The following is a 56,629-nucleotide window of genomic DNA, read 5'->3' on the forward strand; positions in this document are numbered from 1 at the left end:
CAGTACGGCGATGGAATTATTAAAGCTGCTGAAGGAACGCAACGATCTCACGCTGCTAACCAACTCGGCTGAAGCCTTTCATGAGCTGGCGCAGTCTGAAATCAACGTGGTTTCTACCGGCGGCGAGTTGAATAAGAATACGCTGTCACTGCAGGGAAGGATCACTAAGGAAATTATTAGTCGTTATCATGTTGATATTATGGTGATGAGCTGCAAAGGTCTGGATATGCAGAGCGGGGCGCTTGACTCTAACGAAGCGGAAGCAGAAATCAAGAAAACCATGATCCGCCAGGCCACGGAAGTGGCTCTGCTGGTCGATCATTCAAAATTTGATCGTAAAGCTTTCGTCCAACTCGTGGATTTTAGCCATATTAATTATCTTATAACCAATAAGGCTCCGGGTGCAGAGTGGATTGCATTTTGTAAAGAAAATAATATTCAACTCGTTTATTAACTCCAGGGTTGGTCGTGTCGATATTATTTTAGCTTGTACCTGGATCATGCCATAAAAATTTAATGATGATGGTGGCGCGGGGAAAATGACTCTGCTGCGCTCGCCATATTCTATATTTTAGCTGAATTTGAGGCATCCAGATGGAACAATGTGACCCTATCGGCGCAAGATTAGATCGCTTACCCTTATCCCGATTTCATTTTCGTATTTTCGGTATCATTAGTTTTAGTTTATTAATCACTGGCTTTCTCAGCTATTCCGGTAACGTGGTGTTGGCCAAGTTAGTCAGTAACGGCTGGTCAAATAATTACCTCAATGCGGCATTCACCTCGGCACTGATGTTTGGCTACTTTCTCGGGTCGCTGGCCGGTGGGTTTATTGGCGATTATCTCGGACGACGTAAAGCATTTCGCGTGAATTTACTGATCGTCGGGATCTCTGCCTGCGCGGCAACCTTTGTACCCAACATGTACTGGCTTATCTTTTTCCGCTGTTTGATGGGCACTGGAATGGGGGCGCTAATTATGGTGGGCTATGCCTCATTTACCGAATTTATTCCTCCCGCGGTGCGCGGGAAATGGTCTGCCCGGCTGTCATTTGTCGGCAACTGGTCGCCAATGCTATCGGCGGCAATTGGCATCGTGGTTATTGCCTTTTTAAGCTGGCGGGTGATGTTCCTGCTTGGCGGTGCGGCAATGCTGCTGGCCTGGTATCTGTCGGGGAAATATTTTATTGAATCTCCTCGCTGGCTTGCGGGCAAAGGACAGCGAAGCGCGGCGGAAAAGCACCTCCTGCAGGTGGAGTCACAAATCGAGGAAGAGAAAAAAATCACCTTGCCCGCCTGGCACAGCGCTGGCCATATGGCGGACCCGGGCGTGGAAAGCGGGTCGTTCTGGCTACTGTTTAAAGGCCAGATGCTGCGGCGAACGCTGGTGGCGATCACGGTACTTGTCGCCATGAATATTTCGCTCTATACCATTACGGTGTGGATCCCGACGATTTTTGTCAATTCGGGGATCGACGTGACAAAATCTATCTTGATGACCGCGATTATTATGATTGGCGCGCCGGTTGGGATATTTATTGCTGCACTGATTATTGACCGTTTTCCGCGGCGATTATTTGGCTCATCCCTGCTGATTATTATTGCAATGCTCGGGTACTTCTATTCCATTCAAACAGAAGAGTGGGCTATTTTGAGCTACGGCCTGGTGATGATCTTTTTCCTGTACATGTATGTCTGCTTTGCCTCGGCGGTGTATGTACCGGAGCTGTGGCCAACGCATCTCCGATTACGTGGTTCGGGCTTTGTTAACGCGGTGGGGAGAATTGTCGCCGTATTTACGCCCTACGGCGTCGCCATTCTGTTGACCCGCTACGGCTCGATTACGGTCTTTATCGTCCTCGGCGTGATGCTGGTGCTTTGTGCGCTGATTCTGTTCTGCTTCGGCATCGAAACGCGCAAGGTTTCGCTGGAAGAGATTTCAACTCTGGTTTGAGATAACAGGCCGGCAGGTTTTCCCGCCGGCCTGTTTTAAGCCTGAGTTTCCAGCCAGTCGTCGAGGGTGTACAGCGTAGCGCCCGCGGCGGCCATCTCCATAAAGGCGTGCGCGCTATCCTGCGGCTGGAGGTTGACCCCGCGGCAGCCGTCGGTAATGACGTTGACGGTATAGCCGAGATTCAGCGCATCCAGCACGGTGAATTTGACGCAGTAATCGGTCGCCAGCCCAAGAATGATCAGATCGGTGATATCGCGTTGGCGCAGCCACTCATCAAGCCGGGTTTTTTGCCGATGTCCGTTGTCAAAAAATGCGCTGTAGCTGTCGATCGCCGGATTTTCCCCTTTATGAAACACCGCGGCTATCGCCTGCTGCTGCAGCAGCGGATGCAGCGCCGCACCTTCGCCGTTCTGCACGCAGTGATCGGGCCAGAACGTTTGCGCCAGGCCATCGAGCTGTCCCTGGGTATAAGGTTCGACCTGATGTTGGCTGGCGAAGCTGCCGTGGTTTGCCGGGTGCCAGTCCTGGCTGGCGACAACGGTTTCGCCGCGGGCGAGACAGTGGTCGATAAGTCGGTTGGCGATATCTATGGTGCTATCACCTTCCGGTACGGCAAGTGCGCCGCCCGCGCTAAAATCGTTTTGTAAATCGACCAGCAGTAGTGCGCGATTCGTCATCGGTTCTCCTTACTCATCGGGGGTCAGTTCGCCACGCAGGTTTTCCTGCATCAGGTTGCGAATCTCATCGACGCTCAGATTCTGACTCAGCAGGTAGTGTAGCTTGGTCAGCGTGGCCTCAACGGTCATATCAAAACCGCTGATGACGCCTGCCTGGGCGAGGGCGTTACCGGTGGCATACCCGCCCATATTGACCTTGCCGGACATGCACTGGGTCAGGTTAATGACCACGATCCCGCGCTGGCTGGCTTCCGCCAGAACCTGGATGAACTCGCCGTTTTGCGGGGCGTTGCCGACGCCATAGGAGCGCAGAATCAACGCTTTCACCGGCTGACGCAGGAAATTTCGCACCACATCGGCAGAAATGCCCGGATAAATCGTAACGACGCCAATTGGCTGCGGCGTGATGGGATGCACAATCAGCTCGCCGATGCCGTGTGGCGCTGGCGGCGTGCCGAGGCGACGAATGTGGATCCCGGCTTCCAGTAAAGGAGCCAGATTAGGGGAGGCGAAGGCATCGAAACCATCGGCATGAGCTTTGGTCGTGCGGTTGCCGCGATAGAGACGATTATTGAAGAACAGCGTCACTTCATTAATCGGGTAATTAGCGGCAACGTACAGAGCATTCAGCAAATTGATCTGCCCGTCGGAGCGCAGCTCGGCTAACGGGATTTGTGACCCTGTCACAATAACCGGTTTACCCAGATGCTCGAGCATGAACGACAGCGCTGAGGCGGTAAAGGCCATGGTGTCAGTGCCGTGCAGGATAACAAAGCCGTCGTACTCGTCGTAATGCGCGCGGATGTCGTCGGCGATGTGCTGCCAGTCTTCTGGCGTCATATCGGAAGAGTCCATCAGCGGTTCATATTCATGAATCGTAAAGTCCGGCATCTCCGGACGGTGGAACTCAGGCATCAGCGCCAGCTGACGCTGCAGGTGGCCGGAAACGGGAATATAACCGTGTTCTGAGCGCTGCATACCGATGGTCCCACCGGTGTAGGCAACGTAAATCGATTTCTTTTGCATATCATCGCTTAGGTTGTACATAGACAGGCGCAGTATAAGGTGACCGCTAAAAAAATACAGCGCAATCCCCTTCATACTTCAAGTTGCAGGTGCGTTGGGGCGCGTGTTCCCCCGACAACATTGACGTTGTCGGGGGAGAGGGGCCAGATGGAGGAATTAGCGGATATTGGCGCAGGTTAAGCAGAACGCGTAGCGGTTCTGCGGATCGTTGAACGCGGCGAGCTTATCGCTCTCAGCCTTGACGGCATTGGCCGCGGCGGCAACCGGCGCCGGCAGCCAGGCCTGCAGTGCCGCTGGCAGCGACGCGCGGACCGAACCGGTCAGGCTATCGATCACCATTGAGAAGAACGTCGGCTCTTCCTGGTAGTAGTTGATATGCCACTGTTTCAGCTTCGCCAGCTCCGCGGCTTTTGCCACCGCGTCGTCAAAGTCGCCCAGGCTATCAACCAGCCCGTTAGCTTTCGCATCTTCACCGGTCCAGACATGGCCCTGGGCAATCTGGTCGATTTTCTCCGGCGTACTGTTACGCGCGTTGGCCACCAGCGTGATAAAACGTTTGTAGCCGTTTTCGATGCTCAGCTGCATCAGCTGCTGAACCTCAGGCGGCAGCGATTTGGTGGTGGAGACATCGGCCAGCGCCGACGTCGCCACGCCATCGGTATGGACGCCGATCGAATCCAGCGTATTTTCGACGGTGTTAATGACGCCGAAGATGCCAATCGAGCCGGTGAGGGTACTTGGGTTGGCGACGATATAGTTGGCCGGCGTTGAGATCCAGTAGCCGCCGGAAGCGGCCATGCCGCCCATGGAGACCACCACCGGTTTACCTGCGGCTTTCGCCGCCGCCAGCTCTTCACGAATCACTTCCGAGGCGCTGACGCTGCCGCCCGGGCTGTTGACGCGCAGGACAATCGCTTTCACCTTCGGATCGAGGCGGGCATCGCGAATCTGTGCGGCGGTCGTGTCTCCGCCGACGTTACCCGGCGTCTCTTCGCCGTCCATGATCGCGCCGTTAGCGAAGATCACCGCAATGGTAGCGCCCTGGTCAGACGGCGTTTTCACGCTGTAATCGTAATAGCTGATCGCGCGATAGTTATTATCCGCTTTGCTCCAGCCGAACTGTTTGGTCAGCGCCTTCTCCACGTCGGTGGCGGTACCCAGCTCATCTACCAGCTTGTTGTTCAGCGCGTACTGCGCCGTATCGCCGTCCACTTTACGCAGACCGTCAATCAGTCCCTGAGCGCCAGGGAACAGCTGCTGAGCCGTGATTTGGCGGTTAGCGGCGATGGTATTGAGGTAGTTTTGCCACAGCTCGCCAATCCAGCGGCTGTCGGCTTCACGGGCGGCAGGCGACATATCGTCGCGGATAAACGGCTCGACCGCCGATTTATAGGTCCCGACGCGGAAAACGTGGGTTGAGACTTTTAGCTTGTCGAGCAGAGATTTGTAATACAGGCCGTTGGTGGCAAAACCGTGCAGATCGACCTCACCCTGCGGCGAAAGCCAGATTTTATTGGCGAAGCTTGCCAGATAGTACTGCCCCTGGCTGTAGCTGCTCCCCACGGCATACACCGGTTTACCGCTATCGCGGAATTCGCGCAGCGCCTTACCGATATACTGCATTGAAGGCTGATCGCCGCCGGCAAAATTTTTCAGATCGAGGACGATACCGGTGATATTGCGGTCATCTTTCGCCTGACGAATGGTCTGTACGATATCAAACAGCGAGTTTTCCTGGAGACGGTCGGAACTGGCGCCAAAGAGCTGACGACCGATCACGCCGAGTTTGCTACTGGCGGACGGTTTATCGACCACCACGCCGGTGATATCCATCAGCAGCGCGCCGCGAGCGGTATGTTCCGTTGTGGTGCTGCTGAACTGTGCCCAGATACCGACACAAACCAGAACCAGCAACAGGAAAACCACGTTCAGTGCGAGCTGGCGAATAAAGTTGAGTACCCGCCATGTCCATTTAAAAAATCCGGCGAGCAGCCGCCAAAGAGTTCGCATGTATTCTCCCTAACATTGTTAAAAATGGGCTAACCGCATGGGTTGCCGCGTCTGGTTATCCTAAAGAGACGGCTGACGCTTGTCAGCAGGAATCACCGGTCGTGCTGTAACAAAATTCTTGCGCATGTTAATTTTATGCAAAATGACATCACAGGAGTTACACAGATGGATGCTCTCGAACTACTGATAAACCGCCGCAGCGCTTCTCGTCTTGCAGAGCCGGCACCGAGCGGTGAACAACTGGAAAACATTCTCCGCGCCGGACTGCGCGCCCCGGATCATGGGACGCTGCAACCCTGGCGTTTCTTTATTATTTCTGATGAAGGCCGTGAACGCTTCAGTCAATTGCTGGAGAAAGGGGCGATTGAGGCCGGGCAGGATGACAAAGGTATTGAAAAGGCCCGCAGTGCGCCGTTCCGCGCTCCGCTGATTATCACCGTCGTCGCCCGCTGCGAAGATCACCCGAAGGTGCCGAAATGGGAGCAGGAAATGTCGGCCGGCTGCGCCGTGATGGCCATGCAGATGGCGGCGTTGGCGCAGGGCTTTAACGGTATCTGGCGCAGCGGCGCATTGACCGAAAGCCCGATCGTCCGGGAAGGTTTTGCCTGCCGCGAGCAGGATAAAATCGTCGGTTTTCTCTATCTGGGAACGCCGCAGCTTAAAGCCTCCACGACCGTTTCTCTGCCGGACACCGCGCCGTTTGTGGTCCGTTTCTGAGCAACGCAGAGTCAGAACAGCCCGGCAGGCGTGAACCGCCGGGCTGTCGCGCCGACTATTTCTGCTGTTGCGCAAACTCGTCTTTGGCTTTTTGCAGCTGCTGCTGGAAGGCCGGATTGGTATGCAGGGTTGCAACCACCGCCGAGCCGACAATCCGCGCGGCGTCAACATCGCTCTGCCAGTGGTAACCGCAGATCACCCGACTTTCACCGAGCTCATAGCCGCGCTTGAGAATCTCATTCTGGCGCTGCGGGTTGATTTCGGCCAGCACCAGGGCGGTCGCCCAGCCGATAGAGGTGTGTCCGGAAGGGTAGGAGCCGTTTTTCGACAGCTTATCCTGTTCGGTGGTATTGCAGGTGGACACGCCGTAGAAGGCAAACGGACGAATACGCATATACTTCTCTTTCGCGCCTCGGGTCGCCAGATCGCCCGCGTCTTCAATCATGTTGGTGAGCAGTTTGTGCAGCGCCGGGGCGTCTTTTTCGCTGATCGGGGAGCCGAATGCTGCGGAGAAGGCGTTGGCCACGCCACCCGCGCTCAGGTTGGCATCCTCTGCCGCCAACTTACCGCGGGCGGTGGCGCGCAGCAGACGGCCTTTCTCATACATCGCCTGATCGTTTAAAAACGCAATGCTGCCCACTTCCGGCGGCGGTGGCAGCAGCGCCAGGCTATCAATGGCCTGGGCATTTTTCAGATAGTAGAGATCGGGCTTGGTGGTGGCATCATTGCCGGCGGGAACCAGCGCAAAGGCGCTAACTGAAAAGAGGCTGGCAAGGCAAAGGGCGAGTACACGCTTTTTCATCAAGATATCCTTATTGTGGTGGAGGGGGACAATGGAGCGAAACTGACGCATTAAGATCCATTGTTTTGCTGAAATTAAGAGTCTGTCTCCTCAGGGCTATTTTGCGGAGCATTTTGCCCCGGGCAACGCTGACAACGATTTCACCTTTCAGGGCGGCCCGTGTGCAACCTGCCTGTGCCAATAACGCCTGCCGGGATAGACGCTAAACTCTCTCATCCGGCGCGTTTTTTTGCCGGATGAGAGACGACTCAGGTACCGTTGATACCTGTTTACCGATAAACCGAACGCGCGATGCGGGTGTAGGTATGCCTGACCCCACGAATAGCAATACTGTAGGCCAGAATATTCTCCGGTAATGCCATCCCCATATAACCCGTATCGCCAATATGGTGCAGGTCGGCGCCCGCCATTTTACTCATCAACGCTATCTGACGAACGGTGCCGACATCAGCGCCTTCCTGGGAGGTCCCAATCGCCGTCATCGCCAGCACGCCATGCGCATGCGCCGTATCGATAAGCGATGCCACACGTTGCTGACTCATTCCCGGTATCGTGCCTGGGGCCGGGAGCAACACAATATCCGCCCCCTGGGCGGCGAACCAGCTAACATCCTGCTCGCTGATAATGCTGCTGCCGCTTTCACGCACCACTCCCGCACCGTGCATTTTCCCGGTGATAATCACCGCGCTGTCGCCCACCGCCTGGCGAATCTCTTCGGCGGCGATCCCCAGCGCCCGGTTGCTGACTCCGTTAGCCGGGTTGCCCGTTAACACCAGAATTTTCGCCCCCATGGCGACCAGCTTACGGGCATTGTCAGCCGTTGCCGAGCGCCCCGGTCTCATTTTCCAGATATCGTCATGGGCAACCGCAAATTCCGGGTCTACGGCCTCCAGATTGACACCAATAATACGCCCGGTCAGGCGCTGCAGTTCATGCAGCGTTTTTTCCGGCGCGATATCGGCAGGCAACCCCTCAATATGCGGGTTTTCACAGTCAAACATATTAATCAGCAGGATATCCGCGCCCTGCGATGCGGCAAGCTCGGCATTGGTAACATTGTTCAGCAATGGCTGAGTGATGGCGATAGATTCACTGACCATGACCCGGCCTTCGCTGGCGCGAATGGCATACAGCAGCTGCGCTTTATTCATCGACACAAAATCGGAAGCACAGCAGTCCAGTAAACGTTTAGTTGTCATTGATATATGCCTCGTTGCTGAGTCAGTTCTCTGATTTTTCCTGCGGCCTGAGCAGGCAGTATCAGCGCCTCGACCCGCGGCGGCATGCTGGCGGAAAAAATTCCCTGCATCAATTTACCTCAGTCATCATCAGCCATCTTTGGTTCAGTTAAAACTAAACCACTTATGTACCATTAGTGAACCATACAGAATAAAAATGGATCCTGCCTACGACAAAATGGCCATTTTGTGATCTGAGAGGCTTTTCTCTGTCGCTGATTTGAGGATGACAACGAGCGATTCCTGGTTAAGAATTGGTTCACAGAAACTGGACCAGTTACCACTTGCGCAGAGAGACGATGAACACAACTTCGCATCCCGGGTTTTATCTCGATCAATCCAGCGCGTTGCCGCTATATATGCAACTGGTGAATGCCATTAAGTTAGCCGTTTCTGAAGGCCGGCTTCGTCCTGGCGATGTTCTGCCGTCAGAACGGGCGCTGGTAGAGATGCTGAATATTGCGCGAGGCACAGCCCGAAAAGCATTACAGCAGTTGCTGGAGGAGGGGGTGCTGATTCGCAATCAGGGATCCGGGACCTTCGTGGCTCCGCATGTGCGCCAGTCCCTGCCGTCGCTGGAAAGTTTTACTGAAATGGCGGCAGCGAGCGGAGGCACAGCACAAAGCGAGCTGGTGGGATATCTGCGGCGGTTAGCAACCCAGGAGGAGCGCCATGCTCTGCAACTGACAGAAGGTCAAAGTGAAATTGTCGAACTGACCCGGCTCAGAAAAATTAACGGTATCGCCGTTTCTTTGCAGACGGCGGTTTTGCCGGCGCTTCTGCTGGATAAAATCAGCGAAATGGATGAATCGTTCTATCAGTACCTGGAGACCAAAGGCTCACCGGTACTGCGGGCAACTCAGCACTTCAGGGCCGTATCAACGGACAGTCAGCTGGCTTACTATCTGAACATCAAACAAGATGAGCCGCTTTTGCTGGTGACCCGGATTGGCTTCACCTACGATGACAGGCCCGTGGAATACACCCGGACCTGGTGCCTGAATGATTACTATGATTTTACGCTTGAGCTACGTCGAGAAGCGCCATAGCGGCGCGCTGCCGCTCGGTGGCAGGCTGGCCCGCTAAGCGTGAAAATGGCGGCAGGATCCCGGGCGCAGAATTTCGCGATGGAAGGCGCTGATTTTTACCGTCCCGCCGATCCGCATTTTGTCTGAGATGTCTGATAATCCTGAACCTCATCGGACTTTCAGCGACAGTGAAAATAGCGCGGTCAAGAGGGTTGTCCATCGCAAAATCGTCTATTTGTCTGCTTAATGAGCAACCATTCGCGATTTCGGACTGTCATACTTACCACCTTGGCGTTTGAGCGCTACCATAGCGGGATTGCAATGACAGGAGATGTCCATGAGCGAGCAAGCTATTCGTTTAACGCAATACAGCCACGGAGCCGGTTGTGGTTGTAAAATTTCCCCTAAAGTACTGGAAACTATTCTGAAGAGCGATCGGGCGAAGTTTATCGATCCGAACCTGCTGGTGGGGAATGAGACCAGTGATGATGCGGCGGTTTACGACCTTGGCAACGGGACGTCGATCATCAGCACCACCGACTTTTTTATGCCGATAGTCGACAGCCCGTTCGACTTTGGCCGTATCGCCGCCACCAACGCCATCAGCGACATTTTCGCGATGGGTGGAAAACCGATTATGGCGATTGCCATTCTTGGCTGGCCGATTAATACCCTGGCGCCGGAAATTGCCCGCGAAGTCGTGGACGGCGGGCGTTTTGCCTGCCAGCAGGCGGGTATCTCCCTGGCCGGTGGCCACTCGATTGACGCCCCGGAGCCGATTTTCGGTCTGGCGGTCACCGGCGTGGTGCCCACCGAGCGGATCAAGAAAAACAGCACCGCCGAGGCGGGCTGCAGACTCTATCTCACCAAGCCGCTAGGCATTGGCGTGCTGACCACCGCAGAGAAAAAATCGCTGCTCAAACCGGAGCACCAGGGGCTGGCAACGGAAACCATGTGCCAGATGAACCTCGCCGGCGCGGCCTTTGCCACCATCGGCGGCGTAAAAGCGATGACCGACGTTACCGGTTTCGGCCTGCTGGGTCATCTGAGCGAAGTGTGTCGCGGCGCGGGTGTTCAGGCGCTACTGAACTACGCGGATATCCCGAAACTGCCGGGCGTTGAAGAGTACATTGCGGCGGGCGCCGTTCCCGGCGGCACCGGGCGCAACTTTGCCAGCTACGGCCATCTGATGGGCGACATGCCGGCAGCGTGGCGCGATCTGCTGTGTGACCCGCAAACCTCCGGCGGTCTGCTGCTGGCGGTGACGCCGGAAGCGGAAGCCGAAGTGCGTGCCGCAGCCGAAGAGTTCGGAATTAAGCTTGCCGCCATCGGCGAGCTGGTGACCGCACGCGGCGGACGTCCCATGATCGAGATCCGTTGATTACATGCGGTTGTTTATTGCGGAAAAACCCAGTCTCGGTCGCGCCATCGCCGACGTGCTCCCCAAACCGCATCGCAAAGGTGATGGTTATATTGAGTGCGGTAACGGGCAGGTGGTCACCTGGTGTATCGGCCATTTGCTCGAGCAGGCTCAGCCGGACGTCTATGACGGGCGCTATGCGCGCTGGAATCTGCTCGACCTGCCTATTGTGCCGGAAAAGTGGCAGCTGCAGCCAAAACCGTCGGTGACCAAACAGCTCAACGTCATCAAGCGTCTGCTGGGCGATGCGCAGGAGGTGATTCACGCCGGTGACCCGGACAGAGAGGGACAGCTGCTGGTCGACGAAGTTCTCGACTATCTGCAGCTGGCGCCGGAAAAGCGCCAGCAGGTTCAGCGCTGCCTGATTAACGATCTCAACCCGCAGGCGGTGGAGCGGGCGATATCTCGCCTGCGCGCTAACAGCGAGTTTATTCCGCTATGCGTTTCGGCTCTGGCCCGCGCCCGCGCTGACTGGCTCTACGGGATTAATATGACCCGCGCCTATACGCTGCTCGGCCGCAATGCCGGTTACCAGGGCGTACTGTCGGTCGGGCGGGTGCAGACGCCGGTGCTGGGGCTGGTAGTGCGGCGTGACGAAGAGATTGAGAACTTTGTCGCCAAAGATTTCTTTGACGTCAAGGCGCATATCGTGACGCCGAAGGATGAGCGTTTCGTCGCCACCTGGGTGCCGAGCGATGCCTGCGAACCGTATCAGGATGAAGAGGGGCGTCTGCTGCATCGTCCGCTGGCCGAACACGTGGTGGCGCGCATTGCGGGCCAGCCAGCGCGGGTGACCGCCTACAACGATAAGCGAGATTCGGAGCCGGCGCCGCTGCCGTTTTCGCTTTCGACGCTGCAGATTGAGGCGGCGAAGCGCTTTGGCTTTAGCGCGCAAAACGTTCTGGATATCTGCCAGAAACTGTATGAAACCCACAAACTGATTACCTATCCGCGTTCGGACAGCCGCTATCTGCCGGAAGAGCATTTTGCCGGTCGGCATGCGGTTCTTAATGCCATCGGGGTTCATGCGGCGGATCTGTTGCCGCAGCCGGCGGTTGATCCGGAAATCCGCAACCGCTGCTGGGACGATAAAAAAGTTGATGCGCACCATGCGATCATCCCGACCGCCCGCAGCAGTCAGGTGAAACTGTCCGATAACGAACAGAAGGTGTATAGCCTGATTGCGCGCCAGTATCTGATGCAGTTCTGCCCGGATGCGGTGTTCCGCAAGTGTCAGATCGATCTTGATATTGCCAATGGCAAATTTGTCGCCAAAGCGCGTTTCCTCGCCGAAGCCGGCTGGCGCGCGCTGCTGGGTAACAAAGAGCGGGATGAAGAGAACGACGGTACCCCGCTGCCGGTCGTGGCAAAAGACGACGAGCTATTGTGTGAAAAGGGCGAGGTGGTGGAGCGGCAAACTCAGCCGCCGCGCTATTTTACCGATGCAACGCTGCTGTCGGCGATGACCGGGATTGCCCGTTTTGTGCAGGATAAAGAACTGAAAAAGATTCTGCGTGCGACTGACGGTCTGGGTACGGAAGCGACCCGCGCCGGGATCATCGAGCTGCTGTTTAAGCGGGGCTTTTTAGTTAAAAAGGGACGCTATATTCACTCCTCCGATGCCGGACGCGCGCTGATTCACTCCCTGCCGGAGATGGCTGCGCGGCCGGATATGACCGCTCACTGGGAGTCGGTACTGACGCAAATCAGCGAGAAGCAGTGCCGTTATCAGGACTTTATGCAGCCGCTGGTCGGCACGCTTTATCAGCTGATTGAGCAGGCCAGGAGTACGCCGGTGCGTCAGTTCCGCGGCATTGTCGCCCCGGGCGGCGGTAAAAAGAGTTTTAGCAAAGGTAAAAGCAAAGCGAAAACGAAAGACAAGAAGCCCGCCGCGGATTCCGCCACGGAAAACTCATAAAAAAACCCCGGTCTTCCGGGTTTTTTTATGGTTGCCGCTCATCCCCGGGGGTTAAGGGACGGCGGCAGAGAACCACGACGTCTTAAATGACGCCCTGCGCCAGCATAGCATCGGCCACTTTGACAAAACCGGCGATATTGGCGCCGCGGACGTAGTTGGTCTGCTGCGCTTCGCCGCCGTATTCAACGCAAGCGTGGTGAATATCCAGCATGATGTGGTGCAGGCGGGCGTCGACCTTCTCGGCCTTCCAGCTCATACGGGCTGCGTTCTGCGCCATTTCGAGGCCGGAAGTGGCGACGCCGCCGGCGTTCGCAGCTTTGCCCGGCGCGAACAGCACGCCCGCTTCGAGGAACAGATCGGTGGCGGCGATGGTGGTCGGCATGTTAGCGCCTTCGGCAACGGCCTTCACGCCGTTAGCGATCAGCAGGCGCGCCGCATCGACATCCAGTTCGTTTTGCGTGGCGCAAGGCAGCGCGATATCCACAGGAACGGACCACGGCTGTTTGCCTTCGAGGTAGGTCAGACCATACTCGCGGGCGTAGTCGACAACGCGGCCGTCGCGGCTGGCTTTGATTTCGCACAGACGGGCCAGTTTTTCCGGGGTAAAGCCGGCTTCATCGACAACGGTGCCGCTGGAGTCAGAGGCGGTGATCACGCGGGCGCCGAGGGCCATCGCTTTTTCGATAGCATATTGCGCCACGTTACCGGAACCGGAAACCGCCACCCGCATCCCTTCGAAGCCCAGGCCGTGACGCTTGAGCATCGCGTCGGTGAAGTACACCAGACCGTAGCCGGTCGCTTCCGGACGAATCAGACTGCCACCGAAGGAGAGCCCTTTACCGGTGAACACGCAGGCGCTGTTGTTGGAGAGTTTACGCATCATCCCGGCCATAAAGCCGACTTCACGGCCGCCCACGCCAATATCGCCTGCCGGAACGTCGGTGTCCGGGCCCAAATGGCGATACAGTTCGGTCATCAGCGCCTGACAGAAGCGCATCACTTCACCGTCACTCTTACCTTTCGGATCGAAGTCGCTGCCGCCTTTTCCGCCGCCCATTGGCAACGTAGTGAGGGCGTTTTTAAAGGTCTGTTCAAAGCCGAGGAACTTGAGAATCGACAGGTTAACCGATGGGTGGAAACGCATGCCGCCTTTATACGGACCAATTGCCGAGTTGAACTGTACGCGCCACGCGCGGTTAACCTGAACCTGATTACGGTCGTCGACCCAGACGACGCGGAACTGAATAGCACGCTCTGGTTCAACCAGACGTTCCAGCAAAGAGAGCTGGCGATAGCGCGGGTTTTCCTCAAGGAAAGGCCACAGCGTGGTCATAACTTCACGGACGGCCTGAGCAAATTCGGTTTGATGCGGGTCGCGCTGTTGAACGCGGGTGAGAAAGCTTTCCAGAGTGCACATCTGATCCATAGATATAATTTCCCCTTATGGTTGTGGTTGCATGTATACGCGTCACGTTACAGATTGCCTCGCTGCCCGCTTTGGGAGCGCTTCTGCGGCCGCCCGATGCAATCTGAATGATTTTGTATCTCTTTTTTTATTATTCGGCCCTTGAAAAGACCGATTTTCCGACTATAACACCGGCAATCATCAGGCAAGCAAGGAAAAATTATCCAGACAGGAAAATTTATAATCTGGCGTCAGTCATAACTAAAAACGATGACGCCAGTGGCAGGGAATTAACGGGGAAGATCGGCGGTGCGTTGGGCAATAAATGCGTTCAGCAGCGGAATATCTGCCGGAGCAAGGTCGAAGGCGAGGGCCTCTTGCGGCGTGCACCAGCGCAGCTGGCGGTGATAGTGGGCGGTGGGAAGGCCGCTAAAGCGCGCCACCCACCAGGCGTGCAGGTGAATCAGGCGGCCGGAGACCTCCCGTTGATGGCTGGCGATATAGCGCTCAACCTCCGCCGTGATACCAAGTTCTTCCTGCAGCTCACGGATAAGCGCCTGCGGTTGGCTCTCGCCGGGTTCCACTTTGCCGCCGGCAAATTCCCACAGGCCGGGCTGATCGGCGTGGGGTGGGCGCTGCGCCAGCAGAATTTTGCCATCCTGTTCAATAATGGCGGCTACAACATCAAGCGTTTTTTGCATCTGAATCATCGTTCCGGGCAGGATAATGGCCTATTATCACCGCCTTTGTCTTTGCCAGACAACCTTTAGCCCATCGGAGATATGTTGTGCTCGATAGTCATCTGCATCCTCGCCTGAAACCCTTGCTCAATGTTTGCGCCGCGCGGCTGGATCGCCTCGGCGTCTCAGCCGACGGCGTGACCCTGACGGGCTTCGCCATTGGCGTTCTGGCGCTGCCGTTTCTGGGACTTCGTTGGTACGGGGCGGCGCTGGCGGCGATTGTAGTGAACCGGCTTCTCGATGGGTTAGATGGCGCGCTGGCGCGTCGCCGCGGGTTGAGCGACGCGGGGGGATTTCTCGATATTTCCCTCGATTTTCTGTTTTATGCCCTGGTACCGTTCGGGTTTATTATCGCCGATCCGGCGCAAAACGCCGTGGCCGGAGGCTGGCTGCTTTTTTCTTTTATCGGAACCGGCAGCAGTTTTCTCGCCTTTGCCGCGCTGGCGGCCAAACATCAGATAGCCAACCCGGGCTACGCTCATAAATCGTTTTACTATCTCGGGGGATTGACGGAGGGGAGTGAAACCATCCTGCTGTTCGTGCTGTGCTGCCTGTTTCCCGCGCATTTCGCCTGGCTGGCGTGGCTGTTCGGCGCACTGTGCTGGCTGACCACCGCCACCCGTATTTACAGCGGCTACCTGACGCTGAAGCAGCTTCAGCGTCAGGTATAACACGGTTACTGGCTGCTATCCGGACCGCGCACGCCGGTCTGCACCGGGTTTTTCGGATCGCTGCTCCATTCGTACCAGCCGCCATCGTACACCGAGACATTTTTCCAGCCCATCGCGCGGGCGTACATAAAGGTCTCTGAGGCGCGCCAGCCGGTGCCGCAGTAGAACGACACCTGCTGATCGGGACGAATATTCCACTGTCGCCACATGGCGGTTATATCCTCCGCGCTGCGCATGGTGCCGTCCGGGTTGTGGAAGTCTTCCATATGGGTGGAGTCGCTCCCGGCATGCCCCCAGCGGGCGCCGGCAATCTCGCCTTTGGGCTTGATATAGCTATAGCCGCTGGTGGTGCCGATAAACTCCGGCCACGAACGGATACTGACCAGCGACGCATCCTGACGATGGAGCAGCGCGCGCGCCTGCTCCATGTTCAGCATCAGCTGCGGCTGACCGGGGATCGGCGCGCCGAAGTCTGGCGCCGGTTTTTGTTCCGGCGGCATGCCGCGTTCGACCGGCAGACCGGCATCGGACCAGCTTTTCCAGCCGCCGTCGAGCAGACGCACATCTTTCACCCCGGCATACAGCAGAATCTGCGCCACGCGGGCGGCGGCGTAGACGTCGCGGCCGTAGAGAATCACCGTGGTGTCATGACGAATACCCTGTTTCGCCAGCAGCGCTTTCAGCTGCGCATCGGAGACCTTATTCCACAGCGGTTCGCTTTCGACCTCGTTGGTGTCGATATATCCGGCGCCGGGAATATGATTCAGCAGATAGAATTTTGGCGCGCCCCAGGCCGCTTCAATCACTTTCCACTGTCCGGCCGGTGCGGCGGCTACCGTTTTACCCTGCTGCAGATCGTGCAGCCACTGCGGGTAAACCAGTTGCTCAAAGTGCGGCAGCTTTTGCAGGCGATCGGGCTGACTCAGCGCATCGCTTAGGGTACTGAGATGGGTAAACCCTACGGCCTGCAGGCGCGAGGCGACTTTCGCGTTGTCTGTCTCGCTGCCGTACAGCGCGACGGGAGTCTCGGCCTGCAGCTGATGCTGTCTGGCCCACGCGCTAAGCTGTTCATCGTTCATGGCGCTGAGCCAGCTGGCGGAGAGATTCAGCGCCTGCGGTTCGTGACCCTGCGGGCCGTTGGCCTGTTGGGGCCAGCCGTTGTAGAACGCGCTCGGGCGGGTATCAATCGCGATACCGTGCTGGCCCTGGAGCGTGGAGAGCGTCAGCGTTGGCATGGTTTCAGCGGCGAAGGAGGTGGAAGCAGCAAGCCCGATCAGCAGGGCGAGTGCGGTCAATTGAGAAACACGTTTCATCGAAATGCCCGACAAGAGAAAATTGAGCGCACATTTTCCGCTGCTCCCGGCGGGAATTCTTTGCGATAACGCAGGTTAGCAGGGTTTTCATTGCCAGTTGCGCATATTCAGACAGCGGCCGCGGTCGGGAATATCGTCACTGTCGTGAGTCACCAGCACCGCCGGAATGGCGAGGCGCGCCAGCTCATCAAATACCCAGCGGCGAAAACCGGCGCGTAGTTCGGCATCCAGGCGATTAAACGGCTCATCCAGCAGCAGTGCCAGCGGGCGCGCCAGCAGCGCGCGGAGCAGGCTGACGCGGGCGCGCTGGCCGCCGGAGAGTGTCGCCGGATCGCGGGAACTGAACCCGGCCAGTCCGGCCCGTTCCAGCGCCTGCTGCACCTGAATTTTGCGCTCCGCGCCGCGGATGTCTGCCGGCAGCGCCAGCAGCAGGTTTTGCCCGACGCTGAAATGGTCAAACAGCAGCGCATCCTGAAACAAAATCCCAATCCGCCGCCGCTCAGTGGGGCGTTCATCGCAGCGTTCGTTGTTGAGCCACAGCTCGCCGCTGGCATGAAAAGGGGCCTCCAGCGCGCCAATCATCCAGGCGAAAAGCGTGGATTTGCCGCTGCCGGATGGCCCCATCAGCGTCAGCACTTCTCCCGGCGAGACGGAAAATGCGATTTCCTGCAGCAGGGGACGATGATGCAGCGTCAGGGTCAGGTTGTTTACGGTGAGCACTAGCGTAATCCTCGTCGATAGCGGCCTGCCAGCCAGGCCAGCAGGGCGGTCAGGGAAAAGACAATCGCCGGCAGCAGCAGTTGCCATAATGCCTGCGCGGCGAGCGTTGAGGTATCGCCGCCGCTGCTGAGCGCCACGGCTTCGCTGGTTAATGTCGGCGTCCGCCCAGCCCCCAGCCACAGGGTGGGCAGATACTGGGCAATGCTGACCGAGAAGCCGACGGCCAGCGCCATCAGCAGCGGGCGTACCAGCATCGGTAGTTTTACCCGCCAGACTCTTTGCCAGCGCCCCCAGCCAAGGGTTCGCGCTACCAGTTCCAGACGCGGATCGCGGTGACGCCACGCCGGACGCAGAACAAACAGCATCCACGGCACTACCCACAGCAGATGGCCCCACAAGACGGTGGCAAATTGCCCATCCTGCCAGGTATACAGCGCCAGTTGATACTGGCCGTCGGCCAGCGGCAGTGCGGGCAGAACCAGCGGTAGCCAGACCCAGCCATCGCCGCGGGAAGGGCCGCACTCCAGCCACAGCAGGCAGATAAGCGCCCCCGCCAGGCAGGCGAGAAGCGCCAGCCCCAGGCTGTTCGCCAGGCTATCGTTTAGCGCAGAGGCGCTCTGCGCCAGCGCCGCCAGCAACAGCGCGCAAAGCAGACCGCTCAACGGCAGGCCGATTGCCAGCAGCCGTCCGGCGAGGGCGCGCGGCTGCGGACGACGAATACCTCGCAGGTCAGGGATCTGTCGCTGCCAGAGACGCCATCCACCCCAGGCGCAAACCAGCAACCCTCCGAGTATGAGCAGTAACAGCAGGCTGGCGAGGGCGCCTTTCGCCTGCTGCATATCATCCCCCTGGTTTAACCATTGCCAGGCGAGTACGGCAAGCGTAGGCGGGTTGCCCGGCCCGATCACCAGCGCGACATCCACCGTCGACAGGCTCCACGCGGCGGTGGCCACCAGAACGATAGCCAGTGAAGGCAACAGCGTCGGCAATATCAGCCAGTTCAGACACTGCCAGCGGCCGTATCCCTGGCTTTTCAGGACCGTGGCCTGCTCCGCCAGACGCTTTTCGCTCAGAAGACCGTAGATCACCCACAGCAAAAATCCGCTCTCTTTGATGGCCATCGTCAGCCCCAGACCAATGCCGTAGCGATCGGCCAGCGGAGAGCAAACGGAACAGATGCGATACAACCCGCCGCCTTCGGCGAAAAGGAGCAGCGCGCCGGTGGCAAAGGCGACGTGAGGCACCGCTAACAGGAGCGGCAGGCGTCCCGCCAGTTGACGCCAGCCGCGGGAAGGCCAGAGCGCGGCGACGAGGGTCAGGCTTATCAGCAGCGCGCCGCCGAGCGCGAGGAGCGTGGAGATCAGGGTCGCCGCCAGCGCCTGCCAAATCTGAGGATCGGCGAACAGCGCCTGCCAGCAGGCGAGGCGGAACGCCGGGGCGATCATGAGCGCAATGGCCGGGAAGACGGGCAGGTAAATCAGCGCCATGATTCCCCAGGCCAGCAGAATCAGTGGGTACCGTAACGGCGCAGCCATTCCTGCTCCAGGGCATCAACCCAGGCCGCGTGGGGTTCCGCCAGTACCGGCGGCAGGTTCTGTGGAGTCAGCGCCTGCAGCGCCTGGCGCTGGTCGTTGGGTAAGCTCTGCGGGTTTAACACGCTGGGGTCGCCCCACACCGCCGGATCGGCTTTACGCAGCTGTGCCGCCGGGGAGAGCAGGAAGTTGGCCACCACTTTGGCGCCCGCCGGGGCGCGCGCATTGGCCGGAATGGTCACGAAGTGCACATTGCCGAGCATCCCGCGCTTAAAACCAAAGCCATAGCTGTCCTTCGGCAGCTCGCCGCTGACCGCTTTTTGCCGGGCATGCAGCGGGTTAAACGTCAGCGACAGGCGGAGCGTGCCGTTCGCCAGCATGGCATCCATGCGGGCCGGCGAGGTTGGGAAGTCGCGCCCCTCCCGCCACAGCAGGGGATGAAGCCTATCGAGATAGCGCCACAGCGGTGCGGTGACGGCGGCAAACGTCTGCGGGTCCGGGGGGAGACGCAGCGCGTCCGGGCGTTCCGTCAGGTCAGACAACAACTGTTCGAGAAAGGCGGTACCGGTAAAGTCCGGCGGACGCGGATAGGTGACCTCGCCGCGATGCGCGGCGGCAAAGGTCAGCAGCGCCTCCGGGCTGTCAGGCGGCGTCGGCGTCTGCGTACGTCGGGCGATAAAGGTGAGCTGCGCGCTGCCCCACGGCGACTCTGCGCCTTCGGTCGGCAGGGAGAAGTCTTCACGCACCGGCTGGCGGGTATCAACATAGCGCCAGTTTGGCAGCGTCTCCGCCCATCCGGTTTGCAGCAGGCCGGCGGTTTTCAGGGTGCGGAAGTTCTCGCCGTTGACCCACAGCAGATCGACGGAGCCATTATGCGTGCGCCCGGCACGGGCTTCCGTTTGCAGGCGCTTTACCGTATCCGCGGCATCGGCGATATGCACAATGCGCAGGTCGATAGCATAATCGCGTTTCACCTCAGCGCTGACCCAGTCGAGATAGCGATTTACCGCCGGGTCGCCGCCCCAGGCATTAAACCAGACCGTCTGTCCGTGGGCCTGGCGAGCGATCTGTTGCCAGCTATCGTCGGCGTGAGCGGCAAGCGGGGCGCACAGCAGCGCCGCAAGCCAGAGTAAACAGTAGCGCATGATCCGCTCCTTATGATTTGGCGTCTTCTGAAGAGGTTGGCTGGCGGATCTGGCACAGGCCCTGCGCCGGGATCGCCATCGCGGAATTAAACCGTGCCGACAAATTTTGTAAGCCGATCAGCGCCGTGAGTTCGGTCAGGGCCTGGGCATCAAAGCGCGCCATCAGTTTGCCGCGCGGCGCATCGTTGACCGTTGGCGGCGTAAGGCTGGCGGCTTCGGCATACTCCAGCGCCAGACGTTCGTGTTCGCTGAACAACGGGCTCTGGCGCCAGCTGGCAACGGCGAGGAGTTTATCGTCGCTGCCGGTGCGTTCAGCCAGTTTCATGCTGGTGATGTCCACGCAAAATTCGCATAGACACATCTGAGCGACGCGGGCGCTGACCAGTGCACGCAGCACCGGATCAAGGGGCGAACGCTTGCGTTCAAGATAGCCGACAAACATCGACACCAGATAAAAGACCAGCGGAATACGCCCCCACCAGCGAATAGGGCTAAGCACCTCGCCATAGTGACGACGATGCAGCCAGGCCTGCGGGCGCAGGATCAGGGGGATGGTGCGCAGCGGCGGCAACCTCATCAGGATTTCCTCTTATGACGTTCGAGATAGCAGGCTTTAGCTATAAAGATAATCAGCATCAGCGCAAACAGAACCGATAATGCGCTAATAAACCAGAATGTCCCGCCGGTTAACTGACTGCCCACCCACGAGTACACTAGCGTGGCGGGCAACTGGCCGATGCCGGTAGCAAACATAAACTGGCGAAAGCGAATCGACGTCAGACCCGCCGCATAGCTGATGGGATCAAAGGGGACAAACGGCAGCAGTCGACAGATCAACACCGTCTGTTGGCCGTAACGGTCGAAAAAGGCGTCCATACTGCGCAGCACCGTTTTTCCGGTCAGCTTTTCAACCGCTTCACGGCCCAGCACTCTGGCGATAAAAAAACACAGCGCGGCGCCGGCCATGGCGCTGGTCCAGGAAAGCGCAGCGCCCCAGAAGGCGCCGAACAATGACGCGTTGGCGAAGGTGATCAGAAAGGCGGGGAGCGGCGCCACGACAGCCTGCAGGATCATTAAGGCAAAGGAAACCAGTGCCGCCTGCGGTCCGTAGGCGTGAATAAAGCGCTCAATGGCGTGCTGATCTAATGCGGAAAAAGCCGCCAGGCTGTGCTGAATAAACGCATTCACGGCGGGGATACGCCACCAGGCGACGAGCGCGGCGACGGCGATGATGACCAGCGCCGCGCGACCATACCAGATGAGACGGGCGTTATTTTTCTTCATGGCTAACCTGCAGCGTGTCGGGATCGATCTGCCGCCGCCGGGCAAAGGTTTTGGCCCCCTGAATGAGGCTAAATAAGGCGAGGCCGGCCAGGCTCAGTTTCAGTATAAACCCCAACGTAATGCCCTCTCTGGCCAGTTCGCTCGCCATCAGGGTATAGATAAACAGCCCCGGTAGGGTCGTCAGGACCGATATCAGCATAAATGAGCCGAACGGAATGGCCGTCAGGCCATAGGCATAGTTTTGAATGTTGTACGGAAACAGCGGCACCAGGCGGGTAAATATCAGGAAATCAGTACCGCTGCGGGCAATACCGCGTTCAATAGCCTGAAAGGTCGCGGTATGTCCGGCATATGTCAGCAGCAGATCCCGACCCAGCCAGCGGGCCAGCAAAAAAGAGAGTGCCGAGGCCAGCGTGGCCGCACACAGCGATAACAGGGTGCCCCATACCGGGCCAAAGACTACGCCGCCGACCATCACCAGGATACTGCCCGGGATCAGGCACAGGGTTGCGACGATAAATAAGGCAACATAGAGCGTCCAGCCGAGCGGGCCGCTGTGTTGAATCAGCGACTGGAGATGGCGGAAGTGGGTGACCAGATCGACAAAGCCGGAGAAGGAGATAATCGCCACCGCGGCGCAGAGCAGGGCGAGAATCAGCAGCAGCTGAGATTCCGCTTTATGACGGCTTCTTTTGCATGGGGGTCTCCTGTTTTAACCGCGTTCCGTGAACCTCCGCCCCGGTCGCCAGGGCGTGCGCGACAGTATAATAAATGGCGAACTACAACAATGTCTTACCGCAGATTTATTGATTTTGCTCAGGATAAGCGGACTCTCCGCGGCCGTCAGGCCGGGAGAGTCGACGGAGAAAACGCGTTACGGTTTAAAGGTGGCCCAGACCGGCGCATGGTCGGACGGTTTTTCCATACCGCGAATGTCGTAATCAATACCGGTTTCTACGCAGCGCTGCGCCAGCGGAGAGCTTGCCAGCAGCAGGTCGATACGCAGCCCGCGGTTATCGTCAAAGCCTTTGGAGCGGTAGTCAAACCATGAAAAGCGATCCTGGTTGTCCGGGTTGGCCTGACGCCAGGTGTCAACCAGACCCCAGTCCAGCAACCGCGCCATCCACTCCCGCTCTTCCGGCAGGAATGAGCACTTACCGGTGCGCAGCCAGCGCTTACGGTTCTCTTCGCCAATGCCGATGTCGAGGTCGGTTGGGCTGATGTTCATATCACCCATGATCAACACCGGATTATCTTTGTTCAGCTCACTATCAAGATAGTTTTGCAGGTTCTGGTAGAACGCCGCTTTTGCCGGGAACTTGGTTTCGTGGTCGCGGCTTTCGCCCTGCGGGAAGTAGCCGTTGATCACCGTCACATTGCCGAAGGCGGACGGAATTTCCGCCATGATGATGCGGCGCTGGGCCTCTTCGCCATCGTTGGGGAAGCCGCGGCGTACGGCGACAGGCGTCTCTTTAGTCAGCAGCGCCACGCCGTAGTGCCCTTTTTGACCGTGGTAGAACACGTTGTACCCGAGCTTTGCCACCTCTTCGAGCGGAAACATGTCGTCGTGTACTTTGGTTTCCTGTAAGCCAATGACGTCAGGCTGATGTTTGTCGACGATGGCGGCCAGCTGGTGGGGGCGGGCACGCAGGCCGTTGATATTAAAAGAGAGAAATTTCATAGTCGCTGCCACTGTGCAAGGTGAATAGTGCAGGGATGGTAGCAGAAATTCGCCGGGCTGGCTGCCCGAAGGCATTTTATTGTGCCTGTTGTTCTGATTGGCGGCGCTGGCGTAACCAGCGTGCACCATTCCGGCGCAGGCTGCGCTAAAAAAGGGCGGATATCTACAATAAATTTCGTAGAGGATCACAAATACAGAATTATATCTTACGGATGCATAAACTATCTGATTTATTCACTGTTATGGCCGACAGATAGGATATTTATTCACTATTTATGCATTTATTGTGCATAAAATGAAATCGTAACCTATTGATATTCCTTATTTGATTCTGATTTATGCATTTTCCCCTCTGGCTGGCACGAAGCGTGCAATCTACATTTACAGCGTAATAACCCATAATTTTTAACATTATTCATACTTTTTATTTACCGGAAGAGGTCGATATGTCTCAGTCAATTACGCGTAACAATTTTGATGAATGGATGATGCCGGTCTACGCGCCAGCGGCTTTTATTCCGGTACGCGGTGAAGGTTCACGCCTGTGGGATCAGCAGGGAAAAGAGTATATCGATTTTGCCGGCGGCATTGCGGTGAATGCCCTGGGACACGCTCACCCCCAACTCATTCGCGCGTTGACGGAACAAGCAGGAAAGTTCTGGCACACCGGCAACGGATATACCAATGAGCCGGTCCTGCGGCTGGCGAAACAGCTGATCGATGCGACTTTCGCCGATCGCGTTTTCTTCTGTAACTCAGGCGCAGAGGCTAACGAAGCGGCGCTGAAGCTGGCGCGCAAATATGCTCACGACCGTTTCGGCAGCCATAAAAGTGGCATCGTCGCGTTCAAAAATGCCTTCCACGGTCGCACCTTGTTTACCGTCTCTGCGGGCGGCCAGCCGGCCTATTCCCAGGATTTTGCCCCGCTGCCGCCGCAGATCCAGCATGCTGTCTATAACGATCTCGAATCCGCCCGGGCGCTTATCGATGACAATACCTGCGCGGTGATTGTCGAGCCGATGCAGGGCGAAGGGGGCGTGGTGCCCGCCGATCCGGCTTTCCTGCGCGGCCTGCGTGAGCTGTGCGATGCCCACCATGCGCTGTTGATTTTTGATGAAGTCCAGACCGGAGTGGGTCGCACCGGCGAGCTGTATGCCTACATGCACTATGGCGTCACGCCGGATGTCCTGTCGACGGCGAAAGCGCTGGGCGGCGGTTTCCCGATTGGCGCGCTGCTGGCAACGGAAGCCTGCGCCAGCGTCATGACCGTCGGGACGCACGGTACCACCTACGGCGGTAACCCGCTGGCCAGCGCGGTGGCCGGCGAAGTGCTGTCGATCGTCAATACGCCGGCGGTACTGAACGGCGTGAAGCAGCGCCACCAGTGGTTTACCGAGCGACTGAACGCCATTAACGCGCGCTACGGCCTGTTTAAGGAGATCCGGGGGCTGGGATTGCTGATCGGCTGCGTCCTCAATGATGCCTGGGCCGGAAAGGCGAAAGCCATCAGTACCCAGGCGGCGGAAGAGGGGCTGATGATTCTGATTGCCGGCGCGAACGTGGTGCGTTTCGCTCCGGCGCTCATTGTGAGTGAGGAAGAGGTCAAAACCGGGCTGGATCGCTTTGAGCTGGCCTGCCAACACTTCCTCGCGGGAGCGTCATCATGATGGTGATTCGTCCTGTAGTCGCCGAAGATCTGGCCGGTCTGATGACCCTGGCCGGTGAAACCGGCGGCGGCCTGACATCGCTGCCTGCCGATGAAAAGACGCTGGCGGCGCGGATTGAACGTTCGCAGCAAACCTGGCGAGGGGAGCTGCCAAAAAGCGAACAGGGCTATGTTTTCGTGCTTGAAGAGACCAGCAGCGGCGCGGTGGTGGGGATTTGCGCTATCGAAGTTGCGGTGGGGTTGAACGATCCCTGGTACAACTACCGCGTGGGGACGCAGGTTCATGCCTCAAAAGAGCTGAATGTCTACAACGCGCTGCCGACACTGTTTCTCAGCAACGATCACACCGGCAGCAGCGAGCTGTGCACGCTGTTTCTCGACCCGGCCTGGCGTAAAGAGGGCAACGGCTATCTGTTGTCGAAATCGCGCTTCATGTTTATGGCCGCGTTCCGCGAGCACTTTAATGAAAAAGTCGTGGCGGAGATGCGCGGCGTGATTGATGAACATGGCTATTCGCCGTTCTGGGAAAGCCTCGGCAAACGCTTTTTCGCTATGGAGTTCTCCCGTGCCGATTACCTGTGCGGGACCGGGCAAAAAGCCTTTATTGCCGCCCTGATGCCGAAGCATCCGCTGTATATCGACTTTTTATCCGATGAGGCGCGCGCGGTGATCGGCGAGGTGCACCCGCAAACGGCGCCGGCACGTGCGGTGCTGGAGAAAGAAGGGTTTCGCTACCGCAACTATATCGACATTTTCGACGGTGGGCCGACGCTGGAGTGCGACATTGACCGGGTGCGGGCGATTCGTAAAAGCCGGCTGGTGACCGTAGCTGAAGGGCAGGCCGCGCCGGGGGAATGGCCGCTATGCCTGGTTGCTAACGAGCAGTATCTGCAGTTTCGCGCGCTGCTGGTGCACGCCGATCCGGATACCGATCGCCTGCTGTTAAGTGCGCGCGAACTGGATGCCCTGAAATGCCATGTCGGCGACCGGGTGAGACTGGTGCGTCTGATTCCCGAGGAGAAAAAATCATGAGTTTATGGATCAACGGTGACTGGCAGAGCGGACACGGACCGGCGCGGACAAAAACCAACCCGGTCAGCCAGGCGCTGCTCTGGCAGGGTAATGACGCCGACGCCGGGCAGGTGGCGCTGGCGGTCAGTGCCGCGAGACGGGCTTTCCCGACGTGGGCCAGACAGCCGTTCAGCGTCCGTCAGGCGATAGTGGAAAAGTTTGCCGCGCTGCTGGAAGCGAACAAAACAGCGTTAACCGCCGTTATTGCCGCGGAAACCGGTAAGCCGCAGTGGGAAGCGGTAACGGAAATCAGCGCGATGATCAACAAAATCGCCATTTCCCTGAAGGCCTACCATAGCCGTACCGGTGAGTCGCAGACTGCTATGGGCGACGGCTCGGCGACGCTGCGCCATCGTCCGCATGGCGTGCTGGCGGTGTTTGGCCCATACAATTTTCCCGGCCATCTGCCCAATGGGCATATTGTGCCGGCGCTGTTGGCGGGGAATACGCTGGTGTTTAAGCCCAGCGAACTGACGCCGCACAGCGGCGAGGCGGTGGTGAGGCTGTGGGCCGAGGCGGGACTGCCGCCGGGGGTACTGAACTTGCTGCAGGGCGGACGGGAAACCGGCGAAGCGCTAAGCGCCCAACCGGATATTGACGGGCTGCTGTTTACCGGCAGCTCGGCGACAGGCTTTCAGCTGCACCGCCAGCTCGCCGGCCAGCCGGAAAAGATTCTCGCGCTCGAAATGGGCGGCAACAATCCGCTGATTGTCGACGACCCGCAGGATATTGATGCGGCGGTACATCTGACCATTCAATCGGCCTTTATTACCGCCGGACAGCGCTGTACCTGTGCTCGTCGCCTGTTAGTGAAGCGCGGGGATAAGGGCGATGCGTTTCTCGAACGTCTGGTGACGGTGTCACAAACACTGGTGCCCGACGCCTGGGATGCGTCGCCGCAGCCGTTCCTCGGCGGGCTTATCTCGCCACAGGCGGCGCAAAAGGTTCATCAGGCCTGGCTCGGGCACGTTGCTAAAGGCGGAAAAACGCTGCTGGAGCCGCGGCTGTTGCGGGCCGGAACCTCGTTGCTGACGCCGGGAATCATCGAGCTGACGACGGTGGCGGAAGTGGCCGATGAGGAAGTTTTTGGTCCGCTGCTCAGCGTCTGGCGCTATGACGATTTTGATGAGGCGATTACCCTCGCGAATGCCACCCGGTTTGGGCTTTCCTGCGGGTTGATTTCTGCCGAGCGCGAGAAATTCGACCGTCTGCTGCTGGAGGCGCGGGCCGGAATTGTTAACTGGAACAAACCGCTGACCGGCGCCGCCAGCACCGCACCGTTTGGCGGCGTTGGGGCCTCCGGTAACCACCGTCCGGGAGCGTGGTACGCGGCCGATTATTGCGCGTGGCCGATGGCAAGTCTCGAAACGCCGGAACTGACGCTGCCGGAGACCCTCAGTCCCGGTCTCGACTTCCTGCGAGGTGGCGGACGATGAAAGCCTTTGAGGTCAACTTTGACGGGCTTCCCGGTCTGACCCATCACTACGCCGGGCTCTCCTTTGGCAATGAGGCGTCGACACGGCATCGCTATCGGGTATCGAATCCACAGCTGGCGGCGAAGCAGGGGCTGAAAAAGATGAAGGCGCTGGCGGATGCGGGCTATCCTCAGGCCGTCATTGCGCCACAGGAACGGCCGAATGTTTCCCTGCTGCGCCGGCTTGGATTCAGCGGCAGCGATCCGCAGGTGATCGAGAAAGCGTCCCGTCAGGCGCCGGACCTGCTGTCGGCGGTGAGCTCGGCTTCGTCAATGTGGGTGGCTAACGCGGCGACGGTTTCCCCCTCGGCCGATTCGCTGGATGGCCGGGTTCACCTGACCGTGGCCAATCTGAACGATAAATTCCACCGCGCCAGCGAAGCGCCGACGACCGAAGCGCTGCTGCGCGCGATCTTCCCCGATGAGCAGCGTTTTGCCATCCATCCTCCCTTGCCGCAGGTGGCGCTGTTTGGCGATGAAGGGGCAGCGAACCATAATCGCCTCGGCGGCGAATATGGCGCGCCGGGCCTGCAGCTTTTTGTCTACGGCCGCCAGCAGGGGGGCGAGGGGGAAAGCCCGCGGCGCTACCCGGCACGGCAGACGCTGGAAGCCAGTCAGGCGGTTGCGCGCCTGAATCAGGTTAACCCGCGGCAGGTTATTTTTGCCCGACAGAATCCGGCGGTGATTGATAAAGGGGTGTTTCACAACGATGTGATTGCGGTGAGTAATCGCCAGGTGCTGTTTTGCCATGAACAGGCGTTCGTCGATCAGCCGCAGCTGATGCGTCAGCTTGCCGGGCAGGTTGCCGGATTTACGCCCGTTATCGTACCGACCCACGCGGTAACGGTCGAAGAGGCGGTGGCGACCTATCTGTTTAACAGTCAGTTGCTGAGTAAGCCCGATGGAACGATGCGGCTGATCCTCCCCCGGGAGGCGCAGGAGCATCCTGGCGTCTGGCGCTACCTGAACACGCTTCTGGCCGCAGACAACCCGATTGATGAACTGCAGGTTTACGATCTGCGCGAAAGTATGGCGAATGGCGGGGGACCGGCCTGTCTGCGCCTGCGAGTGGTGTTGACGGAGGAGGAGCTGCGGGCGGTGAATCCGGCGGTGTTGATGAACGAGGCGCTGTTTGTGACCCTCAATGACTGGGTCGATCGTTACTATCGCGATCGTCTCACCCAGGCGGATCTGGCGGATCCACAGCTGCTGAGCGAAGGTCGCGAGGCTCTCGATCGGCTGACCCAAATCCTGCAGCTGGGTTCCGTTTATCCGTTCCAGCAGTCGCTGTGACTCTGTTTTCGTTATCAAGGAGGCGTCGTGGACGACTTTCTGGCATTAACTCTGGCGGGACGTTTGCCCCACCATTTTCATGGCGAAACGGCGCATTTTCGCTGGCACTGGCTGGACTGCGGGGTATTGCAACTGACTCCGCATGCGCGCTGCGAGCGTTCGCTGGTTCTGTCCGCGGGTATCCACGGCAATGAAACCGCACCGGTGGAGATGACCCATCTGCTGCTACAGCAGCTGTTTAGCGGTGAGCTGCCGCTGCACTGGCGGCTGCTGGTGATCTTTGGCAACCCGCTCGCGTTGCGGGAAAATAAGCGCTACCGGGACAGCGATATGAACCGGATGTTTGGCGGGCGCTGGCAGCATTTTCCCGTCAGCGACGAAACGGCCAGAGCGCGTCAGCTGGAGCAGGTACTGACGCGGTTTTATGGTAGCGGAACGGGCAGCCGCTGGCACCTCGATCTACATACCGCGATACGCGGATCGCTGCATACGCGCTTTGGCGTACTTCCGGCGCGGGAAGCCCCGTGGGATGAGGGGTTTTTAAGTTGGCTGGGGGGCGCCGGGCTGGAGGCGCTGGTCTTCCATCAGCAGCCCGCGGGGACATTCACCCATTTCAGCGGCGAACGCTTTGCTGCGCTCTCCTGTACCCTGGAGCTCGGTAAGGCGTTACCGTTTGGCGCTAACGATCTGGCGCAATTTAACGTCACCCAACGGGCGCTAATGCGTTTGCTGGTGGGCGACCTGACGGTAGTTGACGCCGATCCGGCGCCGCTGCGCTATCGGGTGGTGCAGCAAATTACCCGTCATAGCGATAATTTTCGCCTCTACATGTCGGATCAGACGCTCAATTTTACCGCCTTTCCTGGCGGAACCTTGCTTGCTGAAGATGGCGATACCCGCTATGTGGTAGAAAAGGCACAGGAGTTTGTTCTGTTTCCTAACCCGTCTGTGGCGCGCGGGCTGCGGGCCGGGTTGATGCTGGAGCGTTTACCGTAGCCGCTAGCCGAATATTCTGCCGCTCATTCGGGCGGCTGTTTAATTTTGCATAGTCATCTTGTGCGCGTAATCTTATTTTTTCGTGCGCTGGTACCTGATTGCAGATTATTCCTGGATAAATGCTTTGTTTTTAATCTTCGCTGCTTTATAATCCATCAAAACCAATCAAAAACAATGTGTTATATATTTTCTGTTGCAATTCTCTCCTTAATTTCCTTATTTTCTCCACAATTGGTGAGAAAATGTTTTTTACACTTTCATTGTTTTACTCTTGCTCTGACTAATTGACGATAAACGTCGTAAAGTTTATCTCGTCAACACGGCAACACGCCGTAAGAATAACTTAAAGTAAGGACTGGATATGAAGAAGATTACTGCTCTGTTTGTTGCCTCTACACTGGCTCTGGGTGCGGCTAACCTGGCTCACGCTGCTGATACCACCGCGACTCAGACCGAAAGCAAACCGATGATGCACCATAAAGGAATGCATGGCGGCCAGCACGAAATGATGTTCAAAGGGCTGAACCTGACCGATGCGCAAAAACAGCAGATCCGCGACATCATGAAGGGCCAGCGTGAGAACATGAAACGTCCGTCCCTCGACGAACGCCGCGCGATGCATGAGCTGATCGCCAGCGATACCTTCGATAAAGCGAAAGCGGAAGCGCAGATCGATAAAATGGAAGCGCAGCATAAAGCGATGGCGCTTTCCCGTATGGAAACCCAGAACAAGATTTACAACATTCTGACGCCGGAACAGAAAAAACAGTTCAATGCGAATTTTGAGAAGCATCTGACAGATCGCAAAGCGCCAGAAGGTAAAATGCCTGCACCAGCTGAATAACTCAGCGCTTTGAATGAAGACCGCCGGTCTTGCCCAACATACGCCGTCAGGCATTGGGCAGGACCGGCGGTTTTTTTTGTGCTAGCGAGGGGAGAGCGGATGCAGCGTAAAACGGCCGCTTAGCAGCGGTTTGCAGAGAATTTTATAGCCGTCATGATCAAAACCGGCCGGCTGGCGCGTTAAGGTCTCCGCCTGCTCCAGCGTCTCGACCGATCCCAGCCACAGCCAGTTATGAATGACGTGATAGTGGGTGAGGTCCGGGCCTTTCTCTTCCAGCGCGACGGCCCCAGGCCACGGCCAGCACACCAGCTGCAGCTGCGCCATCCGGGCGCGGAGTCTTTCATGATGCGCGGTAAGACTTTCCCGGCCGCAGCAGGCGCCGGCGCAGCGCCCCAGCGCGTGCCGGAAACAGGCGCGCCCCGCAGTGAGCGTCTCCAGTCCCAGCAGCCCGTAGCAAAGATGATGCTCGTCAGCGAGGGTTTTCAGCGCCTGCAGCGCCGCCCGCCGGTTTGCGAACAGGCCATACAGATGATTCTGGCGGGAGAAATCCACCTCACGGGCGTACACCACCTGCGGGCGTGCGTCTTCCAACAGCAACGAGCAGAGCTGCTTATTACGCCGCAGGCGCTTATTAAACAGCGGCTGGCGCTCTTTAATTAGCTGCGCCTCCAGCAGCAGCGCCCCCAGCTCTCCCGCGGTACGCTGCCAGCTGATGCTCCGCGCCTGACGCAGCATGGCCGCCTCTTCAGGGGCACGCAGATGCGACAGCACCCGGCTGCGGAGATTCACGCTCTTACCGATATACAGCGGGAGCGTATCGCTCTCGCCGTGAAACAGATAAACGCCCGGCAGATTAGGCAGTGCCTCCACCCACGGACGCAGATGTTCGGGATATTCATAGATAGCCGCGGCGTCGAATTCCAGACGCGGGGCAGATTGCCTTCTCACTACACGGGCTCCTGATGCTGGTTATTTATCCAGTATAGCAGGGCGTTCAGGTAGCGAAAAGTGCAAAAAATAACCCCGGCGAGGGCCGGGGTCAGAGACATGCGGGGAACGCGTTATTTTTTCCAGAAGTCATCGAAAACGGTGATCGGCGTCCGGCGCTTATGTTCGGTTTTCAGATACCAGCCTTCAATAATTCTGGCGATGCTCGCATCCAGCGTTTTGCCTTCCAGATAGTCATCAATATTGTCGTAGGTCACGCCCAGCGCAGCTTCATCCGGCAGAGACGGGCGGTCGTCTTCCAGGTCGGCGGTCGGCAGTTTCTTATACAGATGCTCCGGGCAGCCCAGCAGCGCCAGCAGCTGCTTACCCTGGCGCTTATTGAGACGGAAGATAGGGTTGATATCCGTGCCGCCGTCACCGTACTTGGTAAAGAAGCCGGTAATCGCCTCAGCCGCATGGTCAGTGCCTACCACCACGCCGTGGGTCATCCCGGCAATACTGTACTGCGCTTTCATGCGTTCACGGGCTTTCTCATTGCCGCGAACAAAGTCGCTGAGCTCAATACCGGCTTCCCGCAATGCCTGCTCGCTGGCCAGTACGGCACCTTTAATATTCACCGTCAGCACCCGATCCGGCTGGATGAAGGCGATCGCATCCTGGCAATCCTGCTCATCCGCCTGGACGCCGTAAGGCAGGCGTACGGCAATAAACTGCAGCTTTTCATCGCCGGTTTCGGCACGCAGTTCATTGATCGCCTGCTGACAAAGTTTGCCTGTCAGGGTTGAATCCTGGCCGCCGCTGATTCCCAGAACCAGTGACTTAATAAAAGGGTAGGTCTGCAAGTACGACTTCAAAAAGTCCACGCTGCGGCGAATTTCACCCTCAGCATCGATCTGGGGCTTTGCGCCCAGCGCCTGAATAATTTCTTGTTGTAGCGTCATCGCGCCCTCCGGAAAGTGAATCTGTTTGGCTGCCAGTAAGGGTTAAAGCTACCTCTTTGCCGGGAAAACGACAAGGATCACAGAATTGAGTGGTGCAAAAGAAAGCAATCAATGACATAGGATTTTTTTATTAGAAAGAGCTTAAATTTGCCCCTTTTGTACCTTCGGCTTGAAAAATAACGGTATTTATTCCAGGCTTATTAACACGCAGAATAAAAGAGGACGCAATATGAACAAGAATTTATCAGGATTTCTGGGCGCAGCAGCAGTTTTGACCATGCTGGCAGGTTGTACGGCTTACGATCGTACCGCCGATCAGTTCACTCAACCGGTCGTCAAAGATGTCAAAAAAGGGATGACCCGGTCACAGGTTTTACAGATTGCCGGTAAACCTTCTTCTGAGGTCACCATGATCCACGCACGCGGAACCTGTCAGACCTATATCCTGGGTCAACGAGATGGTAAACTGGAGACCTACTTTGTTGCCCTCGACGATACCGGTCGCGTCATGAACTCCGGCTACCAGACCTGTGCGGAGTACGATACCGACCCGCGCAACAGCAAGTAATGCAACATGCTGAGATCTACGAAAGCCCGACCATTGGTCGGGTTTTTTTATGATGGCTAATGCTTATTTAATTGCGCGAATTATTTGGGGGAAATGTGAGGGTAGTCAAAACACGAGGTCAATGAGAGACAATTTTGATTAACCAGGAATTATCCAGGCCCCGCACGATGCCGTATACTCAATGCATAAACAATACTAATTGAATGATTACCTGTCTTCGCCGGCTTTCAGACAGAAGGTGCTACTGAAGCCGCCAGGTCTCACAAATTGAGGAAGCGCTCATGGAAAAGAAACACATCTATTTGTTTTGCTCGGCTGGAATGTCTACTTCACTGCTGGTCTCTAAAATGCGTGCACAGGCGGAAAAATATGAAGTGCCGGTCATCATTGAGGCCTATCCTGAGACACTTGCTGGAGAAAAAGGCCCTGAAGCCGATGTCGTATTATTAGGTCCACAAATTGCGTATATGCTTCCGGAAATTCAGCGGCTGTTGTCGAATAAGCCGGTGGAAGTTATCGACTCTGTGCTTTATGGCAAAGTCGATGGGTTAGGTGTACTAAAAGCGGCCGTTGCGGCCATTAAGAAAGCTGCTGCACAATAATTTAATTTTAAAACTCAATATCTTTTTGGTTTTCGCTGAGTCAACAGTGCGCTAAAGCATTATCTGATTTTCGGCATAGCGAAAGGTGAGAGTTTATTTTCCCGTCAAAGAGTAATTTCATACATCTATGCCGTAATGATTCGATTACGGCTTTTAAGGGTATTTGCTATGAGTAAAGTGATTGACTCGCTTGAAAAGGTACTCCTTCCTTTTGCAGTTAAAATAGGAAAGCAACCGCACATTAATGCGATTAAAAACGGCTTTATTAAATTAATGCCGCTGACCCTCGCGGGGGCCATGTTCGTATTAATCAACAACGTTTTTCTGAGCTTTGGTGAGGGGTCTTTCTTCTATTCAATGGGTATTCGCCTGGATGGCTCGACCATTGAAACGTTAAATGGCTTTAAGGCTATCGGCGGCAACGTTTATAACGGGACGTTAGGGATAATGTCGCTGATGGCGCCGTTCTTTATTGGCATGGCGCTGGCTGAAGAGCGTAAAGTCGATCCGCTGGCTGCGGGGCTGTTATCGGTCGCTGCCTTTATGACCGTTACACCTTACAGCGTGGGCGAGGCCTATGCGGTCGGCGCAAACTGGCTGGGTGGGGCAAACATTATCTCGGGCATGATTATTGGCCTGCTGGTGGCGGAAATGTTCACCTTTGTTATCCGTCGCAACTGGGTTATTACCCTGCCGGACAGCGTACCGTCCTCGGTATCACGCTCATTCTCAGCGCTGATCCCGGGCTTCCTGATCCTCTCCGTATTCGGCATTATCTCCTGGCTGTTGGCCAACCATGGCAGCAACTTCCACCAGATCATCATGGACTCCATCTCCAGACCGCTGGCGTCGATGGGCAGCGTGGTGGGATGGGCCTACGTTATCTTTAACTCCCTGCTGTGGTTCTTCGGCGTACACGGGTCTCTGGCGCTGACCGCACTGGACAACGGCATCATGACCCCGTGGGCGCTGGAAAACATCGCGCTGTACAACCAGTACGGTTCCGTTGAAGCTGCTATCGCTGCGGGCAAAGAGTTCCACTTCTGGGCCAAGCCGATGCTCGACTCCTATATCCTGCTGGGGGGTTCCGGGGCCACGCTGGGTCTGATTATCGCCATCTTCATCGGCTCACGCCGCGCAGATCACCGCCAGGTGGCGAAACTGGCGCTGCCGTCAGGCATCTTCCAGATTAACGAGCCGATTCTGTTTGGTTTGCCGATTATCATGAACCCGGTGATGTTTATCCCGTTCGTCCTGATTCAGCCGATTCTGGCGGCGATTACGCTGGCTGCTTACTCGATGGGGATTATCCCGCCGGTGACCAATCTGGCGCCGTGGACCATGCCTACCGGCCTCGGGGCGTTCTTTAACAGTAACGGGAGTATCGCCGCACTTTGCGTGGCGCTGTTCAACCTGTGTGTGTCGGTGCTGGTTTACCTGCCGTTCGTCGCGGTCTCCAATAAGGCACAGGCGGTTATTGAAGAGCAGGAAAGCGAAGAAGATATCGCTAACGCGCTGAAATTCTGATGTCGAGCGGTACGGGAGCTTTCCCGTACCGCCTGAGAAATGAGGAAATACTATGTTTGATCTGGACAATATCGAAGCGGTTGACGCACCTGAGAATGACCTCGAAGAGGTGGTGATGGGGCTGATTATCAACTCCGGACAGGCCCGTAGCCTGGCATATGCTGCCCTTAAGCAGGCCAAGCAGGGAGATTTCGCCGCCGCTAAAAACATGATGGAGCAGTCGCGAATGGCGCTCAGCGAAGCGCATCGCGTGCAAACACAGCTCATTGAAAGCGATGAAGGCGAAGGCAAAATGAAGGTCAGTCTGGTACTGGTTCATGCGCAGGATCATCTGATGACCTCAATGCTGGCGCGTGAGCTGGTTGCCGAATTGATTGAGCTGCATGAGAAGGTACAATAGGCCATCAACACGATGAGGCAGCCAAAGATGATAACCACCGAAATCAGTACCGCACGGGAACAACAGCTTTTCAACGGGAAAAATTTTCATGTGGTTATCTACAACAAAACGGAGAGCGTAAGCGGGCTTCACCAGCATGATTATTACGAGTACACCATCGTTTTAACCGGGCGCTATTATCAGGAAATCAATGGCAAACGGGTGTTGCTGGAGCGCGGGGACTTTGTCTTTATCCCGATGGGGTCGCACCACCAGAGTTTTTATGCTTTTGGCGCGACTCGCATCCTTAACGTCGGCATCAGCAAAAGTTTCTTTGAGAAACACTATCTGCCGCTGCTGCCGTTTGGTCTGGTTGCTTCGCAGGTCTACGCGGTAAAAAGTACCTTTCTCAGCTACATCGAGTCGGTTATCGCTTCGCTGAACTTTCGCGAAACTGAGTTTGACGAATTTATTGAGCTGGTCTCGTTTTATACCATTAACCGTTTACGGCATTATCGCGAGGAGCCGGTGCAGGATGTCATTCCGCAATGGCTGAAAAATACCGTCGAAGATATGCACGATAAGCTGAAGTTTGGCGAAGGCGCGCTGGAAAATATGGTCGCGCTCTCCGGGAAAACGCAGGAATATTTAACCCGGGCAACCCAACGCTATTATGGTAAAACGCCGATGCAGATTATTAATGATATTCGCATCAATTTCGCCAAGAAACAGCTGGAAATCACCAACTACTCGGTAACCGATATTGCTTACGAATCGGGGTACAGTAGCCCAAGTCTGTTTATTAAAACATTCAAGAAGCTGACTTCGTTTACGCCAAGCAATTACCGAAAACAACTGACCAGCATTAATTAACCGGAGCGGAGTGTTCCGCGCCAGGACATATTCAATTTAACTTTCCGTCTCCAGGCGGAGGGTGGGCTACGTACAATTCGTAGTGCCCCAAGGGAGAATATAATGAGCCAGAAATTAAAAATTGTCACTATCGGCGGCGGCAGCAGCTATACCCCGGAATTACTGGAAGGGTTTATCAAACGTTATCACGAACTGCCGGTAACAGAATTGTGGCTGGTTGATGTAGAAGAAGGGCAGGAGAAACTCGATATTATCCATGCGCTGTGCCAGCGTATGGTGGAAAAAGCGGGCGTGCCGATGAAAGTCTACAAAACGCTGGATCGCCGCGCCGCGCTGGAAGGGGCTCATTTCGTCACCACGCAGCTGCGGGTTGGCCAGCTGAAGGCGCGTGAAAAAGATGAACGTATTCCGCTCAGTCACGGCTATCTCGGTCAGGAGACTAACGGCGCCGGCGGTCTGTTTAAAGGTCTGCGTACCATTCCGGTTATTTTTGATATCGTGAAGGATGTACAGGAGATCTGCCCGGATGCCTGGATCATCAACTTTACCAACCCGGCGGGGATGGTTACCGAGGCGGTGTATCGCCACACCAACTTTAAGCGCTTTATCGGCGTGTGTAATATTCCGATCGGCATGAAAATGTTTATCACCGATGTGTTGCAGCTGACCCCGGAAGATGAACTGCATATCGACCTGTTTGGTCTCAATCACCTGGTGTTCGTTCGCGATGTGCTGGTGAATGGCAAATCGCGCTTCGACGAACTGCTCGATGGCGTTGCCTCCGGTACCCTGAGCGCCAACTCGGTGAAAAATATCTTCGATTTACCGTTCAGCGAAGGGCTGATCCGCTCGCTGCGCCTGATTCCGTGCTCCTATCTGCTCTACTACTTTAAACCTAAAGAGATGCTGGCCATCGAAATGGGCGAGTATTACAAAGGCGGCGCGCGCGCCCAGGTGGTGCAGAAGGTGGAAAAACAGCTGTTTGAGCTGTACAAAAATCCGGATCTGAATGTGAAGCCGAAAGAGCTGGAGCTGCGCGGCGGCGCCTATTATTCCGATGCGGCCTGCGAGGTGATTAACGCCATCTACAATGACAAGCAGGCCGAGCACTACGTTAACATTCCGCATCATGGCCATATTGATAATATTCCGGCGGACTGGGCGGTGGAAATGACCTGTACGTTGGGGCGCGAAGGGGCAACGCCGACACCGCGCATCACCCATTTCGATGAGAAAGTGCTGGGGCTGATTTATACCATCAAAGGCTTCGAAGTGGCGGCCAGCCAGGCGGCGATGAGCGGTGAGCTGGACGATGTGTTGCTGGCGCTCAATTTGAGCCCGCTGATTCACTCTGACCGCGATGCTGAGCAGCTGGCACGCGAAATGATCCTCGCGCACGAAAAGTGGCTGCCCAACTTTGCCGCGACAATCGAGAAACTGAAAGCGTAACGGGAGAGCTGATGGAACGCGTGTTAATCGTTAATGCCGACGATTTTGGCCTGAGCAAAGGTCAGAACTACGGCATTATTGAAGCCTGTAAAAATGGCCTGGTCACCTCAACAACGGCGCTGGTTAACGGGGCGGCGATTAGCCACGCGGCCCAGCTGAGCCGCTGCGTGCCGGAGCTGGGGGTCGGGATGCATTTTGTCCTGACTCTGGGGGAACCCTTGTCGGCGATGCCGGGGCTGACCCGCGAGGGGCGCCTGGGGAAGTGGATTTGGCAAATGGCGGAAGAGGATAGCCTGCCGCTGGATGAAATCGCGCATGAGCTGGAGTGTCAGTATCGTCGGTTTATCGAGCTGTTTGGCTGCGAGCCGACGCATATCGACAGCCATCACCATGTGCATATGATCGCCCGGATTTATCCCATTGTTGCCGCATTTGCGCGCGAGAAGGGGGTGGCACTGCGTATTGACCGTCAGCTCGCTCAGCGTGACAAACTGGCGCAGGATGCTGCGCGCAGCAGCGACGGTTTTGCCAGTGAGTTCTACGGCGAGGCCATCTCGGAGGCGCTGTTTTTACAAACCCTGGATGCCTCTATCCAGCGGGGCGAATCGTCTCTGGAAGTAATGTGCCACCCGGCGTTTGTTGATAACACCATCATGGGCAGCGCCTATTGCTACCCGCGGCTGGCAGAGCTGGAGGTGCTGACCTCGGCCTCACTCAAGTATGCGGTTGCCGAACGCGGGTACCGTTTAGGGACCTACCGCGACGTTTAACGCGGGTGGAGGGGAAGCGCCCGGCTTCCCCTGATTGCGCCCGTTCACCGGACATCCGGCGAGCGGGATCCCGCGCGGTCCTTTTCTGTCAGGCCGGAATAGTCGCCGTTTTACCGGCGCGCGACCACACCCGATGCGCCGCCATCAGCGTGAACAGCGTATCCATCGCCGGAGCGTCAATGACGTCTGCCTCGACAACGCCTTCCTCCCCCTGACTGGCGACCTGCAGCAGGGCCTTAAACTGGCGTCCGTCGCCCGCCAGCACGATCGGTTTTAAATGCTTATAGGCCTCCAGCAGGTAGTAATGCAGCTCCCCGCTGTTGCTGAGAAGGGACAAGTCGCCGCCCGGGACGATGACCGCATCGACCGTCAGCGACGGCGAACCGCTAAAGGTCCCGGCGATGGGCAGCCGCGTGCCGTCATCGGCAATCACTTCCCCCATCCGTGAATAAAGCAGTCGGGCATGAACCCCTTTCGCCTTCAGGGATTGCAGCAGGGTCAGCACATCCTGCGCTACCGGGCGATCGTTGAGCAACACGGCGACGACGCGGCCCTTGATCTCCCCGCCGGGGATAGCATACAGGCTCAGGCTGGGATCCTTTTTCACCCCGTTAACGTCCGGCGGCGGCGTGATCTTGCACTGCTCGTCGCTGAGCGTGATGCCTAAATTTTTGCCAACGGCCTGCGCCAGCGGGATATCGATGTGCGCCAGCTGGTCAACCACCCGTTCGCGGATCCATACCCGGACCACTTTGCTTAACTCAAAGCTAAAGGCATCAATAATATGCTGCTGCTCAACCGGCGTCTGGCTGCGCCAGAACAACAGCGGGTGGGCGTAATACTCGGCGAACGAGGGGCTACGCTGGCGAATTTTCTCACCGTCGACGCGCTCGGCGTACGACTCAAAACCGCCGCGCTTAGGGGCCGGTGGCGTTTCGCGCGGCCAGTTATCATTGATCGAGTTTGGCTCGTAGTTGGCGGGGTTGGTATCAATATCCATCCGGTGCATGCCGTCACGCTGGAAGTTGTGATACGGGCAGGTGGGTTTGTTAATCGGGATTTCATGGAAGTTAGGCCCGCCCAGACGGCTAATCTGCGTATCGGTATACGAGAAAAGGCGGCCCTGCAGTAACGGGTCGTTGCTGAAATCTATCCCCGGTACGATATGGCCTGGGTGGAACGCCGCCTGTTCGTTTTCGGCGAAGAAGTTATCCGGATTGCGGTTAAGCACCATTTTCCCGACCCTCTGTACCGGAACCAGCGCCTCGGGGATCAGCTTGGTGGGATCCAGCAGATCGAAGTCAAACGCCTGTTCATTCTCTTCCGGGATCAGCTGCAGACCCAGCTCATACTCCGGATAATCGCCGGCTTCTATCGCTTCCCACAGATCGCGGCGATGGAAATCCGGATCCCGACCGGTCAGCTTTTGCGACTCATCCCAGAGCAAAGAGGCTTTACCGGCCAGCGGTTTCCAGTGAAAACGGACAAAGGTGGCCTTACCGTCGGCATTGATCAGGCGGAAGGTGTGAATACCAAATCCTTCCATAGTGCGATAGCTGCGCGGTATGCCGCGGTCGGACATCGCCCACATCACGTTATGTAACGTTTCCGGCTGCAGCGAGACGTAATCCCAGAAGGTGTCATGGGCGCTTTGTCCCTGCGGGATAGCCCAGTGCGGTTCAGGCTTCACGGCATGAACGAAATCGGGGAATTTCAGCGCATCCTGGATGAAGAAGATCGGCGTGTTGTTCCCGACGAGGTCAAAAATGCCTTCATCGGTATAAAATTTGGTGGCGAAGCCGCGAATATCGCGCACCGTATCGGCCGAGCCGGCGCCGCCCTGGACGGTAGAAAAGCGTACGAATACCGGCGTTTTCCTCGCGGGATCGCAGAGAAAATCGGCTTTCGTGACGTCGCTCAGGTTGCGGTAGGGCTGAAAATAGCCGTGCGCCGCCGATCCGCGCGCATGGACGATGCGCTCCGGGATCCGCTCATGGTCAAAGTGAGTAATTTTTTCACGCAGAATAAAGTCTTCCAGCAGCGTGGGTCCCCGGTTCCCCGCGCGGAGCGAATTCTGATCGTCGGCAATACGTACCCCCTGATTGGTGGTCAGGGGGACGTTTTCGCTGTCTTTGCGCTGCTGCGCCAGCGCGTCAAGTTTGCTGCTGTGGATATCGGGCGCTTTGAGGCTTCCCGGTGCGCTGGGTTCTTCCCCAGGCGCCGTGGGATGCGGCGTCGGGCGCCATGATTGATCATCCGGAGCCAGAGCGTCCAGACCGGGCTGTGCTTCGCTGGCGTCGTGAGGCGCTTTGTGGTTTTGTGGTTTATGGTTCTTATCAGACATTGCTCGTCTCCTGTTTTCATTACTGAAAAATGGTCGTTGCGCTACCAAAACCCTTCTAACTATAGAACATCTCACCAGATGAGCCGGCTGGAGGCGTGAAAACTATCGCCCGGCGGCAGAACACACGTAAGGGGCGACGAAAGGCAGGGCAATCGGCTATGATAGCCGTTTCTGTTTCCCGCTTTGTTTAGTGAATCTATTGGTTATGAAAACACTTCGCCAACAAAACCGCCCTGTCATTAGCTACGTGCCTCGGGTGGAACCCGCCCCTCCGGAACACGCCGTCAAAATGGACGGTTTTCGCGATGTGTGGCTGTTGCGCGGCAAGTATGTCGCCTTTGTGCTGATGGGTGAACATTTCCGCCGTTCGCCAGCGTTTAGCGTCCCGGAAGCGGCGCAGCGCTGGGCCATGCAGATGCGCCAGGAAGGCGAAATTACCTCATGAAAGGGTAGAGAGAAATAAAAAAAAACCGCAGATAGCTATCTGCGGTTTTTTTGTGCCCGTTAGCTTAGCGATGCGCCAGCTCGGCGTCTTCTTCGCTGTCGAGAATCGTTTTGTCGGTCTGGCGCAGCCATTGGCTGGTCAGAGTACCGGCGGTCATTGAGCCGTTCACGTTCAATGCCGTACGGCCCATGTCGATCAGCGGTTCGACGGAAATAAGCAGCGCTACCAGCGTCACCGGCAGGCCCATGGCCGGCAGGACGATCAGCGCTGCGAACGTTGCGCCGCCGCCGACCCCCGCAACCCCAGCGGAGCTTACGGTGACGATGCCGACCAGCGTGGCGATCCACAGCGGATCAAACGGGTTGATACCGACGGTCGGGGCAACCATGACGGCCAGCATCGCCGGGTAGAGACCTGCACAACCGTTTTGACCGATAGTCGCGCCAAAGGAGGCTGAGAAGCTGGCGATGGATTCCGGTACGCCCAGACGGCGGGTTTGCGCTTCGACATTCAGCGGAATCGATGCGGCGCTGGAGCGGCTGGTGAAGGCGAAGGTCAGTACCGGCCACACCTTGCGGAAGTATTTCAGCGGGCTCACGCCGTTAATGGCCAGCAGCAGACCGTGAACCACAAACATAATGCCCAGGCCAAGGTAGGAGGCAATCACGAAGCTGCCGAGCTTGATGATGTCCTGCAGATTGGAACCGGCCACCACTTTGGTCATCAGCGCCAGCACGCCGTACGGCGTTAACTGCATGACCAGACGTACCAGCTTCATCACCCAGCTCTGCAGAGTGTCGATGGCGGTCAGGACGCGCTGGCCCTTTTCAACGTCATCTTTCAGCAGCTTCAGCGCCGCGACGCCGAGGAAGGCGGAGAAGATAACGATGCTGATGATCGAGGTCGGGTTCGCACCGGTCAGGTCGGCAAACGGGTTCTTCGGTACAAAAGAGAGGATCAGCTGCGGTACGCTCAGGTCGGCGACTTTACCGACATAGTTGCTCTGAATCGCATTCAGACGCGCGGTTTCCGCGCTGCCCTGCACCAGACCTTCGGCCGTCAGGCCGAACAGGTTGGTCACCAGCACGCCGACCAGCGCTGCAATCAGCGTGGTGAACAGCAGGGTACCGATGCTCAGGAAACTGATTTTTCCCAGCTGTGAGGCATTATGCAGGCGAGCAACGGCGCTGAGAATAGAAGCGAAAACCAGCGGCATGACGATCATCTGCAGTAGCTGGACATAGCCATTACCGACGATATTGAACCATTGAATGGAGTCTTTCAGCACCTGGCTGTCGGAACCATAAATCAACTGCAGCGCCAGGCCGAACACGACGCCAATGACGAGGCCGAGCAGTACTTTTTTGGCGAGGCTCCACTGTTTGTGGCGGGTTTGCCCCAGCGCAAACAGCAAAACCGCGAACACGATAACGTTCGCTACTAATGGAAAATTCATCCCCGTTCTCCTGATAGGTTTTTATCCGGCTGGTCTGTTACCAGCTCTAATGGCGCAAGGTTAGCAGAAGAGGAATTCATTACTTATATTCAAATGGAATGGTTTATAACTATTTTGATTCTTTTGCCTGTTTATCGTCCGGTCTGGTGACTAATAAAACGATTAAAGGTGATCTGCAGTGAATTAATCATCCCCGAAGACCAGCGCACGGCGCTGTTCTCTGCGAAAGTTTGTGGCATCCATACGGCATAAACGAACAGCGCCATACACAGCGCCCGCTCCAGCTGGTTGCCTTTACGCGGCGCGAGGATCGGCAGGCGGAAGCGCCAGCGGCAGGGCCACAGCAGCGGTACCCCCGCCGGGGTGAGCATATCGGCAAGAATATGGCTGAGATAGCCCAGTACCAGCCCCTGCACGGCATCGGCGGGCACGAACCAGCTTTCCGGCACTTTCAGATAAAACAGCGTGATAGCGCCAAAAACCGCCAGCAGGCTATGGGTGAACCCGCGGTGGCCAAAGGCGCGGGCGACGGGCTTCGATATCCAGCTTAGCCGCTGCCCGAGAAAGGACTTCGGATGGTCGATATCCGGCAGCAGGCAGGTCAGTACCGCTGAGGGAACAATATGCCACCAGTCACCCTGTGCCAGTACGGGGGTTAATTCCGCATTTTTCGCAAATACCGCACAGGCGATAGAAAAGAAGAGATGACCTTCCGCCGTCATGATAAAAACCCTAAACTGTCAATTCATACAGTATAGGGTTTTTATACAGTGTGTGAAAGAGGTGACGGTGTAACTCTTTGTCACAAAACTATTAACGTGCCAGCCAGCCGCCATCAACCGCCAGCGTATATCCATTGATGTAATTCGCAGCCGACGACGCCAGGAACACCACCGGGCCCTGTAAATCATCCGGGACGCCCCAGCGCCCGGCCGGGATACGGTCGAGGATCTCTTTACTGCGATCGGCATCATCGCGTAACTGCCGGGTATTATCGGTGGCCATATACCCGGGGGCGATGGCATTGACGTTGATATTCTGCCCGGCCCATTCGTTGGCCATCAGGCGGGTTAAACCGAGCACGCCGCTTTTTGAGGCCGTATACGAGGGGACGCGAATCCCGCCCTGAAACGAGAGCATGGAGGCGATGTTAATGATCTTTCCGCCGCTGCCCTGCTGAATAAACTGCCTGGCGACCGCCTGCGATAAAAAGAACACCGACTTGAGGTTGAGATTGATGACGTCGTCCCACTCTTTTTCGCTAAAGGTGAGCGCATCGGCGCGGCGTATTGTACCGGCATTATTAACCAGAATGTCCACCCGGCCCATGGCGGAGACGGCTTGCGCGACGATGTCGGCGATAGCATCCTGGCGGCTGAGGTCAGCCTGAATGGCGGTGAATCGACGCCCGAGCGCCAGGACCTGTTCGGCCGTTTCATGTGGGATCTTGCGATTGACGCCGACGATATCGCAGCCGGCCTGGGCAAGGGCCAGGGTCATTCCCTGGCCCAACCCGGTGTCACATCCCGTCACGATGGCGACCTTACCCGTCAGGTCGAAGGTGTTAAGTACCATATGCACCTCTGTCTGCTGATTTATGCGTTTAATAACGCCGTTTTTTCAAGCATAGAGGGTGCTGAGCGGAAAAACAATTAAAAATGAAACATCGTTTTATTTTTGTGATGATTCAACCGCTGTGCGCCGATCGCTGGTCGGAAAGCAGGCCGCAGAGCTCGCTGGCGCTGAGTGACTCCAGCGTCGTAAGCTTCACGTCTGCCAGCACAAAACGCGGATCGTGGCGATTTTCCTCGGCCGGAACGACGATAGAGCGCATGCGGGCTGCCTTACTGGCGATCATTCCGTTGACCGAATCCTCCAGCGCGACGCAGGCCATCGGGTCCACGCCCAGACTGGCGGCGCAGTTGAGATAGACCTGAGGATGGGGCTTGCTGTACGGCAGTGATTCTGCGGAGGCAAGGGCGTCAAACTGCTCGCGCAGCTCGAACATGGTGAGGACCTTTTCCAGCATTCGCAGCGGCGAGGCCGATGCCAGGCCCACTTTCAACCCTTGTGCCTTACACAAGGCGACGGCTTCTCGTACGCCGGGTAACAGAGGGCGGGAGGCTTCAACCAGCTCAATCGCGCGGTTGATAATCCGTGCGGTGACTTCAGCGCGATCCGCGCCTTTCCATGGCTGCTGGGCAAACCACAGATCCACCACTAAATCGATGCGCAGTCCCAGCGTATCGGGCAGCTCATCGCGGCGGCTGATATCGACCCCGAGGCTTTCAATGACCTCCAGCTCCGCCTGATCCCATAGCGGCTCGGAATCAATCAGTAATCCATCCATATCGAAAATAGCGGCATGAATTTGTCGCCTGGCTGACATAAGTCCTTCTCCTGTAGCGCAAGTAGATAACGAATTGGTCCTCATGGTATATCATACCGCGCATTATTGGGCGAAATTCGCCGCTGAGGGTAGACTTAGACGGTGATTAAGGCGTCTTAAACAAGGGGAATCCATGACGTATCAACAAGCTGGACGCATTGCAGTACTTAAACGTATTTTAGGGTGGGTTATTTTTATACCCGCGGTGATTTCAACGCTAATTTCGGTACTGAAGTTTATGTACGAACACAGCGAAAAAAAACCGGGCATTGATGCGGTACTGATGGATTTTGCGCACGTCATGATTGAAATGATGCGTTTCAATACGCCGTTCCTCAACTTTTTCTGGTACAACTCGCCGCTGCCGGATTTTAAACACAGCCTGAATATTGGCTTCTGGATTATCTATATCCTGGTGTTTGTCGGCATGGCGCTGCAGGCGTCAGGCGCGCGCATGAGCCGTCAGGCCAGGTTCCTGCGTGAAGGAGTTGAAGATCAGCTGATTCTTGAACAGGCGAAGGGGCCAGAAGGGCTCAGCCGTGAGCAAATTGCGGCGCGTATCGTGGTACCTCGCCATACGATTCTGGTGCAGTACTTCCCGCTGTATATCCTGCCGGTTGTCATGATTGTTCTTGGCTATGTGTTCTTCTCGCTGCTCGGATTTTTGTAAAAAATGGCCCGGCACGCCGGGCACTTTTTATTCGCCAGGTATCGCGCGCGGCTTACCCTGATTGTCGACCGCCACGTAGATAAACAGGGCTTCCGTGGCTTTATAACGTTGGCCAATCGGCTCAGACGACACTTTCTTCACCCACACTTCGATGTTGATGGTGATAGAGGTGTTGCCGCGTTTCACGCAGCGTGCGTAGCAGCACACCACGTCACCCACGGCCACCGGCCGTAAAAAGGTCATTCCGTCAACGCGCACGGTCACCACGCGACCCTGCGCAATCTCTTTGGCCATAATCGCGCCGCCGATATCCATCTGCGACATCAACCAGCCGCCAAAAATATCGCCATTGGCGTTCGTGTCCGCTGGCATAGCCAGGGTGCGTAAAACCATTTCGCCCTTCGGGGTGAGATCTGTTGTTGTCATTCTGTACTCTGTGCTGGTCAAAGAAGATCAGCGCGATGCTACTATGAAAATGGCAGGGAGAAAACAGGGGAATACGCCCGCGGCTGCGGGCGTGGGTATTCAGAAGGAGAGGGTGACGCCGGCGTAATAGGCGCGACCGGGTTCGTTATAGGTCGAAGCGCCCGCGTTTTCGCGATAAATTTGCTTATCGAACAGGTTACTGATGCCGGCATTCAGGCGAAGATCTTTCAACAGCTGGTAGTTCGCACCGATACCGACAACGGAATAGGCACCGACTTCATTCGTGGCGAGCGTGCCGGTCTCGTTGCGGATCTCCGCATACTGACGCGGTTTCTGGCGGCCGTACATCGTCCAGTTGACGTTGGCCGAAAGTTTGCTGTTGACCTGCCAGTCCAGCATGGTGTTAATCGTATATTTCGGGATCACCGACAGCGGATTACCGGTATCTTTGTTCTCCGATTTGATCATATAGGTCGCATTGGTTCGCCAGTCCAGCGTGTCGGCCACAATCGGGATGAGCAGGGTGCCTTCCAGCCCTTCGACGACCGCTTTGCCGCCGTTTTGCCATTGCAGAATATTGTTGCCGCTCGAGGTATAGCCCAGCACATCGGTACCGGAGACGATTTTGTTTTTATAATCGTTACGGAACCACGTTACCCCCGCGTTATAGCCGTTGAGGTTAAATTCAAGGCCGAGCTCTTTATTGATGCTGATTTCCGGATCGAGGTCCGGGTTGCCGAGCAGGTAGCAGCTGCCGTTGCTGATGGTGTTCGGGCAGCCGTTGCCGCGGGTCGACAGCAGATAGCCTTCGCTGGACTGGTACAGGTTTGGGGCCTTGAAGACACGTGCAATGCCGGCTTTGACTTTGAACATCTCGCCCAGCTCCTGCGCCAGGTTCAGGCTCGGGCTCCAGTTACTGCCAAATTCATTGTGATAGTCAAAACGCAGTCCGGGGATGATATTGGTGCCCGGCATCGCCTCAATATTATCTTCCAGGTAGAGGCCGGTGAGGGTCGCGCTGTTGGTGGTGCTGCGCTGGGAGGCCTCGCCTGAGGTGCCCGGGATGGTCTCGCCGCTGACGTTGGTTGCCTGCATGGAGGCGGGGTCGTTGAGTTCATCGCGGTTCCACTCCATCCCGAGGGTCAGGGTCTGGTCGGCCAGCCAGTGGAAGGGGAGATTCAGCTCGCCGGTCGAACGCCAGGATTCAAGGCGGCTGGTGGCGTACTCATCGCTGTTGATCATCCCTTCTACGCGCCCGGTAGAACCTTCCTGCAGACGAGTGTTATTGGTTTTCTCGTAATAGACTCCGGCTTTGGACTGGCCCCAGTCCCAGATTCCGTTATAGGTCAGCCCCCAGGACTGGCGATACAGACGGTTGGTTTCATGGCCATACAGCTCGCTGACCAGGCCATCGGGGCTGAGGTTGCCGTTACTGTATTGGGTATCACCGGCGTAAATATTGCCCTGGCGGCTATAGGCGTAGTTAAAATCGACAATCTGCTGCGGCGTCAGTTTCCATGACAGCAGGGCGTTGATGTCCTTGTTGCGCACCCCTTCGCGACCGGCGGCGTACGAACCATTTTGCGCATGGTTGATGTCCCAGGCGTCGGCATCCGTTTTATTGATGTTACCGTACAGCCGCATGGTCAGCGCATCGCCGGCCAGCGGTCCGTTGAGGCTAAAGTTGGCGCGATTCGTCGCCCCCTCTTTGTTGTTTTCCGGCTGGTTGGTATAAAACGATAGCGAGCCATGCCAGTCGTTGGTGGGGCGTTTGGTAATGATATTGACCACGCCGCCGGCGGCACCGGATCCGTAGCGGGCTGCTGCCGGGCCGCGCAGAACTTCAATGCGTTCGACCATCTCCGGTGGCACCCAGTTGCTATCCCCGCGGGTATCACGTTCGCCGCGCCAGCTGTAGCGTACCGAGTTACGGGAGGTGACCGGTACGCCATCGATCAGGATGAGGGTGTTCTCCGGCCCCATTCCGCGAATATCGATCTGCCGGTTGTTGCCCCGGCTGCCGCTGGCGCTGTTGCCGGTTAAATTGACGCCGGGCATTTTACGAATGATTTCCGACAGGTCGTTAACCGGGGGATCCCGGGCAATATCTTCAGCGGTGATGACAGATACCCCCGGCTGCTGCTTGAGTGCTTCTTCAGCCGTGCTGTGTACCACCATAGTTTCGGTATCGCGTTCAACCTCGTCAGCAAAGGCGTCGGGCGTCAGAAAGCCTGCAAATACCAGCGCGAGGGGCGTAATGGCATAATAGTTCTGCGATCTCATTGTAAATATCCATATCAAAGCGTTAAAAATTGAGAATGCGAATATCAATGATAATTATTATCATTTCAATGTGTGCAAATGAATCTTCATCAAATCCTCACAATTGGCGCAATTTTCCCGGGTTATGGCAGAAATGGTGAATAAACGGGCGGGATTGACGTCGGCTGCAGGAGATAGCTGTCGGCGCCGCGGGGAATAAGGCGCAGAGTGGGTGGGTTATCGGGGCCAGTGTTTGTCTTCTTTCGTCTCAGACTCGGTGGACGTTTGCCGCTGATGCCAGGCCGCAGTTCCGCCAGACGGATACAGGTGAGTGCGCTTACTGAACGGTTTTCTACGCAAGACGCGGGTCAGGAAAACGGCAAATAACGCGAGTCTCAAGAGCAAGCGCTGAAAACGAGGAGAGGGGAATACGCAACGCAAAGGAGAGCGGGGGCAAAAGCGATACCCCCGGCTTGCCGTTGATTAGTGGTTATCGTCCTGCGGCATATGGCGATAGATGTACACGCCGCTCAACAGCGTGAAGACCAGCGTCAGCGCCGTCAGGCCGAAGACCTTGAAGTTGACCCAGATATTCTGCGGCAACCAGAAAGCGATATAGATATTGGCCAGACCGCAGAGAATAAAAAACAGCGCCCAGGCGAGATTCAGACGCGACCAGACCTGCTGCGGCAGGGTCAGCTCTTTGCCGAGCATGCGTTGAATCAATGGCTTTTTCATCACCCATTGGCTGAACAGCAAAGCGCCGGCAAACAGAGCGTAGATGACCGTGACCTTCCATTTTATAAACTCATCATTATGGAAGAAAATGGTCAGGCCGCCAAATACAGCAACCAGCACAAAGGTAATCAGCGCCATCTTTTCGACTTTACGATAGCGTACCCAGGTATAGATCAGCACGATAGCGGTGGCGATAATCAGCGCGGTGGTTGCGGCGTAGATATCGTAGAGCTTGTAGAAGGCGAAGAAGACTACCAGCGGTAAAAAATCCAGAAACTGCTTCATACATCGGACCCGTCGTTCAGATAGGGCCGGAAGAGTCCCGGCCCAGGTTAATTTAGTTGCGGATAAGCATATACAGGCGGAACAAATAGATCAGCAACAGTGCAGAGATCAGATTGCTGATCGTATTGATAACCACCGCGCCGACGTTCGGCGTCAGTACCGCAAAGCTGGATGCAAACAGCAGCAGTAGCGTTTTCGCCAGCAGCCAGCCAATCACCGCCGGGGCGACCAGACGCATATTGGCCCACACCAGACGCATACTGCTGCGCATGGCGTTAAAAATCCCCAGCTTATCCTGCACCAGCATGATGGGGGCAAAAGCCAGCACGATAGCGAGCAGCACGCCCGGCACCAGCACCAGCATCATCCCCATCTGCACCACAAAGGTGGTGAACAGGATCAGCAGCAGCAGCTTTGGCAGTACCGGCGCAGAAGCTCCGATAGCGCGCAGCGCGCTGACCCGCTGTCCGGCGGAGACCAGCTGAATCATCAGCAGCACGCCGCCGGCCAGAATGGCGTTACCCACCAGACCGGAGAAGGTCGATGCGGCCGAGGCGCGCAGCAGGATCTGCTGTTGCTCCGGGGTCATGTTTTGCACCAGCTCAAACAGCCCGGCGCTCCCCGCCAGATTATCCCCTTCGCTCAGAATCGAGAGCTGCTCTTCACTGGGTGAAAAAGCATGGCCAAGGACTACCGTAATGAACGCGCATAACAACGCAATCAGTAAAATGGTGACAAACTGATTACGAAAAAAATTTCCCGTGTCACGGTAGACGGTCTTCGCCGTGATAGACATGCACTCTCCTTGAGTATTGCAGGTGTTAACTAGCCGGCGATTGTACCGCAAATCCCTCGTGGGTAGCAGCCTCTGCCGTTGTCAGGCTAAGTATATCTTTGTAAAGAGGGATGAGCGGCGGCAGGCCGTAGCGGGCGCGGGCCCGGTTGCAGGCTTCGTTTACCTCGCCGCCTTCACCGGACTGGGCGAATTCGCGGCAGGGAGAGGGGCGGTGCTGATAAATTGAGCAGTGCACCGATTCGCCGATTTCCCCCTTGAGGGCGGCGCAGCGGCTTTGTCGTTGGTTGGTGCCGCTCATGCAGCGCAGAAAAGGGGTTAGCGGCTCGGTAAGCTTCGTCGGCACAACGCCGCCGGCATCGTCGGCTTCCGCCCAGTAGAAAGAGACTCGAAAATACGCACAACAGGCACCGCACGTCATGCACGGGTTGATTTCACTCATGATTACACCTGATAAAAACGCATCAACACAGATTGTCGGCAGATAAATTATCCAGACGCATCGAAGGCGGCAAGGGGCGGGGAAAAATTTTTTCGCTGCCCGGAAAGTGAAAATTGATGTGAATGTGAGTTTTTTGGTATCGCCATGAAAGTAAAAATTAATCTGGATCAATAAATGTTAAATCTCACAACTTTATGTGATCGAGAACGGATCAAAGGTAACTCGTTATGGGTATATTAGCCCGCGCTGAATAACCATAATGAGGAAGTGGATATGAAAAAGTTAGCAGCGGTTGGCATTATTTTGAGTACCCTTTCCGGCAGCGTCTGGGCGCATGAAGCCGGAGAGTTTTTTATTCGTGCGGGTTCGGCCACCGTTCGACCGACGGAAGGTTCTGATAACGTGTTAGGCAGTCTGGGCGGGTTTAACGTCAGTAATAACACGCAGCTGGGCTTGACCTTCACCTATATGGCGACGGACAACATCGGCGTTGAACTACTGGCGGCCACGCCATTCCGTCACAAGGTTGGCACTGGCCCGACCGGGACCATCGCCACCGTGAATCAGCTGCCGCCAACGCTGATGGCGCAATGGTATTTCGGCGATGCCCAGAGCAAAGTACGCCCGTATATCGGTGCAGGTATTAACTACACCACCTTCTTTAATGCCGACTTTAATGACACCGGTAAAAATGCCGGGTTGAGCGATCTGAGTCTTAAAGACTCCTGGGGAGCGGCAGGTCAGGTGGGGCTGGATTACCTGATTAACCGCGACTGGTTGCTGAACATGTCGCTGTGGTACATGGATATCGACACCGATGTGAAATTTAAAGCCGGCGGCGTGGACCAGAAAGTCAGTACTCGCATCGATCCGTGGGTGTTTATGTTCTCTGCCGGCTACCGGTTCTGAGTTCTTCTGCAAACCCCTTCTAAAAAACTGGTCATGATATGACCAGTTTTTTATTTCCTACGGACCCTCTCAGTTATCCCCTGTGACGTTATGCCGCTTCGCACAAGCGAGCCCCCTGATGATGGTCAGTTATTTTGTCTAATAATCGCTTATGAATTGCCTGTCCGGGGAATTTTGCCGCGAGGGATGCAAGGAGAGCAAAGATACAGCTTTGCATGACTGTTGAGTGTGATGGTAACGGGTTGTACTTAGGTGACGGACGGTACCATGCAAACAACAGATAAATACGGAAAAGAGGCGAGAATCGAGCGGATAAAGGCGGCTATTAATCCGCGGGGTTATGGTCAGTCAGCCTGTTCCTCTTCTTGATACTCAGCGCGAAGAAGAGGAACAAGATGAACAGGATTAGCTCAGCAGGACGATCCCGCTGTGGATAGCCAGATAGAGACCCATCGCGGCAATCAGCAGGCTTGAAAAATAGGGGGCTCTGCGGGCAATAGTATGAAAACCGTCCCAGCGTCTGGCGACCTGACGGACGCCGATTGCAGCCCCCACGCCCACCGTCACCAGCGTCAGGGCAAGTCCAATACTAAAACTCACCACCAGCGTTGCGCCCAGCGCCAGGGCTTTGATCTGGATACAAATCAACATTACCGTAATGGCCGCAGGACAGGGGATTAACCCGCCGGTCAGGCCAAAGAGTAAAATCTGCCCGTTGGTGACCTCTTTATTGGTGAACCGTTTTTCTATGTCGTGCGCGTGGGCCAACTCATGCGCATCCCGGTACGCTGTGGAATCGACATCCAGCCCTTCAAGTTCCGTATGATCGTGCGTATGTTCATGCTCGCAAAATTCCAGGTCGTAATCATGGACATGGCCGCGATGTCCCAGCGACAGGCGAACGCGAAAATCATGTGGTTCCGGAATGGAGGATGTTGACTGCAGATAGCTACCGCAATCGACAAAAGCAAATGACTGCGTACCAGCGGGCGATTCTCGCTGCGTGACTAACGAAACAGTCCCGGCATCCCATTCTCTTCCGCTGAGCGTACGTATACGCCAGTGCGGCGGCTGACCCTCTTCAAAAATGGACAGTTCCACTTCGCCATGACCGGTATCGATCAGTCTTGATTCATCATGATGGTGCCGCTCGCTTTCCTGCTGGCTGGTCAGCCAGTTTTTTTCTCCCTTCCAGGTTCGGCAGAACATCCAGACGGCGGTACCGAGAATGATGATGGCAGAAACCAACTGCAGCCACGGCTCAGCCGATTCGGCGGTAAAGCGGTTACTGATATACATTCCGCCAAAAGCAATCAGCCAGACGATGGCGGTGTGTGAAAGAGTGGCCGCGAGTCCGAGCATGGCAGCCTGTCTGGCCGTGCCTTTTATGGCAATGATGAAGGCCGCCATCATCGTTTTTGAATGTCCTGGCTCCAGCCCATGAAGTGCGCCGAGAAGCACCGCGCCTGGAATGAAGAACCAGGCGTTTCCTTGCTGAAGTAGTGTTGTAAAGTCGGTCATGAGTCGAATTCTGGGTCGTGGAAGGTGTCTGGATTCTACTCCCCCCCAGTACTAAATACTACCCCCCAGTAGAATCGTAATGGTAGAATCAGCCACGACTTTTCCATGGGAGATTGCAGCATGTCGCATACCATCCGCGATCAAAAAAAGCTTAAAGCCCGCACCAACAAGATTCAGGGGCAGGTCATTGCGCTGAAAAAAATGCTCGATGAACCGCATGAATGTGCCGCCGTGCTTCAACAGATCGCCGCAATACGCGGGGCGGTCAATGGATTAATGCGTGAGGTCATTAAAGGCCATCTGGTCGAGCACATTGTTCATGAAGGGGACGAGGCGAAGCGAGAAGAAGATCTGGAGGTTATTTTGAAAGTACTGGACTCCTATATTAAGTGATAACTCCGTGGCAGTCTGATTTTTCCGGCGTGAGTGACGAAACCGCAGATGTTGATGTCACAACTAGTTGTGCCAGCGACACCTGACGATTTTAACTATGCAGAAGGCATCATTAAAAAATCCCGCATATCGCGGGATTGAGTGTATTTCAAGTAGTCTCATTTTTTTTCTTTTTGAAGTTTTCATCATTAGTTACATACTGGAGTGCGTCTAATATCAACCCAGATATCCTTAGAATATCCTCGGGTTTGTCGAGGTATATTCTCGTCCCATCATGCTCAAGTCGTGCACGTGATATTTCATTGATTGCTATAGGTGTTAATTCAATAGGTATTTGTATGGACGAGCGACTTTTTTTATCATAATAGCGCACGATCCATCTGTTTGTTTTCCCCTGATAAAGAACACCATAGTATGATTCCGTGTCTTTAGCTTGAATATCTTTGTCGGCACCTATTATTGACACGATCTTTTCAAAAAGTGAACGCTCATTTGGCGTTGTCACAATATTAGGGTTGTCTGGGTCAACCAGGTCGACTGCGGTGTCAGTGACCGTGACCTCACTGATTTCTTTAGTCGTTGTTTCGTCGGCGATTTGCGCATTTGCAGAAAGACCGGATACCACCATGGCGCTAACTGAACGTTGTACCGCCTCTCTTACCAAAGGGGTGATTGAGTCAATAAATCTCTGGTTGAGCTGGCGACCAATATTTGCACGCGATGCAACATATCTTACAAATTCAGAATCAATATCTTTCATGCTAGAGCTTATGACTTTAGAGAAGGCTGAGATGTATACACTTTCTTCAGCAAGAGTCCTTAGCGCCTCAGGTTTAAATTTATCATGGCGAAACCTAAATAGTTGTTCGGCATCTGCGTCAGTAATGCTGTCCATTCTAATTCTTAAGAATGGTGTTGGATCCATGATGTTCTTTTCCTGGAGGTCAGTGAAAAAACGCCATTCTAATCCATTTGTTATCGCTGAAATTGTCACCTCTGGAGTACAGTTAAAGTAGCGTGAAAGTTGTGGGCAGTGGTTATCAATTCTCTCTTTAAAGGCCTTTGCTTCAATGAACATGACCGGCACACCCTGGCAAAAGAGAGCATAGTCGACTCTTTCTCCCACTTTTACACCCGGGAAGTCAGCACCATATTCTGCTTTCACTTTCTGCGGATCATATGAATTAAATCCAAGAGTGTCCAAAAATGGTAATATCAACGCCTGTTTGGTCGTTTCTTCAGTTGTGCAATGAATACCAACATTTTTGACATGTTCAATGTGATTTTTAAGTCTTAATTTGAAGTTTTCCATTACCATCAGTTACCTTTGCATGTGTAGTAGATTTAAAAGGGCGTTTAATGTGGATGGCAGCCCTTAAGCTATTTTTCAACATACTCATTAATTTCTTTTAATCTGCGGTTAAATGCTCGTAGCATTTTTCTTTGTTCGTTCTTTGGTAACTTTCTGAATATGCACAGTAATTTTTTCTCATCACTGCATGGCAAATGGGGTGTGCTGTCATCTTTCCCAAACATTAGTTCAGAAGGTTCCATACCTAAATACTTGGATAAAGTTATTGCATCATTAACGTCGATACGGCGTATTCCTGACTCATAATTGCCAATGCGTGACTGAGCCCAGCCACACATCTCGGCTAGTGCTTTTTGTGAAACCCCTCGCATTCCTCGCGCTTCTTTCAGGCGGGATGCTATCTTTTCGTTTTCTCCTTTCCTCATATAATGGGCGTCCTCATGACCTCTATTTGTGTTCAGGATAAAGCACAGATTGTGTTTTTTCTGAAGATAGACGGTTTCATAAGCTTTTTTTGTGAGTGAAATAACAAACTGAAGGATATTTATTTTCTGTTAAAAGTTGTTGTGTGGTTTTTTAAGAAGGAAACATGATAGTTGGGATTCTTTTTTGCGATTTATTTTATATCTATTTAGCATTCATTCCTGCTGCTGTCTTTTTTAGATATAAGGCGGGTTTCTTAACGATAGAGGTTTCGGCGTCAAATTTAACACCGATGTCCTGGAACGATGGGAATTGATGCGTTCTGCGGGATAATCGTCCCAGGCTCTTTCAAGGCGGAGGACGCGCTGGCCTATCCGGGATCACCACGGCACGGTTCTGCCCTGATAATCCAGGTACTCCAGACCAGGCCTCTGCTGTTTCGCCAGCAGCACGTTAACCAGATGAGGAATCGTCTCTTCGATACTCAGCGGCGCGTCATCGCCACCCAGCGCGGTACGAATCCACCCCGGCGCCATCACCACCAGCGGACGTGATGTCGAGCGGGCGGCAAAACTGCGCATAAACATATTCAGCGCTGCTTTACTGCCGCGGTAGAGCTCGCGCTGGCCGCGGAGATTATTGGTCAGGCTGCCCTGGCCTGAGGACATCGCCCCCAGCAGGCCCTGCGGCGTCACATGGTGCTGAAGGCGTTCAAGTACCCGCATTGGCGCAAGGGCATTCGTCAGCATTACCGCAATAAACTCCGCGGTGGAGACTTCGCCAATGGTCTGCGTCGGATCGCGATTGGTGGTGCCCGCATTAACAAACAGCATATCCAGGCGGTCAGCGGAGAGCTTTGTATCCAGCGCGGCCAACTGGTCATTGTCACACATATCCAGCGTTTCCAGACGTACCCGATCGGGGTTTTCCTGCGCGAGTTGATGCAGCGGGGTGGTGGGTTGAATATCGCGTACGGTGCCGATCACATTCCAGCCATGGCGCAGAAATTCAGCGGCCATCGCATGGCCGAGACCGCGTGAAGCGCCGACAATCAGGACGGTAGGGCGAACGATCGTGGTCATAATAAAACTCCCTGAGCAAAGCGTGAGTCCATGACTATAGTCATAGGACATATCAGGC

Annotated in this window: 55 protein-coding genes (1 of these 55 only partly in view); 24 read left to right on the forward strand and 31 right to left on the reverse strand. The window is 56.0% G+C overall.

Annotated elements, in window-relative coordinates:
* Window positions 1-454: the 3' portion of a DeoR/GlpR family DNA-binding transcription regulator gene (locus MC50_RS18860; protein WP_032695837.1), read on the forward strand. It extends 305 nt beyond the left edge of the window; only the last 454 of its 759 coding nucleotides appear in the window; its start codon lies beyond the left edge, outside the window; the stop codon is at window positions 452-454.
* 140 nt (window positions 455-594) lie between these two features.
* On the forward strand, window positions 595-1,953 hold the full coding sequence (locus MC50_RS18865) for an MFS transporter (protein ID WP_047664700.1): 1,359 nt from the start codon (window positions 595-597) through the stop codon (window positions 1,951-1,953).
* 35 nt (window positions 1,954-1,988) lie between these two features.
* Here MC50_RS18865 and pncA read toward each other — a convergent pair whose 3' ends face one another.
* From pncA to sppA, 3 genes are all read right to left on the reverse strand, one after another.
* A complete protein-coding gene (gene pncA, locus MC50_RS18870) occupies window positions 1,989-2,630 on the reverse strand; it encodes a bifunctional nicotinamidase/pyrazinamidase (protein ID WP_047664702.1) in 642 nt (213 codons plus the stop codon).
* Window positions 2,631-2,639: 9 nt separating this feature from the next.
* A complete protein-coding gene (gene ansA, locus MC50_RS18875; RefSeq protein ID WP_032688358.1) occupies window positions 2,640-3,656 on the reverse strand; it encodes an asparaginase in 1,017 nt (338 codons plus the stop codon).
* A gap of 156 nt (window positions 3,657-3,812) precedes the next feature.
* Window positions 3,813-5,666, reverse strand: a complete 1,854-nt coding sequence (gene sppA / locus MC50_RS18880; RefSeq protein WP_032700221.1) for a signal peptide peptidase SppA — start codon at window positions 5,664-5,666, stop codon at window positions 3,813-3,815.
* 165 nt (window positions 5,667-5,831) lie between these two features.
* On the opposite strand from sppA, the gene MC50_RS18885 reads away from it, so the two are divergent.
* A complete protein-coding gene (locus MC50_RS18885) occupies window positions 5,832-6,383 on the forward strand; it encodes an NAD(P)H nitroreductase (RefSeq protein WP_032688201.1) in 552 nt (183 codons plus the stop codon).
* 55 nt (window positions 6,384-6,438) lie between these two features.
* Here the strand turns inward: MC50_RS18885 and phoC are convergent, their stop codons facing one another.
* A complete protein-coding gene (gene phoC, locus MC50_RS18890) occupies window positions 6,439-7,185 on the reverse strand; it encodes an acid phosphatase PhoC (protein ID WP_047664705.1) in 747 nt (248 codons plus the stop codon).
* Between the two features lie 269 nt (window positions 7,186-7,454).
* Window positions 7,455-8,384 (reverse strand): DUF7916 family protein, encoded by a 930-nt coding sequence (locus tag MC50_RS18895; RefSeq protein ID WP_032688199.1) that lies wholly within the window; start codon window positions 8,382-8,384, stop codon window positions 7,455-7,457.
* A gap of 338 nt (window positions 8,385-8,722) precedes the next feature.
* Here MC50_RS18895 and MC50_RS18900 point away from each other — a divergent pair, with 338 nt between their 5' ends.
* The 3 genes from MC50_RS18900 (at window position 8,723) to MC50_RS18910 (ending at window position 12,789) form a co-directional block, all read left to right on the forward strand.
* On the forward strand, window positions 8,723-9,472 hold the full coding sequence (locus tag MC50_RS18900; RefSeq protein ID WP_047664707.1) for a GntR family transcriptional regulator: 750 nt from the start codon (window positions 8,723-8,725) through the stop codon (window positions 9,470-9,472).
* 316 nt (window positions 9,473-9,788) lie between these two features.
* Window positions 9,789-10,832, forward strand: a complete 1,044-nt coding sequence (selD, locus tag MC50_RS18905) for a selenide, water dikinase SelD (RefSeq protein ID WP_032688196.1) — start codon at window positions 9,789-9,791, stop codon at window positions 10,830-10,832.
* A gap of 4 nt (window positions 10,833-10,836) precedes the next feature.
* Window positions 10,837-12,789, forward strand: coding sequence for a DNA topoisomerase III (locus MC50_RS18910; protein ID WP_032688194.1), 1,953 nt, complete (start codon window positions 10,837-10,839; stop codon window positions 12,787-12,789).
* Window positions 12,790-12,871: 82 nt separating this feature from the next.
* Here the strand turns inward: MC50_RS18910 and gdhA are convergent, their stop codons facing one another.
* Complete coding sequence (gdhA, locus tag MC50_RS18915; RefSeq protein WP_047664710.1) at window positions 12,872-14,215, reverse strand: NADP-specific glutamate dehydrogenase; 1,344 nt, start codon at window positions 14,213-14,215, stop codon at window positions 12,872-12,874.
* Between the two features lie 269 nt (window positions 14,216-14,484).
* On the reverse strand, window positions 14,485-14,895 hold the full coding sequence (locus tag MC50_RS18920) for a pyrimidine (deoxy)nucleoside triphosphate diphosphatase (protein ID WP_047665518.1): 411 nt from the start codon (window positions 14,893-14,895) through the stop codon (window positions 14,485-14,487).
* A gap of 86 nt (window positions 14,896-14,981) precedes the next feature.
* Between MC50_RS18920 and MC50_RS18925 the strand changes: the two genes are divergently transcribed.
* Window positions 14,982-15,605 (forward strand): CDP-alcohol phosphatidyltransferase family protein, encoded by a 624-nt coding sequence (locus tag MC50_RS18925; protein WP_046852723.1) that lies wholly within the window; start codon window positions 14,982-14,984, stop codon window positions 15,603-15,605.
* A 5-nt stretch (window positions 15,606-15,610) separates the two neighbouring features.
* Here the strand turns inward: MC50_RS18925 and MC50_RS18930 are convergent, their stop codons facing one another.
* The 8 genes from MC50_RS18930 to xthA all read right to left on the reverse strand — a co-directional run bounded on the left by MC50_RS18930 (window position 15,611) and on the right by xthA (window position 23,280).
* Complete coding sequence (locus MC50_RS18930; RefSeq protein WP_047664712.1) at window positions 15,611-16,918, reverse strand: sulfurtransferase; 1,308 nt, start codon at window positions 16,916-16,918, stop codon at window positions 15,611-15,613.
* Between the two features lie 87 nt (window positions 16,919-17,005).
* Window positions 17,006-17,638, reverse strand: coding sequence for an ATP-binding cassette domain-containing protein (locus MC50_RS18935; RefSeq protein ID WP_046852721.1), 633 nt, complete (start codon window positions 17,636-17,638; stop codon window positions 17,006-17,008).
* Window positions 17,638-19,173 (reverse strand): ABC transporter permease subunit, encoded by a 1,536-nt coding sequence (locus MC50_RS18940; RefSeq protein WP_032688184.1) that lies wholly within the window; start codon window positions 19,171-19,173, stop codon window positions 17,638-17,640. The genes MC50_RS18935 and MC50_RS18940 overlap by 1 nt, the downstream gene beginning before the upstream one ends.
* Window positions 19,146-20,315 (reverse strand): ABC transporter substrate-binding protein, encoded by a 1,170-nt coding sequence (locus tag MC50_RS18945; protein ID WP_047664714.1) that lies wholly within the window; start codon window positions 20,313-20,315, stop codon window positions 19,146-19,148. The genes MC50_RS18940 and MC50_RS18945 overlap by 28 nt, the downstream gene beginning before the upstream one ends.
* A 10-nt stretch (window positions 20,316-20,325) precedes the next feature.
* Window positions 20,326-20,892 (reverse strand): carboxymuconolactone decarboxylase family protein, encoded by a 567-nt coding sequence (locus MC50_RS18950; RefSeq protein ID WP_047664716.1) that lies wholly within the window; start codon window positions 20,890-20,892, stop codon window positions 20,326-20,328.
* Window positions 20,892-21,599 carry a TVP38/TMEM64 family protein gene (locus MC50_RS18955; protein ID WP_032688178.1) on the reverse strand — a complete coding sequence of 236 codons (708 nt, stop codon included), beginning with the start codon at window positions 21,597-21,599 and terminating at the stop codon, window positions 20,892-20,894. The genes MC50_RS18950 and MC50_RS18955 overlap by 1 nt, the downstream gene beginning before the upstream one ends.
* Window positions 21,586-22,224, reverse strand: a complete 639-nt coding sequence (locus tag MC50_RS18960; RefSeq protein ID WP_032688356.1) for a TVP38/TMEM64 family protein — start codon at window positions 22,222-22,224, stop codon at window positions 21,586-21,588. The genes MC50_RS18955 and MC50_RS18960 overlap by 14 nt, the downstream gene beginning before the upstream one ends.
* Before the next feature lie 249 nt (window positions 22,225-22,473).
* On the reverse strand, window positions 22,474-23,280 hold the full coding sequence (xthA, locus tag MC50_RS18965; RefSeq protein WP_032688177.1) for an exodeoxyribonuclease III: 807 nt from the start codon (window positions 23,278-23,280) through the stop codon (window positions 22,474-22,476).
* 446 nt (window positions 23,281-23,726) lie between these two features.
* Between xthA and astC the strand changes: the two genes are divergently transcribed.
* From astC to spy, 6 genes are all read left to right on the forward strand, one after another.
* Window positions 23,727-24,947 carry a succinylornithine/acetylornithine transaminase gene (astC, locus tag MC50_RS18970; protein ID WP_004860887.1) on the forward strand — a complete coding sequence of 407 codons (1,221 nt, stop codon included), beginning with the start codon at window positions 23,727-23,729 and terminating at the stop codon, window positions 24,945-24,947.
* Window positions 24,944-25,978, forward strand: coding sequence for an arginine N-succinyltransferase (gene astA / locus MC50_RS18975; protein WP_047664718.1), 1,035 nt, complete (start codon window positions 24,944-24,946; stop codon window positions 25,976-25,978). Before astC ends, astA begins: the two co-directional genes overlap by 4 nt.
* On the forward strand, window positions 25,975-27,453 hold the full coding sequence (gene astD, locus MC50_RS18980; protein ID WP_046852716.1) for a succinylglutamate-semialdehyde dehydrogenase: 1,479 nt from the start codon (window positions 25,975-25,977) through the stop codon (window positions 27,451-27,453). Before astA ends, astD begins: the two co-directional genes overlap by 4 nt.
* Window positions 27,450-28,784: an N-succinylarginine dihydrolase gene (gene astB, locus MC50_RS18985; protein ID WP_102990894.1), complete on the forward strand. Its 1,335-nt coding sequence runs from the start codon at window positions 27,450-27,452 to the stop codon at window positions 28,782-28,784. The genes astD and astB overlap by 4 nt, the downstream gene beginning before the upstream one ends.
* 27 nt (window positions 28,785-28,811) lie before the next feature.
* Complete coding sequence (gene astE, locus MC50_RS18990; RefSeq protein WP_047664719.1) at window positions 28,812-29,780, forward strand: succinylglutamate desuccinylase; 969 nt, start codon at window positions 28,812-28,814, stop codon at window positions 29,778-29,780.
* Window positions 29,781-30,141: 361 nt separating this feature from the next.
* Window positions 30,142-30,624: an ATP-independent periplasmic protein-refolding chaperone Spy gene (gene spy, locus MC50_RS18995; protein ID WP_032688167.1), complete on the forward strand. Its 483-nt coding sequence runs from the start codon at window positions 30,142-30,144 to the stop codon at window positions 30,622-30,624.
* Between the two features lie 81 nt (window positions 30,625-30,705).
* Here the strand turns inward: spy and cho are convergent, their stop codons facing one another.
* Window positions 30,706-31,572: an excinuclease Cho gene (gene cho / locus MC50_RS19000; RefSeq protein WP_032688166.1), complete on the reverse strand. Its 867-nt coding sequence runs from the start codon at window positions 31,570-31,572 to the stop codon at window positions 30,706-30,708.
* 113 nt (window positions 31,573-31,685) lie between these two features.
* Window positions 31,686-32,513: an ammonia-dependent NAD(+) synthetase gene (gene nadE, locus MC50_RS19005; RefSeq protein WP_004860911.1), complete on the reverse strand. Its 828-nt coding sequence runs from the start codon at window positions 32,511-32,513 to the stop codon at window positions 31,686-31,688.
* A gap of 229 nt (window positions 32,514-32,742) precedes the next feature.
* On the opposite strand from nadE, the gene osmE reads away from it, so the two are divergent.
* The 7 genes from osmE (at window position 32,743) to chbG (ending at window position 38,681) form a co-directional block, all read left to right on the forward strand.
* Complete coding sequence (osmE, locus tag MC50_RS19010; RefSeq protein ID WP_032688164.1) at window positions 32,743-33,081, forward strand: osmotically-inducible lipoprotein OsmE; 339 nt, start codon at window positions 32,743-32,745, stop codon at window positions 33,079-33,081.
* Window positions 33,082-33,362: 281 nt separating this feature from the next.
* Window positions 33,363-33,683 carry a PTS N,N'-diacetylchitobiose transporter subunit IIB gene (gene chbB, locus MC50_RS19015; RefSeq protein ID WP_032688160.1) on the forward strand — a complete coding sequence of 107 codons (321 nt, stop codon included), beginning with the start codon at window positions 33,363-33,365 and terminating at the stop codon, window positions 33,681-33,683.
* A gap of 168 nt (window positions 33,684-33,851) precedes the next feature.
* Window positions 33,852-35,210, forward strand: coding sequence for a PTS N,N'-diacetylchitobiose transporter subunit IIC (gene chbC, locus MC50_RS19020; RefSeq protein WP_032688158.1), 1,359 nt, complete (start codon window positions 33,852-33,854; stop codon window positions 35,208-35,210).
* 52 nt (window positions 35,211-35,262) lie between these two features.
* On the forward strand, window positions 35,263-35,610 hold the full coding sequence (chbA, locus tag MC50_RS19025; protein ID WP_004860922.1) for a PTS N,N'-diacetylchitobiose transporter subunit IIA: 348 nt from the start codon (window positions 35,263-35,265) through the stop codon (window positions 35,608-35,610).
* Between the two features lie 27 nt (window positions 35,611-35,637).
* On the forward strand, window positions 35,638-36,462 hold the full coding sequence (gene chbR, locus MC50_RS19030; RefSeq protein ID WP_004860924.1) for a transcriptional regulator ChbR: 825 nt from the start codon (window positions 35,638-35,640) through the stop codon (window positions 36,460-36,462).
* Window positions 36,463-36,564: 102 nt separating this feature from the next.
* Window positions 36,565-37,911 (forward strand): 6-phospho-beta-glucosidase, encoded by a 1,347-nt coding sequence (locus MC50_RS19035; protein WP_032695855.1) that lies wholly within the window; start codon window positions 36,565-36,567, stop codon window positions 37,909-37,911.
* Window positions 37,912-37,922: 11 nt separating this feature from the next.
* Window positions 37,923-38,681, forward strand: a complete 759-nt coding sequence (gene chbG, locus MC50_RS19040) for a chitin disaccharide deacetylase (protein WP_032688153.1) — start codon at window positions 37,923-37,925, stop codon at window positions 38,679-38,681.
* An 88-nt stretch (window positions 38,682-38,769) separates the two neighbouring features.
* Here chbG and katE read toward each other — a convergent pair whose 3' ends face one another.
* Window positions 38,770-41,025 (reverse strand): catalase HPII, encoded by a 2,256-nt coding sequence (katE, locus tag MC50_RS19045; protein WP_047664720.1) that lies wholly within the window; start codon window positions 41,023-41,025, stop codon window positions 38,770-38,772.
* Between the two features lie 205 nt (window positions 41,026-41,230).
* Between katE and cedA the strand changes: the two genes are divergently transcribed.
* Window positions 41,231-41,470 (forward strand): cell division activator CedA, encoded by a 240-nt coding sequence (cedA, locus tag MC50_RS19050; protein ID WP_004860939.1) that lies wholly within the window; start codon window positions 41,231-41,233, stop codon window positions 41,468-41,470.
* Between the two features lie 64 nt (window positions 41,471-41,534).
* On the opposite strand, the gene MC50_RS19055 is transcribed toward cedA, so the two are convergent.
* The 4 genes from MC50_RS19055 to hxpB all read right to left on the reverse strand — a co-directional run bounded on the left by MC50_RS19055 (window position 41,535) and on the right by hxpB (window position 45,315).
* Complete coding sequence (locus tag MC50_RS19055; protein ID WP_032688150.1) at window positions 41,535-42,926, reverse strand: L-cystine transporter; 1,392 nt, start codon at window positions 42,924-42,926, stop codon at window positions 41,535-41,537.
* Between the two features lie 131 nt (window positions 42,927-43,057).
* Window positions 43,058-43,648, reverse strand: a complete 591-nt coding sequence (locus MC50_RS19060) for a metal-dependent hydrolase (RefSeq protein ID WP_004860944.1) — start codon at window positions 43,646-43,648, stop codon at window positions 43,058-43,060.
* A 91-nt stretch (window positions 43,649-43,739) separates the two neighbouring features.
* On the reverse strand, window positions 43,740-44,501 hold the full coding sequence (gene kduD, locus MC50_RS19065; RefSeq protein ID WP_032688149.1) for a 2-dehydro-3-deoxy-D-gluconate 5-dehydrogenase KduD: 762 nt from the start codon (window positions 44,499-44,501) through the stop codon (window positions 43,740-43,742).
* A gap of 112 nt (window positions 44,502-44,613) precedes the next feature.
* The gene (gene hxpB / locus MC50_RS19070; protein WP_047664722.1) at window positions 44,614-45,315 is read right to left on the reverse strand and encodes a hexitol phosphatase HxpB; all 702 of its coding nucleotides are present in this window, start codon (window positions 45,313-45,315) and stop codon (window positions 44,614-44,616) included.
* A 133-nt stretch (window positions 45,316-45,448) separates the two neighbouring features.
* On the opposite strand from hxpB, the gene MC50_RS19075 reads away from it, so the two are divergent.
* On the forward strand, window positions 45,449-45,985 hold the full coding sequence (locus tag MC50_RS19075; RefSeq protein ID WP_032688147.1) for a YniB family protein: 537 nt from the start codon (window positions 45,449-45,451) through the stop codon (window positions 45,983-45,985).
* Window positions 45,986-46,012: 27 nt separating this feature from the next.
* Here the strand turns inward: MC50_RS19075 and yciA are convergent, their stop codons facing one another.
* The 5 genes from yciA to MC50_RS19100 form a co-directional block, all read right to left on the reverse strand.
* Window positions 46,013-46,411, reverse strand: a complete 399-nt coding sequence (gene yciA, locus MC50_RS19080) for an acyl-CoA thioester hydrolase YciA (protein WP_004860955.1) — start codon at window positions 46,409-46,411, stop codon at window positions 46,013-46,015.
* A gap of 99 nt (window positions 46,412-46,510) precedes the next feature.
* On the reverse strand, window positions 46,511-48,694 hold the full coding sequence (locus MC50_RS19085; protein WP_032688145.1) for a TonB-dependent siderophore receptor: 2,184 nt from the start codon (window positions 48,692-48,694) through the stop codon (window positions 46,511-46,513).
* A 462-nt stretch (window positions 48,695-49,156) separates the two neighbouring features.
* On the reverse strand, window positions 49,157-49,696 hold the full coding sequence (locus tag MC50_RS19090; RefSeq protein WP_004860967.1) for a septation protein A: 540 nt from the start codon (window positions 49,694-49,696) through the stop codon (window positions 49,157-49,159).
* A gap of 52 nt (window positions 49,697-49,748) precedes the next feature.
* Entirely contained in the window at window positions 49,749-50,492 is a 744-nt protein-coding gene (locus MC50_RS19095; protein ID WP_032695858.1) for a YciC family protein, read from the reverse strand.
* A 25-nt stretch (window positions 50,493-50,517) separates the two neighbouring features.
* Window positions 50,518-50,931, reverse strand: a complete 414-nt coding sequence (locus MC50_RS19100) for a YkgJ family cysteine cluster protein (RefSeq protein ID WP_032688143.1) — start codon at window positions 50,929-50,931, stop codon at window positions 50,518-50,520.
* A gap of 273 nt (window positions 50,932-51,204) precedes the next feature.
* Between MC50_RS19100 and ompW the strand changes: the two genes are divergently transcribed.
* Entirely contained in the window at window positions 51,205-51,840 is a 636-nt protein-coding gene (gene ompW / locus MC50_RS19105) for an outer membrane protein OmpW (protein WP_032688142.1), read from the forward strand.
* Between the two features lie 405 nt (window positions 51,841-52,245).
* On the opposite strand, the gene MC50_RS19110 is transcribed toward ompW, so the two are convergent.
* Window positions 52,246-53,361 (reverse strand): nickel/cobalt efflux protein RcnA, encoded by a 1,116-nt coding sequence (locus MC50_RS19110; protein ID WP_047664724.1) that lies wholly within the window; start codon window positions 53,359-53,361, stop codon window positions 52,246-52,248.
* Between the two features lie 120 nt (window positions 53,362-53,481).
* Here MC50_RS19110 and rcnR point away from each other — a divergent pair, with 120 nt between their 5' ends.
* The gene (rcnR, locus tag MC50_RS19115) at window positions 53,482-53,754 is read left to right on the forward strand and encodes a Ni(II)/Co(II)-binding transcriptional repressor RcnR (RefSeq protein WP_032695861.1); all 273 of its coding nucleotides are present in this window, start codon (window positions 53,482-53,484) and stop codon (window positions 53,752-53,754) included.
* A 148-nt stretch (window positions 53,755-53,902) separates the two neighbouring features.
* Here the strand turns inward: rcnR and MC50_RS19120 are convergent, their stop codons facing one another.
* From MC50_RS19120 to MC50_RS19130, 3 genes are all read right to left on the reverse strand, one after another.
* Window positions 53,903-55,066 (reverse strand): type I restriction endonuclease, encoded by a 1,164-nt coding sequence (locus tag MC50_RS19120; protein ID WP_080748464.1) that lies wholly within the window; start codon window positions 55,064-55,066, stop codon window positions 53,903-53,905.
* Between the two features lie 68 nt (window positions 55,067-55,134).
* Window positions 55,135-55,491: a helix-turn-helix domain-containing protein gene (locus tag MC50_RS19125; protein WP_032688140.1), complete on the reverse strand. Its 357-nt coding sequence runs from the start codon at window positions 55,489-55,491 to the stop codon at window positions 55,135-55,137.
* A gap of 378 nt (window positions 55,492-55,869) precedes the next feature.
* Window positions 55,870-56,571, reverse strand: coding sequence for an SDR family NAD(P)-dependent oxidoreductase (locus MC50_RS19130; RefSeq protein ID WP_047664728.1), 702 nt, complete (start codon window positions 56,569-56,571; stop codon window positions 55,870-55,872).
* Between the last annotated feature and the right edge of the window lie 58 nt (window positions 56,572-56,629).

Source organism: Klebsiella planticola (assembly GCF_000783935.2).
Lineage (GTDB): Bacteria > Pseudomonadota > Gammaproteobacteria > Enterobacterales > Enterobacteriaceae > Klebsiella > Klebsiella planticola.

Excerpts from the sequence above, each read along its gene's own strand:
- gdhA (WP_047664710.1), bottom strand. The coding sequence starts at position 14,215 with ATGGATCAGATGTGCACTCTGGAAAGCTTTCTCACCCGCGTTCAACAG.
- rcnR (WP_032695861.1), top strand. The coding sequence starts at position 53,482 with ATGTCGCATACCATCCGCGATCAAAAAAAGCTTAAAGCCCGCACCAAC.
- MC50_RS18920 (WP_047665518.1), bottom strand. The coding sequence starts at position 14,895 with ATGCAAAAAACGCTTGATGTTGTAGCCGCCATTATTGAACAGGATGGC.
- MC50_RS19130 (WP_047664728.1), bottom strand. The coding sequence starts at position 56,571 with ATGACCACGATCGTTCGCCCTACCGTCCTGATTGTCGGCGCTTCACGC.
- MC50_RS18950 (WP_047664716.1), bottom strand. The coding sequence starts at position 20,892 with ATGAGGTTGCCGCCGCTGCGCACCATCCCCCTGATCCTGCGCCCGCAG.
- MC50_RS19090 (WP_004860967.1), bottom strand. The coding sequence starts at position 49,696 with ATGAAGCAGTTTCTGGATTTTTTACCGCTGGTAGTCTTCTTCGCCTTC.
- MC50_RS18940 (WP_032688184.1), bottom strand. The coding sequence starts at position 19,173 with ATGGCTGCGCCGTTACGGTACCCACTGATTCTGCTGGCCTGGGGAATC.
- cedA (WP_004860939.1), top strand. The coding sequence starts at position 41,231 with ATGAAAACACTTCGCCAACAAAACCGCCCTGTCATTAGCTACGTGCCT.
- chbA (WP_004860922.1), top strand. The coding sequence starts at position 35,263 with ATGTTTGATCTGGACAATATCGAAGCGGTTGACGCACCTGAGAATGAC.
- chbG (WP_032688153.1), top strand. The coding sequence starts at position 37,923 with ATGGAACGCGTGTTAATCGTTAATGCCGACGATTTTGGCCTGAGCAAA.
- MC50_RS18895 (WP_032688199.1), bottom strand. The coding sequence starts at position 8,384 with ATGACAACTAAACGTTTACTGGACTGCTGTGCTTCCGATTTTGTGTCG.
- MC50_RS19095 (WP_032695858.1), bottom strand. The coding sequence starts at position 50,492 with ATGTCTATCACGGCGAAGACCGTCTACCGTGACACGGGAAATTTTTTT.
- MC50_RS18910 (WP_032688194.1), top strand. The coding sequence starts at position 10,837 with ATGCGGTTGTTTATTGCGGAAAAACCCAGTCTCGGTCGCGCCATCGCC.
- katE (WP_047664720.1), bottom strand. The coding sequence starts at position 41,025 with ATGTCTGATAAGAACCATAAACCACAAAACCACAAAGCGCCTCACGAC.
- chbC (WP_032688158.1), top strand. The coding sequence starts at position 33,852 with ATGAGTAAAGTGATTGACTCGCTTGAAAAGGTACTCCTTCCTTTTGCA.
- MC50_RS19120 (WP_080748464.1), bottom strand. The coding sequence starts at position 55,066 with ATGGAAAACTTCAAATTAAGACTTAAAAATCACATTGAACATGTCAAA.
- spy (WP_032688167.1), top strand. The coding sequence starts at position 30,142 with ATGAAGAAGATTACTGCTCTGTTTGTTGCCTCTACACTGGCTCTGGGT.
- MC50_RS18930 (WP_047664712.1), bottom strand. The coding sequence starts at position 16,918 with ATGAAACGTGTTTCTCAATTGACCGCACTCGCCCTGCTGATCGGGCTT.
- MC50_RS18945 (WP_047664714.1), bottom strand. The coding sequence starts at position 20,315 with ATGCGCTACTGTTTACTCTGGCTTGCGGCGCTGCTGTGCGCCCCGCTT.
- sppA (WP_032700221.1), bottom strand. The coding sequence starts at position 5,666 with ATGCGAACTCTTTGGCGGCTGCTCGCCGGATTTTTTAAATGGACATGG.
- ompW (WP_032688142.1), top strand. The coding sequence starts at position 51,205 with ATGAAAAAGTTAGCAGCGGTTGGCATTATTTTGAGTACCCTTTCCGGC.
- yciA (WP_004860955.1), bottom strand. The coding sequence starts at position 46,411 with ATGACAACAACAGATCTCACCCCGAAGGGCGAAATGGTTTTACGCACC.
- MC50_RS18900 (WP_047664707.1), top strand. The coding sequence starts at position 8,723 with ATGAACACAACTTCGCATCCCGGGTTTTATCTCGATCAATCCAGCGCG.
- chbR (WP_004860924.1), top strand. The coding sequence starts at position 35,638 with ATGATAACCACCGAAATCAGTACCGCACGGGAACAACAGCTTTTCAAC.
- chbB (WP_032688160.1), top strand. The coding sequence starts at position 33,363 with ATGGAAAAGAAACACATCTATTTGTTTTGCTCGGCTGGAATGTCTACT.
- MC50_RS18885 (WP_032688201.1), top strand. The coding sequence starts at position 5,832 with ATGGATGCTCTCGAACTACTGATAAACCGCCGCAGCGCTTCTCGTCTT.
- phoC (WP_047664705.1), bottom strand. The coding sequence starts at position 7,185 with ATGAAAAAGCGTGTACTCGCCCTTTGCCTTGCCAGCCTCTTTTCAGTT.
- nadE (WP_004860911.1), bottom strand. The coding sequence starts at position 32,513 with ATGACGCTACAACAAGAAATTATTCAGGCGCTGGGCGCAAAGCCCCAG.
- pncA (WP_047664702.1), bottom strand. The coding sequence starts at position 2,630 with ATGACGAATCGCGCACTACTGCTGGTCGATTTACAAAACGATTTTAGC.
- astA (WP_047664718.1), top strand. The coding sequence starts at position 24,944 with ATGATGGTGATTCGTCCTGTAGTCGCCGAAGATCTGGCCGGTCTGATG.
- MC50_RS19085 (WP_032688145.1), bottom strand. The coding sequence starts at position 48,694 with ATGAGATCGCAGAACTATTATGCCATTACGCCCCTCGCGCTGGTATTT.
- MC50_RS19125 (WP_032688140.1), bottom strand. The coding sequence starts at position 55,491 with ATGAGGAAAGGAGAAAACGAAAAGATAGCATCCCGCCTGAAAGAAGCG.
- MC50_RS19055 (WP_032688150.1), bottom strand. The coding sequence starts at position 42,926 with ATGAATTTTCCATTAGTAGCGAACGTTATCGTGTTCGCGGTTTTGCTG.
- astD (WP_046852716.1), top strand. The coding sequence starts at position 25,975 with ATGAGTTTATGGATCAACGGTGACTGGCAGAGCGGACACGGACCGGCG.
- xthA (WP_032688177.1), bottom strand. The coding sequence starts at position 23,280 with ATGAAATTTCTCTCTTTTAATATCAACGGCCTGCGTGCCCGCCCCCAC.
- kduD (WP_032688149.1), bottom strand. The coding sequence starts at position 44,501 with ATGGTACTTAACACCTTCGACCTGACGGGTAAGGTCGCCATCGTGACG.
- osmE (WP_032688164.1), top strand. The coding sequence starts at position 32,743 with ATGAACAAGAATTTATCAGGATTTCTGGGCGCAGCAGCAGTTTTGACC.
- MC50_RS19075 (WP_032688147.1), top strand. The coding sequence starts at position 45,449 with ATGACGTATCAACAAGCTGGACGCATTGCAGTACTTAAACGTATTTTA.
- astC (WP_004860887.1), top strand. The coding sequence starts at position 23,727 with ATGTCTCAGTCAATTACGCGTAACAATTTTGATGAATGGATGATGCCG.
- astB (WP_102990894.1), top strand. The coding sequence starts at position 27,450 with ATGAAAGCCTTTGAGGTCAACTTTGACGGGCTTCCCGGTCTGACCCAT.
- MC50_RS19100 (WP_032688143.1), bottom strand. The coding sequence starts at position 50,931 with ATGAGTGAAATCAACCCGTGCATGACGTGCGGTGCCTGTTGTGCGTAT.
- hxpB (WP_047664722.1), bottom strand. The coding sequence starts at position 45,315 with ATGTCAGCCAGGCGACAAATTCATGCCGCTATTTTCGATATGGATGGA.
- selD (WP_032688196.1), top strand. The coding sequence starts at position 9,789 with ATGAGCGAGCAAGCTATTCGTTTAACGCAATACAGCCACGGAGCCGGT.
- ansA (WP_032688358.1), bottom strand. The coding sequence starts at position 3,656 with ATGCAAAAGAAATCGATTTACGTTGCCTACACCGGTGGGACCATCGGT.
- MC50_RS19060 (WP_004860944.1), bottom strand. The coding sequence starts at position 43,648 with ATGACGGCGGAAGGTCATCTCTTCTTTTCTATCGCCTGTGCGGTATTT.
- MC50_RS19110 (WP_047664724.1), bottom strand. The coding sequence starts at position 53,361 with ATGACCGACTTTACAACACTACTTCAGCAAGGAAACGCCTGGTTCTTC.
- MC50_RS18955 (WP_032688178.1), bottom strand. The coding sequence starts at position 21,599 with ATGAAGAAAAATAACGCCCGTCTCATCTGGTATGGTCGCGCGGCGCTG.
- MC50_RS19035 (WP_032695855.1), top strand. The coding sequence starts at position 36,565 with ATGAGCCAGAAATTAAAAATTGTCACTATCGGCGGCGGCAGCAGCTAT.
- MC50_RS18865 (WP_047664700.1), top strand. The coding sequence starts at position 595 with ATGGAACAATGTGACCCTATCGGCGCAAGATTAGATCGCTTACCCTTA.